The organism is Candidatus Methylomirabilota bacterium (assembly GCA_036002485.1).
In the GTDB taxonomy this organism is placed as follows: domain Bacteria; phylum Methylomirabilota; class Methylomirabilia; order Rokubacteriales; family CSP1-6; genus AR37.
On the sequence record DASYTI010000162.1, the window covers coordinates 1 to 57,671 of the forward strand.

At 68.3% G+C, this 57,671-nt stretch carries 53 protein-coding genes (1 of these 53 running past the window's edge); 12 read left to right on the top strand and 41 right to left on the bottom strand.

Annotated elements, in window-relative coordinates; genetic code table 11:
• A partial coding sequence (locus VGT00_15330; protein HEV8532792.1) for a TauD/TfdA family dioxygenase occupies positions 1–876 on the bottom strand: 876 nt, incomplete at its 3' end.
• A gap of 158 nt (positions 877–1,034) precedes the next feature.
• On the opposite strand from VGT00_15330, the gene VGT00_15335 reads away from it, so the two are divergent.
• Entirely contained in the window at positions 1,035–2,648 is a 1,614-nt protein-coding gene (locus VGT00_15335) for a DHA2 family efflux MFS transporter permease subunit (GenBank protein ID HEV8532793.1), read from the top strand.
• 134 nt (positions 2,649–2,782) lie between these two features.
• Here the strand turns inward: VGT00_15335 and VGT00_15340 are convergent, their stop codons facing one another.
• Positions 2,783–3,886 carry an FAD-dependent oxidoreductase gene (locus VGT00_15340; protein ID HEV8532794.1) on the bottom strand — a complete coding sequence of 368 codons (1,104 nt, stop codon included), beginning with the start codon at positions 3,884–3,886 and terminating at the stop codon, positions 2,783–2,785.
• A 182-nt stretch (positions 3,887–4,068) separates the two neighbouring features.
• On the opposite strand from VGT00_15340, the gene VGT00_15345 reads away from it, so the two are divergent.
• Complete coding sequence (locus tag VGT00_15345; GenBank protein HEV8532795.1) at positions 4,069–4,527, top strand: ClbS/DfsB family four-helix bundle protein; 459 nt, start codon at positions 4,069–4,071, stop codon at positions 4,525–4,527.
• 133 nt (positions 4,528–4,660) lie between these two features.
• Complete coding sequence (locus VGT00_15350; protein HEV8532796.1) at positions 4,661–5,173, top strand: MGMT family protein; 513 nt, start codon at positions 4,661–4,663, stop codon at positions 5,171–5,173.
• On the opposite strand, the gene VGT00_15355 is transcribed toward VGT00_15350, so the two are convergent.
• From VGT00_15355 to VGT00_15370, 4 genes are all read right to left on the bottom strand, one after another.
• A complete protein-coding gene (locus VGT00_15355; GenBank protein ID HEV8532797.1) occupies positions 5,126–6,301 on the bottom strand; it encodes a glycosyltransferase in 1,176 nt (391 codons plus the stop codon). The genes VGT00_15350 and VGT00_15355 overlap by 48 nt on opposite strands.
• An 84-nt stretch (positions 6,302–6,385) precedes the next feature.
• Positions 6,386–6,652, bottom strand: coding sequence for a hypothetical protein (locus VGT00_15360; GenBank protein HEV8532798.1), 267 nt, complete (start codon positions 6,650–6,652; stop codon positions 6,386–6,388).
• A 120-nt stretch (positions 6,653–6,772) separates the two neighbouring features.
• The gene (locus VGT00_15365; protein ID HEV8532799.1) at positions 6,773–8,014 is read right to left on the bottom strand and encodes an LLM class flavin-dependent oxidoreductase; all 1,242 of its coding nucleotides are present in this window, start codon (positions 8,012–8,014) and stop codon (positions 6,773–6,775) included.
• A gap of 285 nt (positions 8,015–8,299) precedes the next feature.
• The gene (locus VGT00_15370) at positions 8,300–9,679 is read right to left on the bottom strand and encodes a CUAEP/CCAEP-tail radical SAM protein (protein HEV8532800.1); all 1,380 of its coding nucleotides are present in this window, start codon (positions 9,677–9,679) and stop codon (positions 8,300–8,302) included.
• Between the two features lie 157 nt (positions 9,680–9,836).
• Here VGT00_15370 and VGT00_15375 point away from each other — a divergent pair, with 157 nt between their 5' ends.
• From VGT00_15375 to VGT00_15395, 5 genes are all read left to right on the top strand, one after another.
• Positions 9,837–10,085, top strand: coding sequence for a DUF1272 domain-containing protein (locus VGT00_15375; GenBank protein ID HEV8532801.1), 249 nt, complete (start codon positions 9,837–9,839; stop codon positions 10,083–10,085).
• Positions 10,086–10,104: 19 nt separating this feature from the next.
• A complete protein-coding gene (locus VGT00_15380) occupies positions 10,105–11,292 on the top strand; it encodes a cytochrome P450 (GenBank protein ID HEV8532802.1) in 1,188 nt (395 codons plus the stop codon).
• A 155-nt stretch (positions 11,293–11,447) separates the two neighbouring features.
• Positions 11,448–13,010: an ABC transporter substrate-binding protein gene (locus VGT00_15385; protein HEV8532803.1), complete on the top strand. Its 1,563-nt coding sequence runs from the start codon at positions 11,448–11,450 to the stop codon at positions 13,008–13,010.
• A 48-nt stretch (positions 13,011–13,058) separates the two neighbouring features.
• Positions 13,059–14,009 carry an ABC transporter permease gene (locus VGT00_15390; GenBank protein HEV8532804.1) on the top strand — a complete coding sequence of 317 codons (951 nt, stop codon included), beginning with the start codon at positions 13,059–13,061 and terminating at the stop codon, positions 14,007–14,009.
• A 6-nt stretch (positions 14,010–14,015) separates the two neighbouring features.
• A complete protein-coding gene (locus tag VGT00_15395) occupies positions 14,016–14,843 on the top strand; it encodes an ABC transporter permease (protein ID HEV8532805.1) in 828 nt (275 codons plus the stop codon).
• Between the two features lie 296 nt (positions 14,844–15,139).
• On the opposite strand, the gene VGT00_15400 is transcribed toward VGT00_15395, so the two are convergent.
• Together VGT00_15400 and VGT00_15405 are read right to left on the bottom strand one after the other, a co-directional pair.
• The gene (locus VGT00_15400) at positions 15,140–15,580 is read right to left on the bottom strand and encodes a response regulator (protein HEV8532806.1); all 441 of its coding nucleotides are present in this window, start codon (positions 15,578–15,580) and stop codon (positions 15,140–15,142) included.
• Between the two features lie 135 nt (positions 15,581–15,715).
• Positions 15,716–16,417 carry a Crp/Fnr family transcriptional regulator gene (locus VGT00_15405; protein HEV8532807.1) on the bottom strand — a complete coding sequence of 234 codons (702 nt, stop codon included), beginning with the start codon at positions 16,415–16,417 and terminating at the stop codon, positions 15,716–15,718.
• Positions 16,418–16,780: 363 nt separating this feature from the next.
• Here VGT00_15405 and VGT00_15410 point away from each other — a divergent pair, with 363 nt between their 5' ends.
• Positions 16,781–17,152 (top strand): response regulator, encoded by a 372-nt coding sequence (locus tag VGT00_15410; protein ID HEV8532808.1) that lies wholly within the window; start codon positions 16,781–16,783, stop codon positions 17,150–17,152.
• Positions 17,153–18,325: 1,173 nt separating this feature from the next.
• On the opposite strand, the gene VGT00_15415 is transcribed toward VGT00_15410, so the two are convergent.
• The 11 genes from VGT00_15415 to tsaB all read right to left on the bottom strand — a co-directional run bounded on the left by VGT00_15415 (position 18,326) and on the right by tsaB (position 32,227).
• Positions 18,326–20,041 carry an HAD-IIB family hydrolase gene (locus VGT00_15415; GenBank protein HEV8532809.1) on the bottom strand — a complete coding sequence of 572 codons (1,716 nt, stop codon included), beginning with the start codon at positions 20,039–20,041 and terminating at the stop codon, positions 18,326–18,328.
• Between the two features lie 15 nt (positions 20,042–20,056).
• A complete protein-coding gene (locus tag VGT00_15420) occupies positions 20,057–21,943 on the bottom strand; it encodes an ATP-binding protein (GenBank protein HEV8532810.1) in 1,887 nt (628 codons plus the stop codon).
• A gap of 346 nt (positions 21,944–22,289) precedes the next feature.
• Positions 22,290–24,500, bottom strand: coding sequence for a PAS domain S-box protein (locus VGT00_15425; protein ID HEV8532811.1), 2,211 nt, complete (start codon positions 24,498–24,500; stop codon positions 22,290–22,292).
• A gap of 115 nt (positions 24,501–24,615) precedes the next feature.
• Entirely contained in the window at positions 24,616–24,828 is a 213-nt protein-coding gene (locus VGT00_15430) for a hypothetical protein (protein ID HEV8532812.1), read from the bottom strand.
• Positions 24,829–24,958: 130 nt separating this feature from the next.
• The gene (locus tag VGT00_15435; protein HEV8532813.1) at positions 24,959–26,758 is read right to left on the bottom strand and encodes a CoA-transferase; all 1,800 of its coding nucleotides are present in this window, start codon (positions 26,756–26,758) and stop codon (positions 24,959–24,961) included.
• Positions 26,758–27,117, bottom strand: coding sequence for a DUF1232 domain-containing protein (locus VGT00_15440; GenBank protein HEV8532814.1), 360 nt, complete (start codon positions 27,115–27,117; stop codon positions 26,758–26,760). The genes VGT00_15435 and VGT00_15440 overlap by 1 nt, the downstream gene beginning before the upstream one ends.
• Before the next feature lie 10 nt (positions 27,118–27,127).
• Positions 27,128–29,167, bottom strand: a complete 2,040-nt coding sequence (locus VGT00_15445) for a (Fe-S)-binding protein (protein ID HEV8532815.1) — start codon at positions 29,165–29,167, stop codon at positions 27,128–27,130.
• 62 nt (positions 29,168–29,229) lie between these two features.
• A complete protein-coding gene (gene meaB / locus VGT00_15450; protein HEV8532816.1) occupies positions 29,230–30,219 on the bottom strand; it encodes a methylmalonyl Co-A mutase-associated GTPase MeaB in 990 nt (329 codons plus the stop codon).
• Positions 30,220–30,339: 120 nt separating this feature from the next.
• A complete protein-coding gene (locus VGT00_15455; GenBank protein HEV8532817.1) occupies positions 30,340–30,978 on the bottom strand; it encodes a YceI family protein in 639 nt (212 codons plus the stop codon).
• Positions 30,979–31,037: 59 nt separating this feature from the next.
• Entirely contained in the window at positions 31,038–31,544 is a 507-nt protein-coding gene (gene rimI / locus VGT00_15460) for a ribosomal protein S18-alanine N-acetyltransferase (protein HEV8532818.1), read from the bottom strand.
• Positions 31,541–32,227 carry a tRNA (adenosine(37)-N6)-threonylcarbamoyltransferase complex dimerization subunit type 1 TsaB gene (tsaB, locus tag VGT00_15465; protein HEV8532819.1) on the bottom strand — a complete coding sequence of 229 codons (687 nt, stop codon included), beginning with the start codon at positions 32,225–32,227 and terminating at the stop codon, positions 31,541–31,543. Before tsaB ends, rimI begins: the two co-directional genes overlap by 4 nt.
• A gap of 242 nt (positions 32,228–32,469) precedes the next feature.
• Between tsaB and VGT00_15470 the strand changes: the two genes are divergently transcribed.
• Both VGT00_15470 and VGT00_15475 read left to right on the top strand, forming a co-directional pair.
• Positions 32,470–33,117 (top strand): phosphoribosyltransferase family protein, encoded by a 648-nt coding sequence (locus VGT00_15470; GenBank protein HEV8532820.1) that lies wholly within the window; start codon positions 32,470–32,472, stop codon positions 33,115–33,117.
• 339 nt (positions 33,118–33,456) lie between these two features.
• Positions 33,457–35,004, top strand: a complete 1,548-nt coding sequence (locus tag VGT00_15475; protein ID HEV8532821.1) for an adenylate/guanylate cyclase domain-containing protein — start codon at positions 33,457–33,459, stop codon at positions 35,002–35,004.
• 25 nt (positions 35,005–35,029) lie between these two features.
• On the opposite strand, the gene nrdR is transcribed toward VGT00_15475, so the two are convergent.
• The 4 genes from nrdR to VGT00_15495 form a co-directional block, all read right to left on the bottom strand.
• On the bottom strand, positions 35,030–35,530 hold the full coding sequence (gene nrdR / locus VGT00_15480; GenBank protein HEV8532822.1) for a transcriptional regulator NrdR: 501 nt from the start codon (positions 35,528–35,530) through the stop codon (positions 35,030–35,032).
• Between the two features lie 28 nt (positions 35,531–35,558).
• The gene (glyA, locus tag VGT00_15485) at positions 35,559–36,806 is read right to left on the bottom strand and encodes a serine hydroxymethyltransferase (protein HEV8532823.1); all 1,248 of its coding nucleotides are present in this window, start codon (positions 36,804–36,806) and stop codon (positions 35,559–35,561) included.
• Positions 36,803–37,282, bottom strand: coding sequence for a ribose 5-phosphate isomerase B (gene rpiB / locus VGT00_15490; protein HEV8532824.1), 480 nt, complete (start codon positions 37,280–37,282; stop codon positions 36,803–36,805). The genes glyA and rpiB overlap by 4 nt, the downstream gene beginning before the upstream one ends.
• A 206-nt stretch (positions 37,283–37,488) precedes the next feature.
• Positions 37,489–38,076 carry an arsinothricin resistance N-acetyltransferase ArsN1 family A gene (locus VGT00_15495; protein ID HEV8532825.1) on the bottom strand — a complete coding sequence of 196 codons (588 nt, stop codon included), beginning with the start codon at positions 38,074–38,076 and terminating at the stop codon, positions 37,489–37,491.
• An 84-nt stretch (positions 38,077–38,160) separates the two neighbouring features.
• Here VGT00_15495 and VGT00_15500 point away from each other — a divergent pair, with 84 nt between their 5' ends.
• Positions 38,161–39,075, top strand: coding sequence for a LysR family transcriptional regulator (locus VGT00_15500; protein HEV8532826.1), 915 nt, complete (start codon positions 38,161–38,163; stop codon positions 39,073–39,075).
• Here VGT00_15500 and VGT00_15505 read toward each other — a convergent pair.
• From VGT00_15505 to purB, 18 genes are all read right to left on the bottom strand, one after another.
• Positions 39,072–40,292, bottom strand: coding sequence for an MFS transporter (locus VGT00_15505; protein HEV8532827.1), 1,221 nt, complete (start codon positions 40,290–40,292; stop codon positions 39,072–39,074). The genes VGT00_15500 and VGT00_15505 overlap by 4 nt on opposite strands.
• Complete coding sequence (locus tag VGT00_15510) at positions 40,289–41,656, bottom strand: 1-acyl-sn-glycerol-3-phosphate acyltransferase (GenBank protein HEV8532828.1); 1,368 nt, start codon at positions 41,654–41,656, stop codon at positions 40,289–40,291. The genes VGT00_15505 and VGT00_15510 overlap by 4 nt, the downstream gene beginning before the upstream one ends.
• Positions 41,649–43,031 (bottom strand): MBL fold metallo-hydrolase, encoded by a 1,383-nt coding sequence (locus VGT00_15515; protein HEV8532829.1) that lies wholly within the window; start codon positions 43,029–43,031, stop codon positions 41,649–41,651. Before VGT00_15515 ends, VGT00_15510 begins: the two co-directional genes overlap by 8 nt.
• Positions 43,028–44,272, bottom strand: a complete 1,245-nt coding sequence (gene thiI / locus VGT00_15520; GenBank protein ID HEV8532830.1) for a tRNA uracil 4-sulfurtransferase ThiI — start codon at positions 44,270–44,272, stop codon at positions 43,028–43,030. Before thiI ends, VGT00_15515 begins: the two co-directional genes overlap by 4 nt.
• Positions 44,269–44,400 carry a hypothetical protein gene (locus tag VGT00_15525; protein HEV8532831.1) on the bottom strand — a complete coding sequence of 44 codons (132 nt, stop codon included), beginning with the start codon at positions 44,398–44,400 and terminating at the stop codon, positions 44,269–44,271. Before VGT00_15525 ends, thiI begins: the two co-directional genes overlap by 4 nt.
• Positions 44,401–44,404: 4 nt before the next feature.
• Positions 44,405–45,214: a hypothetical protein gene (locus VGT00_15530; GenBank protein ID HEV8532832.1), complete on the bottom strand. Its 810-nt coding sequence runs from the start codon at positions 45,212–45,214 to the stop codon at positions 44,405–44,407.
• On the bottom strand, positions 45,214–45,810 hold the full coding sequence (locus VGT00_15535) for a molybdenum cofactor guanylyltransferase (protein ID HEV8532833.1): 597 nt from the start codon (positions 45,808–45,810) through the stop codon (positions 45,214–45,216). Before VGT00_15535 ends, VGT00_15530 begins: the two co-directional genes overlap by 1 nt.
• Positions 45,811–45,820: 10 nt before the next feature.
• A complete protein-coding gene (gene purD, locus VGT00_15540) occupies positions 45,821–47,095 on the bottom strand; it encodes a phosphoribosylamine--glycine ligase (GenBank protein HEV8532834.1) in 1,275 nt (424 codons plus the stop codon).
• Positions 47,092–48,015 carry a tetratricopeptide repeat protein gene (locus VGT00_15545; protein HEV8532835.1) on the bottom strand — a complete coding sequence of 308 codons (924 nt, stop codon included), beginning with the start codon at positions 48,013–48,015 and terminating at the stop codon, positions 47,092–47,094. Before VGT00_15545 ends, purD begins: the two co-directional genes overlap by 4 nt.
• Before the next feature lie 14 nt (positions 48,016–48,029).
• Positions 48,030–49,604, bottom strand: a complete 1,575-nt coding sequence (gene purH, locus VGT00_15550; GenBank protein HEV8532836.1) for a bifunctional phosphoribosylaminoimidazolecarboxamide formyltransferase/IMP cyclohydrolase — start codon at positions 49,602–49,604, stop codon at positions 48,030–48,032.
• Positions 49,601–50,221, bottom strand: coding sequence for a phosphoribosylglycinamide formyltransferase (gene purN / locus VGT00_15555; protein HEV8532837.1), 621 nt, complete (start codon positions 50,219–50,221; stop codon positions 49,601–49,603). Before purN ends, purH begins: the two co-directional genes overlap by 4 nt.
• The gene (purM, locus tag VGT00_15560) at positions 50,214–51,242 is read right to left on the bottom strand and encodes a phosphoribosylformylglycinamidine cyclo-ligase (protein HEV8532838.1); all 1,029 of its coding nucleotides are present in this window, start codon (positions 51,240–51,242) and stop codon (positions 50,214–50,216) included. Before purM ends, purN begins: the two co-directional genes overlap by 8 nt.
• A 270-nt stretch (positions 51,243–51,512) precedes the next feature.
• Complete coding sequence (gene purF, locus VGT00_15565; protein HEV8532839.1) at positions 51,513–52,937, bottom strand: amidophosphoribosyltransferase; 1,425 nt, start codon at positions 52,935–52,937, stop codon at positions 51,513–51,515.
• Complete coding sequence (gene purL, locus VGT00_15570) at positions 52,927–55,155, bottom strand: phosphoribosylformylglycinamidine synthase subunit PurL (GenBank protein HEV8532840.1); 2,229 nt, start codon at positions 55,153–55,155, stop codon at positions 52,927–52,929. The genes purF and purL overlap by 11 nt, the downstream gene beginning before the upstream one ends.
• A gap of 27 nt (positions 55,156–55,182) precedes the next feature.
• Positions 55,183–55,896: a phosphoribosylformylglycinamidine synthase subunit PurQ gene (gene purQ / locus VGT00_15575; protein ID HEV8532841.1), complete on the bottom strand. Its 714-nt coding sequence runs from the start codon at positions 55,894–55,896 to the stop codon at positions 55,183–55,185.
• A 79-nt stretch (positions 55,897–55,975) separates the two neighbouring features.
• Entirely contained in the window at positions 55,976–56,218 is a 243-nt protein-coding gene (gene purS / locus VGT00_15580; GenBank protein ID HEV8532842.1) for a phosphoribosylformylglycinamidine synthase subunit PurS, read from the bottom strand.
• Entirely contained in the window at positions 56,215–56,928 is a 714-nt protein-coding gene (gene purC, locus VGT00_15585) for a phosphoribosylaminoimidazolesuccinocarboxamide synthase (protein HEV8532843.1), read from the bottom strand. Before purC ends, purS begins: the two co-directional genes overlap by 4 nt.
• 47 nt (positions 56,929–56,975) lie before the next feature.
• Positions 56,976–57,671 carry the 3' portion of an adenylosuccinate lyase gene (purB, locus tag VGT00_15590; protein ID HEV8532844.1) on the bottom strand. 600 nt of this gene lie beyond the right edge of the window, so 696 of the gene's 1,296 nt are visible here — the last part of the coding sequence; its start codon lies beyond the right edge, outside the window; its stop codon occupies positions 56,976–56,978.

A 57,671-nucleotide genomic window follows, 5' to 3' on the forward strand; every position in this document is an offset into this window, starting at 1 on the left:
GGCCTGAGGCACGGTCGGCCCGTCGCCCATGAGCGTGGTGCGCCGCATGTCGCGCGGCTCGTGGGCGGGAAAGGGCCGGGCGCGATGCATGGTCCGGCGGTTGTCCCACATCACGAGATCGCCCACCCGCCACTTGTGGGCATAGACGAACTGCCGCTGGGTGGCGTGCTCGACGAGATCGCGCAGGAAGGCGCGCGCCTCCGGCACCGGCCAGCCGAGGATGCCGCCAGCGTGGGAGGCGAGATAGAGCGACTTGCGCCCCGTGGCGGGGTGCGTGCGCACCAGGCGCTGGCGCACCGGCTTGAAGCGCTCGCGCTCCTCGTCGGTGAAGTCGGTGAAGCCGAGCTGCTGGCGCGAGAAGATCTGCGAGTGCTCGCAGATCAGATCCTCGATCTCGGCCCTGGTCTCGGCGTCGAGGGCGTCGTAGGCCGCGCGCATGTCGGCGAACTCGGTGTTGCCGCCCTTGGACGGAATGCTGCGGGCGTGGAGGAGCGAGTACTTCGCGGGGATCACCTTGAACGAGCTGTCGGAATGCCAGAGGCGGTTGCCGATGGCGAAGAGCCGCCGACGGTCGTCCCGGGCGTACACGTTGTTGTCCTTGTCGAGGTTGGACACGTCGGCGAAGCTCGTGGGCAGGCGGTACTCGTCGGGGGCGCGGAGGCTCGTGCCGATGGCGTGCTCGATGTCCCCGAGGCTGCGGGTGAAGGCGAGCTGCTGATCGTCGTCGATGTCCTGATCGTGGAAGACGAGGACCGCGTGCTCGTTCATGCCGGCATGGATCGCGTCCACCTCTTCCTCGGACAGCCGCTTGGTCATGTCCACGCCGTCGACCTCGGCGGCGAAGCACGGCCCGATCTGTCGGGTAGTGACGGGCATGGTGACGGCCTCCCTATGGCCTGCGCGTACGGTTCCGACCCCGGCGGAGCACGGTCGATTCCCCGCGCCTATCCTAGCGCAAGAGTGGGAAGGACACTTGCCGCATTTCAGGAAAGGGCGGATGATCCACCCCGGCCCACACTGACGTGGGACCGGCCATGACCTCTCCAGCCCCGGACGCGCCCCCGATCTCTCCGGCCCGTAAGTGGGCCATCACCGTCACCGTCATGGTGGTGGCCTTCATGCAGATCCTCGACACCAGCGTCACCAACGTCGTCCTCCCCCACCTGCAGGGCTCGCTGTCCGCGGGGCTGGACGAGGTGTCGTGGGTGATCACCTCCTATCTCGCCGCCAATGCCGTGGTCATTCCGGCCACCGGGTGGCTCGTCGGCCTCTTCGGGCGGAGGCGCTTCTTCCTCATCTGCACCACGCTGTTCGTGGTCAGCTCGTTCGTCTCCGGGGCCGCCCCCGACCTGACCACGCTCATCGTGGCCCGCATCTTCCAGGGCCTGGGAGGCGGTCCGATCATTCCCCTCTCCCAGGCCATCCTCTGGGAGGTCTTTCCCTTCCAGCAGCGCGGCCTCGCCATGGCCGTCTGGGGCGTCGGCTTCATCCTCGGGCCCATCCTGGGACCGACGGTGGGCGGCTATCTCGCCGACGAGTGGTCGTGGCGCTGGATCTTCTATATCAACCTGCCCGTGGGGATCGTCGGCTTCGTGCTGGCCAGCGCCTGCCTGTTCGACCCGCCGTATCTGCGCAAGGTCGCGCGGATCGACTGGTGGGGCCTGGGACTGATGGTGGCGGGCTTCGGGTGTCTTCAGCTCGTGCTCGACCGAGGCGAGCGGGAGGACTGGTTCGACTCGTCGACCATCGTCGCCCTGACCATCGTCGCCGTCTGCTCGCTCGCCGGCTTCCTGATTCGCGAGCTGATGGCCGACGATCCCATCCTGGACCTCACGGTGTTCCTCGACCGCAACTTCGCCACGGCCGCCTTCCTCATCTCGATCGTGGGCTTCGGGATGTTCTCGGGCATGCTCCTCGTCGCCGTCTTCACGCAAAAGCTCCTCGGCTACGACGCGTGGACCTCGGGGCTGGTGTTGGCGCCGGGCGGCCTCGGCAACATCTTCTCCCTGTTCGCCTCGGGGCTGGTGACCCGCATCGACCAGCGCTTGATGCTGGCCTTCGGCTGTCTGCTCAACGCCGTCAGCCTGTACATGATGACCTCCCTCACCCTGGGGATGGACTACTGGGCCCTGGCCATGCCGCGCTTCATCCAGGGGTTCGCCGTCGGCTTCATCTTCGTGCCGCTCTCTACGCTCGCCCTGGCCACCATCCAGCGCCACAAGCTCGTCAACGCCACCGCCGTCTACGGCATGCTGCGCAACCTCGGGGGCAGCATGGGAATCGCGGTGGCCACCACGCTCCTCGCGCAGCGGAGCCAGGTTCACCAGTCCACGCTGGTGAGCCACGTCAACGTGTGGGACCCGGAGACGGTGGAGCGCTTGCGGAGGTGGGGGAGCCATTTCGCGGCCCGGGGCAGCGACGCCTTCACCGCGGAGCGCCAGGCCGTGGCCATGCTCTATCGCGAAACGGTGGAGCAGGCCCAGCTGCTCGCCTACACAGATGACTTCTGGCTCCTGGCCGTGATGTTTGCCGCCGTCCCCATCATCCTTCCCTTCATGCGCCGCATCCGGCTGGAGCGGCCGTCGTCGACGGGCGCGGCGGACGCCGAGCGGCCGCCCGTGAGGGCGGTGGAGGAAGGAAGCGTGTGACGTGGCCTAGGGGTCTGTCCAAGTAATTCCATGCCCTCGCGAGCAGGGATGTTCCGCTTCGAGCGCCGGCTTCGCCGGCGCAATCTGTCCGGGGGGAGGTTCCGGAAGGGGGGCGGAGCCCCCCTCCGAGTTACCTAGGGCCGAGCCGTGAGGAAGCGGGCGGGGCGGTAGGGAGCGAGTCGCGGGTCGACGGCGCCCTCGAGAAGCTCGGCGGCGACGATCCGCCCCCAGAGCGGGCCCAAGGTGACCCCGCTGTGCGAGACGACGACGTAGAAGCCCTCGAGGCCGGGGACACCGCCAAGCATCGGTCTCTCGTCGCGGGGCATGGGCCGCACGCCGACGCGCGTGGCCTCGACCCGGCCGCCGGCGAGGGCGGGCAGGTGCTCGGCCACCGCGGCCAGCGAGCGCTCGGCCGGCCAGGGATCGGCGGACTCGGCCCACACGTGGTCGTGAGCGGCCTCGGCGAGCACGATGCGCCCTGCTCCGTCGGGCCTGAAGTGGACGCCGGGCGCGTGGATGGGCCGAAGGAGCGTCGTGGCCACGGGCGACGTGTAGATGAGCCGGCCCGGGACGCGATCGAGGGGGATGGCCACTCCCGCGAGGTGGGCGATCTCATCCGTGGCTTGGCCCGCGCAATCGACCACCACGTCGGCCTCGAAGCGGCCGCCCTTCTCGGTGCTCACGCCTCGCACGCGGTGGCCGGCGCGGATCACCCCCGTCACGCGCTGGCCGGACAGGACGCGGGCGCCGTGACGAGAGGCCTGAGCCAGAAGCGCCCCGATGAAAGGCACCGCCTCCACGTAGCCCTCGCCGGGCGTCCACACGACCTCGTCGACGTGGGCCGCGATGTGGAGATCCGGCTCCAGCTCCCGGGCCTCTTGCGCCGGGATGCGCTCGACGGAATAGCCCCACCCCGCGAGCCGCTCCACCGCCTGATCGAGCCGCTCCCGCCCCGCCGGGGACTCTTCCCAGGCCAGGGCGCCGTCCTGGTGTAGCCACGATCCCCCCAGCTCCTTGATGAGGGCGGTATGCTCCTCCATGCTCGCGACATTGAGGTCGTGGTAGTCGCGGGGCGTCTTGCCGAAGGAGTTGGTCCAGGCAAAGCTCGCTCTCGACGTGCCGCGGCCCGGCGCGCTCGCCTCCAGCACGGTCACCCTGGCCCCGCGCTCGGCGAGGCGATAGGCGACATTGGCGCCCACACACCCGGCGCCCACCACGATGATCTCGGTTCCCTTCATGCGCGATCCATCCTCGGCGCGGCCGGTTCGGGCAAGGATCTGTCCTTCCGGTGCCGCAAAAGACCCTTAGCATACCAAACGGTCACCGTGACTCAGATCCTGATGCGAGTCGATTTCACGAACGGCCCCCTCCGGGGTCTTCGCGTGGTGAGAGGCTCATCTCAGCACCCACGGGAGGGACCATGGGAGAGAAGCAGACCCTATTGAAGGAAGCGCAGGAGGCCTACACGGAGCTGCAGCGAAGCATGGCCGGGCTCGACGAGGCTCGGGCAAGCGACCGGTGGCTTGGCACGTGGGGAGTGCGGGAGATCCTCATCCACGCTTCAGGCTGGCTCCAGGAGATGAGGCCGGCCCTCGACCGCCTCGGGCGGGGCGAGGCGCCCTACCCCGACGGCGTCTCCTACGACGACGCCGACGGGTGGAACGCGAGATTCGTCGAGGCCCGCCAAGGGGTGAAGCTCCCCGACGTCCTTGCCGAGCTCGAGACATCCCACCGGGACTTCATGGCGGCGGCCCAGGCTCTCCCCGAGGAGCACTTCGCGCCAGATACCGCGGGCCGGAGCTTGTTCGAGGGCTGCACCTCGCAACACTACCGGGAGCACGCGAGTCAGATCGGCGAGTGGCGACGGGACGCCCGATGACGCCGTGACGCACGCCGCCTACTGCCTCTTCGAGACGCCGCTGGGCTCGTGCGGGATCGCCTGGAGGGACCGTGGACAGTCCGCCCGGCCCCCCGCGGTGACATTCCTCCAATTGCCGGAAGCGACGGCGAACATGACTGAATCGAGAATCGCGCGGATCTCCGGCGCGCCCCGGTCGAGCGTACCCCCGCCGCCAATTGCCGAGGTCATCGAGAGGGTACGCGAGCACCTCCAGGGCCACGCCCAGGATCTTCGCGACATCGCCGTCGACCTGAACGGAGCGGATCCGTTCGCCCGACAGGTGTACGAGGCCGCTCGAGAGATCCCGTCGGGACAGACGAGGACCTACGGCGAGCTTGCCAGGGCCCTGGGCCAACCGACCGAAGCCCAGGCGGTTGGGCAGGCTCTGGGAAGAAATCCCATCGCCCTCATCATCCCGTGCCATCGCATCGTGGCCGCGGGCGGCAAGCCGGGGGGATTCTCCGCTCGCGGGGGACGAGCGACCAAGGCGAGGCTGCTGGCCATCGAGGGCGCGACGGCTCCGCCGGTCCAGCTCGAGCTGAGAGCCACCCGCGGTGTAAAGGGGTCGGGGAGGCGGCTACTCCGCCCGGGGCGTGTTGGATTGCAGGACCTGACCCCGAAGTAACTCCCGGTACACGGCGGTCGTGCTCGTCATCATCGAGTCGACCGTATAGCGCTCGTGGACGAGGGCCTGGCCGGCGCGGGCGAGCGCGCTCGCGCGCACGGGATCCTGAAGCAGCATGAGGATGGACTCGGCCAGCGCGACGGCGTCGCCCGGGGGCACCAGGCACCCCGTCTCGCCATCGCGCACGATCTCGGGAATGCCGCCGATCGCAGAGGCGACCACGGGCGTGCCGACGGCCAGCGCCTGCGGGATCACCTGCGAGGTGGCCTCCGACCTCGTGGACGGGAGCACGAGGACGTCGAGGGCGGCCATGACCTCAGGAATGTCCCGCCGGAAGCCCGTCATCACCACGGCGCCCTCGAGGCCCATGTCCCGCACCCGGCGGTCCACGTCAGCGAAGCCGACGCCGTCGCCGACGATCAGAAAGCGCGCCTCGTGGAGGGCGCCGAGCACGACACGGGCGGCGCCCAGGAAGACCTCGTGACCCTTGGAGCCGCGGACGTTGGCCACGAGCCCGATCAACGGAACGGTGGACCCGAGCCCCAGCTCTTCTCGCACCGCCTGGCCGGACACGTGGGCATGGAAGCGGGAGGTGTCGACTCCGGCGGGCACGGAGGTCACCTTCGCCGCGGGGACTCCCGCGCCCTCCACGATGGCCTTGATGGTGTCACCCGTGGTGATGACGCGGTCGGCCAGCCGATAGACGAGGGCGCGGCGGCGGAGGATGGGGATGCTGACGTGGCGACCGCGCACCACCGGCCGACCCGATGAGCGAGCGGCCAGCGTGGCGAGCCAGCTATCCACCGAGCTGTGCGTGTGGACGATGTCGACGCCGGCGCGGCGGATCAGCCGTCGAAGGGCGAGGAAGCCCGCGGGATCGACGGGACCGCGCATCCTCACCGCCACCACCGGCAGCTCGCTGGCGCGGGCCTCGGCAAGGAGCCGGCTCTCCGGCTGGCAGGCGATGAGCGCGTTCCATCCGTGGGCGAGGAGCCAGCGCGTCTCGGTGAGGATCCGGATTTCCTGTCCCCCGAGGCCGAGCGACGCTTCGGTGTGCAGGACGAGGGTGGGCCTGAGGGCGGAGCGCCCGGCCTTCGCCGCTCCGAGCGTCGCCCGCTTGGATGCCATGGCGCGATCCTGCCAGAGCGGCCGGATAGGGTCAAACCGTGCCTCGGAAAACGGGACAGAAGAGGTGCAACGATACGTGGCCGGCTAGCTGATCGTTCTGATCGGGCTTCGGCGAGCATACCAGCAGGGCCGGTAGCCGGCGTGGGGAAAGAGCGACTGGACGCAGATCTCCGCCTGGGGCTGGTCCCAGAAGACCTCGACCCGGCCGTCCTTGCGAAGGGTCGCGTAGTAGAACGTCACGGTGCCAAGAACTTCCTCGGCTTCTGCTCGGCGCATCCGGAACCGCACCCGGAGATCTTCGATCACGTACACGGCGGCCAGGGCCACCACCGCGATGACGAGGAGACGCAAGACGACGATGACGAGCTGATCCGCGCGCGTCCTCAGAGCTGGTCTCCCGGCCGCGGAGCCTCACGCATGACCGGTGGGGGAGTGTCGGGGGAGGAGCGGCGGTCGCTCCCCCTGACTCAATTAAGAAACTTCGCCCGCTGCCCGCGCCGCTTCCTTCTCGGCCATCTTGCGCTTGAGCTCTTCCGGGGTGAGCCGGACGATGTCCTCGTTCTGGTGGGCATAGACCTTGTGCGCCGACGTGTCGAGCCGCTCGAGCCCCGCGCGCCCGGAGAGCACATCGTCCTTCCAGCGCTGATGCGCGGCCTCCCGCCCGTGGAACTCGGGCATGACCTCGCGGGCGAAGAGCTCGAGGCTGGCGCAGATGTCCTCGTGAGGCGTGCGTCCGGTCTGGTTGAGCAGGATCACCTGGTCCACGTGCGCGGCCTCGAACTCGCGCAGCCGCCGCCTGATCGTGTCGGGCGAGCCGATCAAGCCCGCCCGCAGCGTTTCCTGGGCCTTGGGCGTGTGCCGCCACTCCTGGTAGAGCTGCCACATGTTGCCGCGCCCGGGCTCGGCCATGCCGTGCTTGCCGTAGTGCGAGAGGCAGAACACGAAGAAGGTCCAGCCCGCCGCCTTGGCCTGCGCCTCCTCGTCGGTGGGCGCACACATGAAGGCGCTGACCATGGCGATATTGGCATTGGTCGGATAGTCGGCGAGCTTGGCCGGGTGGTCGATCAGGTTGGCGTAGTACTCGCTCACCCAGGCGCGCGCGGCTTCCGGCGTCACGAACTGGAAGCCGAGCGCTCCCATCCCCCATTGCCCGGCGCTGCCGATGGTCGTGATATTGGAGCAGGCGACCCACAGAGGGGGGTGCGGCTTCTGGAAGGGCTTGGGAATGACGTTTCGCGCCGGGAAGTCGAAGAACTGACCGTGGAACTCGATGGCCTCCTGCGTGAAGCACGGGATGAGCACACGCACCGCTTCCTCCCACACCTCCCGCTTGTCGCGCACGCGCCGCCCGAACGGATGGAGCTCCACGGGCCCCTGCCCCTCGCCGAGACCCAGCTCCACGCGGCCGCCGCTCAGGAGATCGAGGGTAGCCACGCGCTCCGCCACGCGAATCGGATGATTGGTGGGAAGCTGGATGATCCCGTGACCGAGCCGGATCCGGCTCGTGCGCTGGCTCGCCGCGCCGAGGAAGACTTCCGGCGCGGAGGAGTGCGAGTACTCCTCGAGGAAGTGGTGCTCCACCTCCCACGCGTAGTCATAGCCGAGCCCGTCGGCCAGCTCGATCTGGGTCAGCGAGTCCTGCAGGAGCCGATGCTCGCTGTCGGGCCCCCAGGGCCGCGGGAGCTGATGCTCGTAGAAGATCCCGAACTTCATGTCGGCCAATCTAGCAGGCTGCTGAAAAATGCCCATCTGCTTCGTTGGCGCCCCGCCCTTCGAGTTGAGCGGCGGCCCCAGGCCGTCGCGAGACGAGAGCTGAGTCGATCCGCACGCTCAACGTACAGAGAGTACGCCTCGCGTGCGACCTTCGGCCGCCGCCTCGCATCTGGACCTTTTTGAGCAGCCTGCGAGTTTGCCATCAACCTGCTAGACGATCACGCCGGCCACGCCTTCGTGAAGCGCCGGCTTCAGAGGGCCGAACTGGCCCTCGGTAGGCTCCGCTCAGCAAAACCACGCCTCGGTGAGTTTCGGGGGACGCCGCCGGTCGGGCGCCAGCGAGGGAACAGCGTCCAGCGGTCGCCCGGCCACCGAATGCGCCAGCGCCTTCCCCTTGTAGAATGTCGCGCTGGCGTCCTCGCTCACCGAGGCTTCCACGAGGCGACTCATCTGCCGCTGGAGATCGTCCATGCGCGGGTCCGGGTGACTCCAGCGATAACTGAAGGACGCGCGGTCGAGCGGCCCGAGATAGGGCCTGATCGCCTCTCGGCTCAGCAGGGCCGAGCCGGGCGGCACGAGAAGCCGAAGGGTGAGCTGGACCGGGTCGACATGGTCGATCAGCCCTTCCCTTTCGATGAAGGCGAGCATGTCCAGATAGTCTTCGAGCGTCGTCCACGGCGTGAACGCCACCCAGGTCGGCCGGAAGGCGATGCCCGCCTCCCTGACGATTCGAAGCGCGCGCGGAACGTCCGCGCACGCGTGACCCTTCTCGAGGTTGGCGAGCACGGTGTCGCTGAGCGACTCCACGGCCGAGATCATGAACACACAGCCGAGCTGCCGGAGGGCGGGGAGAAGCTCCGGTCGCTTCAGGATGTGCTCGACCTTGGCGGTGAAGTCGAAGGTGAGAGACGGCCATGCCGCGTGCATGGCGCGGACCACCGCCATCGAGTGGCCGGGCCCGTTAAGGAAGTCCGGGTCGCCGAAGGTGATGTGGGTGGCGCCGTCACCCACGAGCCCGCCGATATCGGCGAGGACAATATCCTGCGAGACCACGAAGAAGCGTCCGTCATAGACGGGCGGGATTGGACAGTGCAGGCAATGGTGCAGGCATCCGCGGCTGGCCTCGACATAGCCGACGAGGCGCCGCGACCCATCCTCCTCGAGGTGGGCATAGCTCCTGAGCGCGGGAAGCGCGGCCCGGCTCGGCGGAACAAAGGCCAGGCGCTTCAACACAGGGCTCGCGGGATGGTCCTTCAGGTGAACGCCTTCGACGGCCCCGGATCGGCCCGTCTCCAGCGCCTCGACCAGGGCGACCAGGGCCGACTCGAACTCGCCGCCGAGGACGGAGTTCCCCCCATGGGTCAGAAGGTAGTGGGCGTTCAGCGAGGCATAGAGTCCGTAGAAGCAGATGTGGCAGCCAGGATTCACGCGGCGCACTTCCTCGGCCACGCGCATGCCCAGGCGAAGAGCCGTGTGCATGGGAACGGAGATGCCCACGAACCGCGCGCGCGCCGCCTGGCCGGGATCGAATGGCTCCACGGAGAGGTCGAGCGCCGCGGGCGCGAAGCCCGCGCGCTCCAGGAATGCCAGCGGAGAAGCCAGGGCGAGCGGCTGGTGGCCGAGCTCGTAGCAGGACAGGAGAAGGACGGCCCCCTCATTTCTCAGGGGGGAACGGCCCGTGTCCAGCATCGCAGGTCTCTCCGTCGATTTCATGTCGGTGCTCTCGCCTCCTCGAGTATACGCGCTCCTCGCGCGGCCCGCAGGATAGCGCGAATATCGGCTATCCTTGCCGCACGACTCGACCCAGCTTCCTGGAGGGGCCATGCTCCAATTGCGGCCGAATTGCGAATGTTGTGACCGGGATCTTCCTCCGGACTCGCCCGAGGCGCGCATCTGCTCCTTCGAGTGCACGTTCTGTCGAGCGTGCGCTGAAGGGATCTTGCACGGCCGCTGTCCGAATTGCGGGGGCGAGCTGGTCCGACGCCCCATCCGTCCCGCGGCCGCGCTGACCACGCATCCCGCGTCGACGGCGCGTGTCCTCAAGCAAGAACCCTGCGTCACCGCGAGATGATCATCATTGGGCACGCCGCTTGAGTCCGCGGCATACGGAAGAGGACTTTCCACGAGATCCCATCGCGGCGGTGACGCATCGGGACCCGTATCCGTACTACGCGAGGCTGGTTGCTGAGAAGCCGTTCTACCGAGACGAGGCCCTCGGGCTCTGGGTTGCCTCGAGCGCGGAAGCGGTGACGGCGGTACTGACCAGCGATCTCTGCCGGGTGCGCCCGCCCGCCGAGCCCGTTCCCAGGGCGCTGCTGGGATCGCCGGCCGCAGACATCTTCCGGCATCTCGTTCGCATGAACGATGGCCCGGGCCACTGCCCTTTCAAGCAGGCCATCTCCGCTACGCTTGATTCGGTCGACGGGATCCGAGTTGCTGAACAGAGCAAGACCTCGGCTCGGACTCTCGCGAACGAGCTGAGGCCGATGGCCGATGGCCTTCGCCTCGCTGACTTTGCCTTTCGACTACCCGTCCATGTCGTGGCGAGCCTGCTCGGAATTCCTGCGGACGGGCTGGGGCACGTCGCGCGGTGGACCGGCGACTTCGTGCGCTGCCTGTCGCCCCTCAGCACCCCCGAGCAGATCGAGCAGAGCAAGACGGCGGCAGGTCAGCTCCTCGATCTCGTCCGTTGTCTGCTGGCGGGCGGGCAGACCGAAGGTCTCCTGGCCGCTCTCGCTCGCGCGGCATCACGCCTCGGTCACGCGGATACCGACGTCATCGTCGCGAACGGCATCGGCCTTCTCTCCCAGTCCTACGAGGCCACCGCCGGCCTCATCGGCAATACGCTCCTGGCCCTGATCTCTCGGCGCCGCTTGCGCGCGCAGGTCGCGGGCGACCCCAGTCTTCTTCGTCACGTCGTTCTGGAGGTCCTCCGCTACGACCCGCCCATCCAGAATACGCGCCGCTTCCTCGCCGGTTCGGGAACGATCCTGGGACAGCAGATGAAGGAAGGCGATGCCATCCTCGTCGTCCTGGCCGCCGCCAACCGCGACCCTGTGGCCAATCCCGATCCCGAGCGATTCGAGACGCTCAGGGAGAACCGGCGCGTCTTCACCTTCGGCGCCGGCGCGCATGGCTGCCCGGGCGAGTCGCTTGCGGCCAGCATTGCCGAGGCCGGGGTTCAGCAGCTCATGTCCTCGGGCAGCCGCATCGAGGAATTCGCGGATGCGCCGAGCTATCGTGCTTCGGTAAACGCACGGATTCCTTTGTGGGAGTGATGGAAGATCTAGCTTTGGCCTATACTTACACAGACTTCCTCAGAACTTTGACGAGCTTCTTTGAGGGCTTCTCCAAGAAGGGCGTGACCTTGTGCCGGGGCGGCGCGCAGTGTATGTTCCGCCCAGCGGTCCGACGCCAGAGACGGAGGCTCGTGATGACAATGGGACGCACCCTCGCATCGATCATCACCATGACCGTGGCTCTCGGTTTCTGGGCAGCGCCGGTGGGCGCCCAGCCCGCGGGGACGCTGGTGGTCGGCCTCGTCGCCGAGCCGGTCAACCTCGATCCGCCCCAGGTCACCGACCTCAACTCGAACCGCGTGGGACGGCGCATCGTCGAGACCCTGGTCACCTTCCCCGAGGAGAGCACGCAGGTCGTGCCCGGCCTCGCGGAGTCCTGGACCATCTCGAAAGACGGCCTGCAGTACACGTTCAAGCTGCGGCGGGGTATCACCTTCCACGACGGCACGCCGCTGAACGCCGAGGCCGTGAAGTTCTCCATCGAGCGCCAGATCAATCCCAACCATCCTGCCTACAAGCTCGGCAAGTACCCCTTCGCGAATTTCTTCTTCGGCAACGTGAAGGCCGTGGAGGTGCTAAGCGAGGAACGCGTGGCCTTTCTCCTGAACGAGCCGCGGGCCTCCTTCCTGGCCATCCTGACGGCGGGGGCGGCCTCCATCGTGAGCCCGACCGCCGTGATGAAGTGGGGGCCGGACTATCCGACGCATCCGGTGGGCACGGGTCCCTTCCGCTTCGCCTCCTGGGACCGCGGCCAGCGCGTCGTGCTCGAGAAGAACCCAGCCTACTGGAAATATCCCGTGAAGGTCGAGCGCGTGATCTACCGCCCCATCGTCGAGGATCAGGCGCGACTGACCGAGCTCCTCACGGGGACGCTCGATGTCATCGTCGGCGTGCCCGCCGACTTCGTCGGTCAGCTCGAGCAGAACGCGAAGATCACGCTCCTCAAGCAGGTGGGAGCGCATGTCTGGTATCTCGGCATGAACAATCAGAGGAAGCCCTTCGATGACAAGCGCGTGCGCCAGGCGCTGAACTACGCGGTCAACAAGGAGGCGATCGTGAAGGACGTGCTCAAGGGCACGGGCGCCTCCTCGCGGGGCCCCGTCCTGCCGGGCACCTGGGGGGCCGATCCCGCGCTCAAGGCCTATCCCTATGATCCCGAGCGCGCCAAGAAGCTCCTGGCCGAGGCCGGCTATCCGAGCGGCTTCTCGACGACCCTCTGGGTGCCGGAGTCGGGCTCGGGCATGCAGGCGCCCGTGGCCATGAGCACGGTCATGCAGTCCAACCTCAAGGCCGTGGGGGTCAATGTCACGCTTCAGACCATGGAGTGGGGCGCCTATCTGGCCAAGCTGCGCACGAAGGAGCAGGAGCTGTTCGCGCTGTCGTGGATGGCGGGCACGGAAGATCCCGACATGGTCATGTACCCGCTCCTGCATTCGAGCCAGTGGACCCCGGTCGGTCCCAACCGCGCGCTCTACAAGAACCCGCGCTTCGACGCCTTGCTCCAGCAGGCGCGGCTGACCACCGATCAGGCCAAGCGCACCCAGCTCTACCGCGAGGCGCAGCGCATCCTGGTGGACGACGCCCCCTGGGTCTTCGTCGATCACGAGATCCAGATTGCCGCGCTGTCGAAGCGCGTGCAGGGCTTCAAGCTCCATCCAAGCTTCGACCTGCGCGTGGAGACGATCTCGCTCAGGTGAGCCCGCCCCCTTTTGAGAGGTTAGATCGCCCTTTGAGAGGTTAATCGGTTGAGGGGCTATATCGCGCGGCGGCTCCTCCTGCTCGTACCGGTCCTGCTCGGCGTCTCCATCGTCGTCTTCATGGTCCTCCATCTCTCCCCGGGCGACCCCGCGGAGATCATGCTGGGCTCCCAGGCGACCCAGGAAGATCTCGCGCGCCTCCGGCGCGAGCTCGGGCTGACGGAGCCGCTGCACGTCCAGTACTTCCGCTGGATGAGCCACGTCCTGCGCGGGGATCTCGGACGGTCGCTCTGGATGAAGCGCCCCGTCCTGGACGAGGTGCTCCACCGATTCCAGGCGACCCTCGTCCTGACGGGCAGCGGCCTGCTCCTCTCCACCCTCGGGGGCATCGCCCTCGGGGTCGCCTCGGCCGTGCGCCCACACTCGCTCCTCGACCGGATGAGCGCGGTCACCTCGCTCTTCGGCGCGAGCATGCCCGTCTTCTGGCTCGGCATCGTGCTCATGGTCGTCTTCTCGCTGTGGCTCGGCTGGCTGCCCGCCTCCGGGATGTGGGCGCCCTATGGCGGCGGCGACCTGCGCGATCTGGCCGCGCATCTGGTGCTGCCCGCGCTGACCCTGGCCGCGGCCTCCATGACCATCATCGCCCGCCTCACCCGCAGCACCATGCTCGACGTCCTCGGCCAGGACTATATCCGGACGGCGCGCGCCAAGGGGTTGATCGAGGGGCGGGTCGTCTTCCGGCACGGGCTCAAGAACGCCCTCATCCCCATCGTCACCGTGGTCGGGGTCCAGGCCGGCTATCTCCTGGGCGGCGCCGTGCTCACGGAAACCGTCTTCGCCTGGCCCGGCGTGGGATTGCTCATGGTCCAGGGCATCCTGGCCCGCGATTTTCCCATCGTCCAGGGCTGCGTCCTCGTCATCGCTCTGACCTTCGTCCTCATCAACCTCGCCGTCGATCTCCTCTACGTGTACCTCGACCCGCGCATCCACTATGAATGAGCCGGCGTGAATAGACGGCTCTCCAAGAATCGGCTGGCCGCTTGGGCATTCCTCGTCATCCTGGCCGCGGCGGCCGCGGCCCTCCTCGCCCCCCACCTGCCCCTCGGCGATCCCGACGCCGTGGATACGCCCAATCGGCTGCGCCCGCCCCTGACCTCCGGACACTGGCTCGGCACCGACGAGTTCGGCCGGGACCTGCTCGCGCGGCTCATCTGGGGCGCGCGGGTCTCTCTCCTGGCCGGGGTCGCCACGGCGGGGGCGGCCATGCTGATCGGCGTCGTGCTCGGGATCGTGGGCGGCTACTACACGGGGTGGACGGAGACGGTGGTCATGCGGCTCACGGACATCCTCATGGCCTTCCCCTATATCCTCCTGGCCATCGCCATCGTGGCCGGGCTCGGCCCCGGCCTGCGCAACGCGATGATCGCCATCACCATCGTGGGCTTCCCGATCTACACGCGGCTCGTGCGCGGCATCGTGCTGTCCGTCCGCGAGCGCGAGTTCGTGGAGGCCGCGCGCGCGCTCGGCAGCCCGGATCGCCTGATCCTCGTCCGTCACATCGTTCCGCAGCTTCTCTCGCCCGTCATCGTGGCCTTCAGCCTGGATGTCGGGGCGAAGATCCTCGCCACGGCCGGACTCTCCTTCCTCGGGCTCGGCACCCAACCGCCCACTGCCGACTGGGGCAGCATGCTGGCGACCTCACGTCAGTTCGTGATCCTGAGTCCGCATGTGGTCATGCTGCCCGGGCTGGCCATCTTCGTGATCGTGCTCGCCCTCAACCTGGTGGGCGACGCCCTGCGCGATCTCCTCGATCCGCGGACGTATCCGCGCTAGGGAGCTCGGAGGGGGGCTCTGCCCCCCTTCCGAAGCCTCCCCCCGACGCAGTGCGAGCCGGAGGACGTCGCGGGCGCAGTAGGAGCCGCAGCACGGCCGGGGGCTGGGGCCCCGCGTGCGAGGCGAGCCGTATGAGGACGCCCCGCCGTCTGAGGCGAGTAATCTGAGAATTGCGCCGGCGAAGCCGGCGCTCGAAGCGGAACACTCTTGCTCGCGAGGGCAGGGAAATTGCTTGGACAGACCGCTAGCCGAGGGCTCGAGTCGTCCCCGCGTGGGCGGGGCGAGGAGAAGGGGAACTAGCGGGCCGGGCGAGCCTGGATGGCGAGATCGCTCAAGAGCTTCGGCGGGGCGGGCTTGACGAGAAAGTGATCGAATCCTGCTTCAACGGACCGCCGGCGGTCCTCCTCTCGGCCGTAGCCGGTCAGGGCCACCAGCAAGGCGTTGTGGAGCCCGACGCTCTGGCGAAGCTGCCGGGCCGTCTCGAAGCCGTCCATGCCGGGCATGCCGACGTCGAGGAACACGACGTCGGGCTGAAATTCGGCCGCGAGCTTCAAGGTGGACGGGCCGTCGGAAGCGATCTGCACCTCGTGCCCGGCCATGCGGAGGACGATGGCAAGAGTCTCCGCGCCATCGACGTCGTCGTCGGTCACGAGAATTCGGCGGGAGACGGCCTCCCCTGCCACGACCTCCTTCGTCGTCTCCTTCCCCATGGTGATCCGGGCCCCTTGCCCACCCACGCGATACATCGAGCATTCAAAGAATAGCCAATGAAGGTCAGACGCTACCCTAGCCCGAAAAATTCTCGCTGTCTGTCGAGTATCCGACAGATTGCCGAAAGGAATCTGTGCCTGGCCAGCGAGAGCGGGCGACGGCTACCGGCGAAAGAAGCGGTCGAACTCACTTCGTATGATGCGATAGCACTCACAGGCCGCCGTCTCGAGCCCAGCCCGATTGAGGATGGTGATGCGGCCGCGGCGGTAGCGGATCAGGCCTGCCCTCTGCAAGGAGCGGGCAGCCTGATTGGCGCTGCTGCGATTCACCCCCAGCATCTGCGAGAGAAACTCCTGCGTGGATTGGAGCTCGCTCGACCCCGAGAGGTCCTGTGATGTCAGCAGCCATCGACAGAGACGCTGCCGTGTCGTGTGAAACTGATTGCAGGCGCTCGACTGGGATAGCTGAACGATCAGGGTGTGCAGGTAGTGCAACAGCAGCTTGTGGAGCTGACCGCAGCGATCGAACTCCTTGCGCAGCACATCGGCCTTCATTCTCCACGCCGTGCCCGGCCCCTGCACCACGATTCTGTATGGCAACACGTGAGATCTGAGGACGATGGGGATACCGATCACCCCTTCGCCGCCGACGAGGCTGACCTCGATGGAGGTCCCATCGTCTGCCTGAGAGAGGATGGAGACGATGGCCGTGTCCGGGAAATACGCCCACTGCATGGTGCCGCCTGGCTCGTACAGGACCTGGCCGGCGTTCAGCGGGGTCCGTAGCAGGTGGGGCGCGATCCGTGCGTGATCCTTGCGTGAAAGACCGGCCAGGATGCGATTGCCGGCGGAGCGGGGTTGCACCGCGTCGGGCAGAATGTTCTCCTTCGTCGGCTGAGCACTCTACACGTGCGACGGACCGGCCGTTTGTGAAAGACTGCCCGGTACTCTAATACGGTCGAGAGGCCGATGTCTGTCGCTTACCCGACATAGGAAGCCCAGCGGAGCCAAGGGGTTTTCTTCGACATGGACAGCTATTCCGCACGGCGAGTGGGCGAATCGCACTCGGTAGTCCTTGCCGTAATGGAAGAAGCTTTCTTATGGCGATGCCGCACAAGCGACCCTTTGGGCCTTCCCATGGCAGACTGCCCATCTTTCGGATCGGCATCCCCTATGCTCCTGAGGTAAGCTAGCACCGCGACCCGGGCATTGGAGGCGGCGGGGGCGATGGCCTACCGGATCTTGGTTGTAGAGGATGAACCCGATACGCGGGAGCTGCTCGCCGTGACGTTAGGGTTGGACGGCCACCATGTCGAGACGGCCGAGGACGGGCGGGAGGCACTCGAACTGCTCGCGGGAGGCAGCTACGACGTGATCCTGAGCAACCTTCGGATGCCCGGGATGAACGGCGAGGATCTTTATCGACGTGTCGAGCATGGCTGGCCACACCTCGCGCCCCGCTTCGTGTTTGTGACTGGCGAGAAGCCCGGCGGGTTCCAGACTCAATACGGGGGCCGACCCGTTCCCGTCCTCACCAAGCCCTACTCCCCTGAGCGCCTTCGGCAAGTTGTTCAGGACGTCGTTGCGCGTGATGTGTAGCTCGGTGTTGCCTCACCGGTGACCGCCCCTTCGAGGCTCACCACGTCCACATACGATGCGTCGCGGTATGGGAGCGAGAACGGGTGATGTAGACCCAGATGCTACCGCCCGAGTTCTCGGAAGATACCCCGGGTCACCGTCACGTCGGGAATCTCGTGGTGTGGCTCGACCGTCAGCACTCGGCATGCTGTTTCGATCTCGGAGGGCGGTACGCGGAGCTTCCGCAGAAGTGCGGTCAGGGCCTCAAAGCCCTTCGGCCTACCCAACTCAATCGTCCCCACGCCGTCTTTGTGGCCCCCGAAGCTGACTGAAAATTCCGTCGTCGTCGGCTGAAGGCCAGGACGATCAGGGCGAACAACGTGGACGACGCCCGGCGTTTCTTGGGGGTGCCGAGGCAATGCCGTCACGGTTGAGTCGGATTCTCCCTAGGCGTCGCCATCGTCGCGAGATTCTGCCGAGGGCAATCCATCCGATTTCCTGCTCGCTATTGACTCAAGGAGCCATGCTCGGTAGCAGACCAGATGCGCGTGCGCATTTCGCACTGCGATGACGTTTTGCGACGACTCAGCAGCAAAGATCGGCTTGCCGCACACGGCGCAAATGTCACTCACCCCTCGCCCGGACCACGACTGCTCATGCGGCAACACGAAGAGAGTCCCGTTCGCGAATCCCTCACGCACCGTCTGACGCAGATCGGCAAGGTACCCGGTCCCGTCCGCCCCACTCAACCTTTCGTAGGTCTCTGATTCTTCGCGCCAGATTGAATAGCAGGGCAAGTGCGACCAGACCGTCGCAGGTCCGACGACCTCATTTTCCACTTCGGACGGTGCGATGGTTGTCCCGCAGACTATGCAGATATGCCCGGTCCCTCTTCCTGCCCAGACCTTGTGAGGTGCGGGAAAGAGCCAACCGCTCGCGAGGCGTTCGCGGACGGTTTGGCGAAGGGCTGACTCAGGCAATGGCGATCCCCGGCCGCTCGCTGCTTGGGTAAGACCAAGCCAGTCACCGGGGTCTCGGCGCTCAAGAGCGCCAACCGTCAAAGGCCAGAGTGAGGGCAAAAAGAGTATGCACGCGGGCGGGGACGGCGGCAAGAAGTACCAGCTATGTCGGATTGGCGACAGATCGTGGGTCCGATTCTCACCCACCAAGCGCGTCGGCCTGCGCTGGCCGCGTTCAGGACGGAAGCGTGTAGCGCTGCTCGATGGCCGCCTTGACCAAGGCCCGGCTTTCTCCAGGGGACATGCGCGAGTCTTCCTCGACGCGCGCCGTCTCGGCGGCGAGCTCCTCGTCCTTGATGGCTTCGCGGAACCAGCGGGAATAGTCCTGCTCCCGCAGATGGTGAAGCCACGTCTCGTCATCGACGCCCGCGGCCAGCTGAACGAAGAGGGCGAGATTCTGGGCACGCAGGTTCAGCCGTCCCGCGGGGCCGCGGAAGTAGAAGCTCTTGTCCTCCCCCAGCTCGCCCGTGGCGTACTTGCGCACGTGACGGCGGTGCTCGGCGCGAGGCGGCGTCGTCCGGAACCAGAGGGGATCGCCTGCCTCGGGTCGGCGCGGCCACAGGAGCGCCTCTCCAGGCTCGGCCGTGCGGGGAAGCTCGCGCGGTGGCCGCCCTCCCACCACCTCGCCGAAGGCGCGAAGAGTCTCGTCGGACGACCGCCCGATGGCCACCACCATGTCGATGGACGATAGCACCGTGGGGGCGACGTGCTCAGGATGCACGGTGATCAGCATCATGCCGGAGAGCGTGCGGGGCAGCGTCACCGAGACGAGCTCGGAGGGCGCGGGGAGCAGATGGTGCGCCTCGTCCACCACGATCCAGTGCGGCCGGCCGGTGCGCGCCCGGAGATCCTGCAAGCCGGGCAAGAGGCGCGAGAAGAACGCGGGGCGCTCGTCGAGCCCCAGGCCAAGGAGGTTGACCACCACGTTCCGGTTCGGCTGCTCGAGCACGTCCAGCGCTCCCGCCACCGTGGGCGCGCGCTGCTTGTCCCCGAGCACGATGGCATTGTCGAGCAGGGCGTAGTCGCCTTCGGGATCGACGATGCAGAACTGGTAGCCCCGTTCGACCAGACGCTCGAGCACGCCCGTGGCGAACGTCGACTTGCCGCTGCCGGACGAGCCGGCGATGAGGACGCCGAGGCCATAGGGATTCAGGCGCACTTCGCCGCCGTCCTCCCGCGCGCCGAGGACAATGGCGTGTCGGGAGAGCCGGCCTTCCAGATCGGCCAGATCGCCGGCGATGAGCTTGTCGATCAGCTCGCTGACACCGGCGCCGTTGGGATCCCGGGTCACCCAGTCCGCCCGCTCCTGGATGAGGGGAAGGGCATTGGCCACCGCGACGCCGCACTCGCACAGCCGGATGAACGCGTGATCGTTTTCCGCGTCGCCGACGCCCACGCAATTATGGGGGGACAGGCCAAGCTCGAGCAGGGCAGCCTCGAGCCCGGTGGCCTTGTTCACGCCCGAGGGCAGAACCATGACGGCGCCCTTGTTGAAGATGACCTGCAGCTCGAGCCCGAGGTCGCGGATCGTCTCCAGCACCGCGGTCTCGTGAGGCTGCCAGGTCGAGACCACGCAATGGCCTACCGACAGTGGAGAGATCCCGCGGCGGCGGAGCGCCCTCACGAAATCGGCGGACGGAGGCTCGCCCAGCGTTCTCTGCTCGCGGGCGGCGGGGCGGTACAGGACGCCGCCGTTCTCGCCGACCACGTGATCGAAGACCGTCACCTCCGGAAAGACGGCGAGCAGATCCTCGATCTCCCGGCCCGTCACGAGGATGAGCCTGCGGCCCGAGTCGCGAAGCCGCCGCAGCGCCGAGAAAGAGTCCGGGGAGACCATTCCATCGGAGGCCAGCGTTCCATCGAAGTCGCAGGCCAGCACGAGGTAACGCATGGGTGGACCGGCGCCTCAGCCGTCCCCCGAGCCCGCGGCCAATTCCCGCCGCGCCACGCTCGTGATGGCCTGCCTGAGCGTCAAGGGACGGATGGGCTTGGCCAGGTGGATCTGGTAGCCGGCCGCAAGCGCTCGTTGCTCGTTCTCGGGCCCGGCATATGCGGTCAAGGCGATGCTTGGAGTCCGGCCGCCCCGCTCGGCCGGGCGCTGCCGAAGCTGGCGCATGAGATCGTAGCCGTCCTGTCCCGGCATGCCGATATCGCTGATGAGCACGTCGAATCGCACCTCGTCCAGGATCTCCAGGGCCTCCCGGACCGACGCCGCGGTCGTCACGTGAGCGCCCGCCGACCTGAGCAGGAAGCCGAGGGCCTCTCGCGCGCCGCCTTCGTCCTCCACGACGAGGACGCGAAACCGCTCGATCGACGGCACGGGCTGATCCTGCGCGCGTTCCTGTCTTCCCACCAGGGCGCGAGCGGTCGGCGCGAGCGGAAGCTCCACGAAGAACGTGGCCCCCATTGCCTTCCCCGGGCTCTCGGCCCAGATTCGGCCTCCGTGAAGCTCCACGAGCTGTCGCGCGATGCTCAGGCCGAGCCCGAGTCCCGGCGCGGTCCGGCTGCTGCCGGTGTCGGCCTGGCGGAATCGCTCGAAGATATGGGGGAGAAAGTCCGGGGCGATACCCTCACCGCTGTCCCTGATGGTCAAGCGCCCACTCGACCCGACATTGGTGAGCGACACCTCGATGCGTCCGTTCCGGGGGGTGAACTTGACCGCATTCGACAGGAGATTGGCGGCGACCTGCTGGAGCCGCACGGGATCCCCGGTGACGGCCAGGGCGGCCTGGTCGAGGCTGAGATCCATGACGATCCCCTTGGCGGCGACGGCGAGTCGCACCGAGTCGAGGGCGGCCGTCACAATGGGCCCGAGGGGGACGGTGGTCGTGTCCATGGAGAGCTTGCCGGACTCGATCCGCGCGATGTCCAGCAGATCGTCGATGAGCTTGGCCTGGGTGTCCGCGGCCCGCTTGATGAACTCGATGGCCCGCCTGAGCTGCTCCGGACTGCCGCTCTGGTGGCGCAGCACCTCCAGCCAGAGCTGGATGGAGTTGAGCGGATTTCGAAGCTCGTGTGAGACCACGCCCAGGAACTCGTCCTTGGCCAGACTGGCCGTCTCGGCAGCCACCCGCGCCGTTTGCATCCGCTCCAGGAGGGCCTCCCGCCGCTCGGCCGCCCGTTTGAGGTCCGTGATGTCGGTGATGAGCCCGACATAGCAAATCACCGCCCCGCCCTCGTCACGAACCGGCTGCGCCTCCCCGGTCACGAATCTCGCGTCCCCCCGCGAGGACAGGAGCCGGTACTGAGCGGAGAAGCCGCTCCTTTGCCGGATCGCCTCGTGCCACTCGCGGGTGACGCGCTCGCGGTCGTCGGGATGCAGGGTGGCGAGCCATCCGACTCCCGCCGCGTTCTCGGCGAAGACGCCCGTGATGCTCGACCAGCGGTCGTTCACGAAGACGTAGCCCCCCGCGGCATCGGTTTGAAAGAGCCCGGCGGGCGCCAGCTGCGCCAGCGCGTCGAAGCGCGCCTCGCTCAGGCGGCGGTCGGCCACGGCTTGCTGGAGGGCTCTGGCCGTCGCCGTCCCTTCACTGATCTGCGTGCCGGACCGCGGGAGAGGCGAGGCGGCCCCGCGCGCGAAGGGATCCGAAAGGTCCGCGAGAGCCGAAATGCGCTGGGCCAGTTTCCAGCTCAAGAGGATCGAGAGAGCCGCCGCCAGAGTCATGGCCAGGGCGGCACCCGCCGTCACCGAGAGGGTCGATCTCCAGAGGAATGCGGCAACGAGCGCCGAGAAAATCAGCATGGAGAGAAGAGCTCCGGCGGTGAGGATGAGAAGGTACGATCGGATCTTCACGAGACTCGCTTCGAGACGGCCATGAAGGTCTTGATGACGACGCCCGGAGTCCAGAGCGTCGACCCGACCTCACGACGGCCGCCCGGGATAGTGACGCGCATGGCCAAGGAGGAGCCAGACGCCTCCTCCGTGAATCATTTAAGGGCCGCATGTTCTGTGCCAAGGAATGGGCGAAATCAGGAGGAGAGAAATCGATTCTGTGACGAACAGTTGCCGGCGGTCGGTTAGAAGGTAACGGCCCTCCTCACGGTCAACCTTACCGTCCCCGCGGGCAGATCTGACATGCTGGGCATAGGGCGGCGCCGACGCCCGAGCCCGGCCACGGCGTGCCAAGAAAGGCCATGCCTCAGCCACGTCCGGCGAGGCTGGCCACGATCGTGGTCAGCTCCGCCGGGTCCACGGGCTTTGGTATGTGCATGCTATAGCCCGCGGAAATAGCACGGATACGGTCGTCCATCCGCCCATACGCGGTGAGGGCAATGGCAGGGATACCTCCTCCTCTCGAGCGGTCGAGCGCGCGCACTTTACGGATCAACGCATAGCCGTCGTCGCCGGGCATCTCGATATCGGAGATCAGCACATCCGGCCGCCATGACGGTATCAGCTCGAGGGCCTCCGGCGACGACAGACACGTCTTCACCACGGCCCCCGCGGAGCTCAGGATGGCCGCGGCGAGATCGAGCGAGTCCAGGTCGTCATCCACGAGGAGCACACGCAATCCGTGGAGGCGTGCTCCCCCCCGCGAGGAAACCGTCGGGGCCGTCGTGGGATGCTGCCGCTCCCCCGTGGCCGGGCGCACCTGCACGATGGTCATGGGCAGCTTCACCGTGAACGTCGCTCCCTTGCCTCTTCCGAGGCTGTCCGCGGAAACGGTCCCCCCGTGAAGCTCGGTCAGGTACCGGACGAGGGAGAGCCCGAGCCCGAGCCCGGCGTGCTCTCGTGTGCTCGAGCTGTCGCCTTGCCGGAACCGCTCGAACACAAAGGGCAGCAGCTCCGGATCCATGCCCTGCCCCGTATCGCTCACGACGATCTCGACATGCGAGTTGACCCGCTGCAGGTGTACCTGCACCTGGCCGCCCTTGGGGGTGAACTTCACGGCATTGCTCAGGAGGTTCCAGACCACCTGCTGCAGCCGGTTCGGATCCCCCGTGACCGGTCCCGCCCGCGGATCGAGCACGCTCCGGAGTCGTATCCCCTTCGCGGCGGCCGCCGGGCTCATGGAGTCGAGAACCGCCCTGACCACCGATGCCAGGTCGACGTTCTGGACGTCGAGTCGCATCTTGCCCGACACGATGCGGGACACGTCGAGGAGATCGTCGATGAGCTGCACCTGGACATTGGAGTTCCGGACGATCGCGTCCAGCCCCCGCGCCGCCGTGGCCTCGTCGACCTCGCCCGCCTTCAGGATATTGGCCCACCCGTACACGGCATTGAGTGGGGTCCTCAGCTCGTGGGACAGGACGGCCAGGAACTCGTCCTTGGCGCGGCTGGCTGCCTCGGCCTCGGCCCGGGCCGCCCGCTCACGGGCGAGGAGACTTCTCCGCTCATCTTCCACCCGCTTCCGATCGCTGATATCCCGCGCGATCTTCGAGGCGCCGATGATCTCGCCCTCCGTCGACCGCACCGGAGACACGGTCAGCGAGATGTCTACCAGCGTCCCGTCCTTACGCATGCGCACCGTCTCGAGATCCTCGACGGCGATGCCCTGCCCGATCCGGACCAGGACGTCCTCCTCCTCGTGCCGGCGGTCGGGCGGGATGATGATCGCGATGTGCCGACCCACGGCCTCGGCCGCCGTGAACCCGAACAGCTTCTCGGCCGCCGGGTTCCAGGATCTGATGATCCCCTTGAGGTCCTTGCTGACGATCGCGTCGGCCGAAGACTGCACGATCGCCGTGAGATGGAACGATGCCGTCTCCGCCTGCTTTCTCTCCGTGACATCCTGGAGGTAAATGGCGAGCCCCGCGCGCGACGGGTACATCCGAACTTCCGACCACAGCCCACGGCGCTCATCAAAGAATTCTATGAAGCGCGCGAGGTCCTCTTGCACGGCGCGCCGCGCTTCGGCCTCGAAGACGCTCCCCACGAGCTCGGGGAATTCGTCCCAGATGCGCTTGCCCAGGAGCGCTTCGCGGGGCCGACGCGCCAGCTGGGCGGCCCTCTCGTTGACGAACCGGTAACGCCAGCCGCGGTCCAGCACGATGAACCCATCGCTGATGCTCTCGAGAAGCTGATCGAGCTGTCGCTCCCGGCGCCGGATCGCCTCGTTCAAGACGCTGATGGCCACGCCGATGAAGACAAAGACACCCAGGGCGACGAGCTCGCTCGGCGCCGTAATGAGCAGGGTACTGGTGGGAGGGATCCAGAAGTAGGCGGCGGCCATCGTGCAGAGCGCGGTGGTCAGGAGCCCGGGGCCGACTCCTCCGAACCAGGCCGCCACGATGATGGCGGGGTAGGCGGTCAGGTAGGGAAACCTGTGCTCCCACAGAGGGGTCAGCCAGGCTCTCACCATGACGGCGGCCGCCGCGCACAAGACCGCGACGGCGTAGCGAGCCACGAATCCGTCTCGGGGGCGCCCCATCGCGCATACCATAGCTCCGGACGACGGAGCGCGCTCGGGAATTTCCGCGGCTCGGAGACCGACGGGCGCCGGGGCTCGCGTCGGTACCGTCTTATCCGCGAATCGCCCAGCGCCGCACGGCGACGAGGGCCCACACGGCCTCGACGAGGCCGAAGGGCCATGCCCCTTGCAGAAAGCCGTAGAGCGATCCCAGGCCGCAGGCCCCGGCGAAGGCGAGGATGAACCAGCGGCTCCGATCTTCGAGGGCGTAGCACACGAGCATGGCGGTAACCGAGAAGAGCCCGAAGAGCGTCAGCGCATCCAACGAACGCTACGCGAACTCTGCCTGCGCGCTCATGGCCAACGGTGCCGGTCCGGGGGTGACCACGTCGGCGGAGACGGCAGGCCCTCCCGGATACGCTGCGTGAGGTCCTCGAAGCTCAGGTGCATGGTGCTCACGTCGTCTTGCCCGGGTCTTCTCCCAGAAAGTAGCGGCGGGGATCGAAGAGGCGGATGAGGGCGAGCTCATCCGCGGTCGGCACCTCGAAGCGCCGCAACCGGGCGCCCACGGCCAGCTCCCAGCCGCAGGCCGCGCGCGCAGCCTCGACGGCATCGGCCTCGGGTCGATGGCCGAAGGTGCCCGTGAGCTGGAGCGTCCCCCCCTCGCCATCCTTCTCGTACACTCCGAGATCGGACACCACGGCGCGCACGGCGCGGCCGGGCGCGGTGATGTACGGCACCTTGTCGACGAAGCGCCGGGGCGATTGCTGGAGGCAGACCACCACTTCACGCGAGGAGGAGGTGATGTCATTGGCGCCGCCCGAGCCCGTCACGTAGGTCACGCCCGGGATGATGGTCGAGTTGATATTGCCGTGCTTGTCGATCTGCCCCGCCGCGAGCGACCCCAGGCACGCATTGTGCCGGCCCCCCATGAACACCCCCATGACGTGCAGGATGTCCGTGAGCATCTTGGCCGAGGGAAAATTGCGGAAGGAGAAGACGAAGGGCTCGGCGGGCCGCGGGAGGTAGCCGACCATGCCCGTCTCGGCCATGATCTCGACGTCGACGCCGCCGCGCTTGAGCTCGTAGGCGGCCAGCCAGGCGGCGAGGTTGGAGTTGCCCACGCCGGCCAGAAAGCTGCGGTAGCCATGCGCGCGGACTTTTTCGGCGAGGACGCGCGCCGCCACCACCACCATCCATTCGGAGGGAGAGGCCGGAGACGCGGGCCCCGGCAGCGTCGCGGATAGCGACTCGAGCTCGGAGACCCACGCGTCGGTGTGGGCGCGGCCCTTGGTCTCCATGATCCGCGCGTAGCCGAGCTTGGCCAGATAGGCCGCCTGGTCCGGCACGTCGAGGATCCACTCCCTGATCCAGGCCTCCGCCGTCCCGGGCTCGCGGAAGGCGCGCCGGCACTCGAGGATCCATTCCAGATCTTCGGCGTACCCTTCCAGCTCGGCGACCCCCATGCCGTACATGCCGCCGGGATGACATCCCTGCGGCGCCTCGACCACGGCCTGTACGTACTGCGAGGGAAGCTTGACGAGACCCGAATGGCGCCGGATGAAGTCGGTGGAGACGATGCGCTCGACGGTGACGACGGCGCCGCGCCTGGCGGCCATGGCCCCGTACAGGTTCTCGTTGAGCGGTGCCGCCGTCAGCACATTCCCTGCGCGGTCGGCCGCCCAGCCGTGAATGAGGGCCACGTCGGGCACGAGCGCGCGGACGTAGCCCACGCGCCCCTCTCCCCCGAAGGGATCGTCGGCGGCCATGAAGTCCCCGTCCCTCGCGTTGTCCTCTTCCATGGAGGAGCCGAGGAGCGACTTCGTGGTGAGGAAGGGCACGCCCATGGCGCCGGCGAGAAGCCGCAGCGGCATGGTCAGCATCGACCAGTTCTGGACCTCCAGCCTGCCCTCAAGGACAGCCCGGGAGAGCAAGGGCTGCGGCGTAGGGAAGGGATAGCCCTCGCCCATGAATGTGGTGATGACGCGGCGGACGAGGCCGCCATGGATGAGGGCGGTCCACGGTGATCCGACGCCGATGGCGGCGAGCGTGAAATCGGGGCGCTTGCCCCACCACAGGCGCGTGACCTCGCGGACGAGCACGTTGGCGCGCCCGTGGGCGGCGCCGACATAGACCGTGTCGCCGGCCCGGACGTGCCGGCGCACCGCTTCCGCGAGCGTCGTCGTCTTGTCCGGGCCCTCCTCGAGGGGCACGTCGAGCCGCCGCCTGATGACATCGTGGTACGCCGCCTCCATCACGCCGCCTCCCGTCTCGGGGCGACCACGCGCGCCTTCAGCCGCCGGGGAATCCAGGCGGCGACCCGCCGGGCCGTGGTGAGGGTGGCATCGAGGGATGCGACATCGAACGGCCAGTGCTTGAGAAGCAGGGGCCGGCCGAGGACCGTGACGAGTCGATCGAGGACGAGGGCAACCAGGAGCGCATCGTCGAGCCAGCCGAAGAGCGGAATGAAGTCCGGAATCAGGTCGAGGGGCGTCACCAGGTACACGGCCAGAGCGGCGAGGAGGATCTTGGCCCGCCCCGGCACCGCGCGGTCGGCCAGCAGCGCCCCCAGCATGCCGGCCAGGCGGGGGAGGACGAGGAGAAGGGCCTTCATGGCGGCGCGGCTATGGCAGCCCCTCGGCCAGCACCTCAGCGATGTCGCGGGCTTTGATCTTGTCGCTCACGCCTTTGCCTTTGACCCCGTCTTCGAACATGGTGAGGCAGAAGGGACACGCGGAGGCGAGGATGTCGGGGTTCACCTCCATGGCCTGCTCGACGCGGATCTGGTTCACGCGGCGCCCCTCGTTCTCCTCCATCCACACGCGGCCGCCCCCGCCCCCGCAGCACATGCCCTTGGATCGAGACAGCTTCATCTCCGCCAGCTCGCCCCGCGTGGCGGAGGCGAGCACGCGCCTCGGCTCCTCGTAGACGTCGTTGTACCGGCCGAGATTGCAGGCGTCGTGATAGGTGATGCGCTCGGTCCGCTCGCGCGGCACCTTCAGCCGTCCCGACTGCACCAGCTCGTCGAGGAGCTGGCTATGGTGGATGACCTTGAACCGTCCGTCGAAATCAGGGTACTCGTTCCGGATGGTGTTGAAGCAGTGGGGGCAGGCCGTGACGATGGTCTGGAACTTGTACTGCTTCAGCGTCTCGATGTTGCCCTGGGCGAGCGTCTGGTAGAGGTACTCGTGCCCCAGCCGCCGGGCCGGCTCGCCCGTGCACTTCTCCTCGTTGCCGAGGATGGCGAAGTCCACTCCCGCGGCCTGCATGAGCTTGACGAAGGCCCGCGCCACCTTCTTGTTCCGCTCGTCGAAGGAGCCGTAGCAGCCGACCCAGTAGAGATACTCCGCCTCGCGCACGTCGCTCATGAGCCGGAGGCCGAGGTCGCCGGCCCACTCCGCCCGCGTCTGCCAGGACATCTGCCACGGATTGCCATTGGTCTCGAGATTGCGGAAGGCGGGCTGCAGCTCCGCGGGGAACCGCGACTCCGTGAGGACGAGCCAGCGCCGCATGTCCACGATCTTGGGCACGTGCTCGATGAAGACGGGGCAGGCGTCCACGCACCAGCGGCAGGTCGTGCAGGCCCACAGGACATTGTCGTGGATGACGTCGCCGACCATTGACCTCGCGGGGGCGGGCGACCTCGCGAGGGCGGGGGCCTTCTCGGCGGCCGACTTGTCGCCCGCATGATGTCCGTGCTTGGCGTGGCCCCCCGCGCTCTCGAGGAGAAAGTCTTGAAGGTTCAGGATGAGCCACTTCGGATCGAGCTCCTTGCCGCTGATGTTGGCCGGGCACCCGGAGGTGCAGCGGCCGCACTCGGTGCAGTTGTACGTGTCGAAGAGATCCCTCCACGTGAAATCCTTGAGACTGCCCACCCCGAAGGTCTCGGCTTCCTCGAGGTTGATCGTCTGGAACTGCCCCTTGGGCTTCTGGGAGGCGAAGAATACGTTGAAGGGGGCAGCCATGATGTGCAGGTGCTTCGAGTACGGCAGGTACACGAGGAAGCTCAGGAGGAGCACCGCGTGGAGCCACCACGACACGTGGAAAATGGCGGTGACCGCCCCGGGCGGCAGATGAGCGAGCGGGCCCGCCAGCGCCCTCCCCGCGAACTGCCAGTGGTCGGACGGCGCGGGGGCGAGCACGATCCGGCCCGCGTCGGCAGCAAGGTCCGTGATCATGAGCCCGAAGATCAGGAGCAGGATGAAGAGGCCCTCGGGCGAGAGGGTGAGGCGGCGGGGCTTGGTCACCAGCCGGCGGTAGGCCGCGTAGGCGATGGCCGCGATGACGGCCACGCTGAAGGCGTCTTCGAGGATCAGGTAGGGGGGCGTGTTGGAGAGCAGCGGAAGGTGGAACCCCTCGGCCATCCCCTGCCCGAAGAACTCGATGGTCCCGAGCGTGAGGACGACGAAGCCCCAGAAGATCGTGGCATGCATGAGCCCGGGCCAGAAGTCGTTCTGGAGGAGCCTGGCCTGGCCGAAGACGTACACGAGGACCGCGAGCAGTCGCTGGGGCACCTTGTCCCATCGCGCGTCCGGCTTCCCCACCAGTATGAGCCGGAGAAGAAAGATCGCGCGTCGCGCGAAGAGCACGAGGGCCACGACGATCAACGCGTAGAACGGGAGCCAGCCGGGGACGGCCCCGTACCACTGGTGAGAGGGCGACATTCAGCGGAACCTCCGTGAGGGACGGGTGTTGGGCCTCATAGTGCGGCGCGGGTTCCGGAGTGTCAAGGTCGCCGGAGGATCGTGGAGAGGATCTGCGAGACGGCGGAGTACGAATCGAGCGTGCCCTCGGCCACCGCGTCGATGAGGGGCGCGATGGCGCGGTCCTGCTCCATGCCCGCGAGCACCTCGCTCGCGAAGCGCTCGACGAGGAGAGTGCGAAGCTCCGCGCGCCGCCGCGCCTGGCGCCGCTTCTCGAGGGCGCCCGAGGCCTCGAGGACGGCCCGGTGCCGCTTAATCTCGGCGAGGAGCTCCGCCACGCCGACGTCGCTCACGGCCTGGGTGGCCAGCACGGGCGTCTCCCAGTCGACGTCCTTGGGCGAGGCGCTGCTCGAGTAGTGCAGGTGTACGGAAAAGCGCAGCTCGGCCATGAGGGCATGCGCGCCTTCGCGGTCGGCCTTGTTGACCACGAAGATGTCGGCGACCTCCATCAGCCCCGCCTTCATGGCCTGCACCGAGTCGCCCGACTCGGGTACCAGGGCCACCACCGTCGTGTCGGCGAGCTTGACGATGTCCAGCTCGGTCTGTCCCACCCCCACGGTCTCCACGAGCACCCAGGGGAACCCGAAGGCATCCATGAGCTTGAGCACGTCGCCGGTGGCGGCCGCGAGACCGCCGAGGCTGCCGCGCGTCGCCATGCTGCGGATGAACACGCCGGGATCCAGGGTGTGGGTCTGCATGCGGATGCGGTCGCCCAGCACGGCACCCCCGGTGAACGGGCTCGACGGATCGACGGCGAGCACACCCACGGCGGCGCCCTCCGCGCGGAGGTAACTGATGACACGGTCGACGAGGGTGGACTTGCCCGCCCCCGGCGGCCCGGTGATTCCCAGGACGTGGGCGCGGCCCAGCCGGGGCTGGAGGGTGCGCATGATCTCCGGAATTCCCGCCCCGCGGTTCTCGACCCGCGTGATGAGACGGGCCAGGGCCAGGCGGTCGCCCGCGAGCATGCGCTCGACGAGGGTGTGAGAAGGGGCGGGTGCGGCGGCGGGCACCCGCAGATTCTAGCAGATTCGCCGGGGCGCCCCCGCGGGCCCCCGTGAATGCATCTATGCAGCCCTCGCCTCGCCGCTCTCCTCGCCTGCGGCTCGTCGGCAGCGTCTCAGCTCGAAAATCTACTGCTTGGCGAAAGTCAGGTCGGTCTCGATGGCGATCTCGTTCGAGAGCTTCAGGAACATCAGCTGCGGGATGGACATGCCGTGATTGCTGAAGGTCGTGCCCAGCTTGGAGCGGACCTTGATGTTCTCGCTGGCGAACCCGAACCGCTTCTGCGCTTCCACCTGCTCCGGGGTGAGCCTGATATAGGTCACGCGCGCGTCGGCCACCGTCTCCACGGGCTTTTGCTTGATGGTGAGGATGCCCTTGACCTTGGCCGGGACTTCCTTCCCCGGCTCGAGCGGACCGGCCATGTCGATGCTCTTGATCTCGAAGATGGCGAACTTGTTCGCCTCGTTGCTGGCCGTGTCGAGGTACAGCGGCCCCTGCATGTCCGCATCGCGCTTGGTGACGCCGGTACTGATCGTGGTCAGGTCCACCTTGATGGTGCCGCTGGCCGTGGCAGGCTTCAGCGGATCCACCGTGAGATTACCCGTGACGGCGGGGCCGGCCGTGTTACCCACGACCGTCTCGAGCGGCGCATCCGTCTTGAAGGTCGCGCGTGAGTAGTTCGAGAGCATCCTGAGATTGATGGGCTCCGCCTGTGCCCATGTCGGCACGGCCAGGACGAGCACAGCCGCGATGAGTCGTCCGATCATGAGACGTGTCCCTCCAAGGAGTTCAATAGGTTCGCTCGGCGAATACGCGCGGGGATAACTCAGGGCCCCGCGTTCTGGTTCCCCGCCACGGCCCTGACCGTATCGTCTCCGAGCCTGGCCTCCATGACCAGGGCATCTTCGCCCGTATCGAAATAGTAGCCGTTTCGACGTCCGATGATCTGGAACCCGAGGCGGCCATAGAGCGCGACGGCGGGGGCATTGCCCGGACGCACCTCGAGGAAGGCCAGGGTGACGCCTCGGGCCACGCCCTCCGAGAGCGCGCCGGCCAGGATGGCCCGTCCCACGCCCCGATGACGCCAGTCCGGATGCACGGCGAGGTTGGTGATGTGGATCTCGTGACCGATCTCCCAGAGGCACAGGTATCCCACCACCTGACGACCCGCGCGCATCACCGAGCAGCGCGCCACGCGGTTCTGCTGGATCTCGTACCGGAAGGCCGCGGGCGTCCACGGCGTGGGGAAGGACACGCGCTCGATGGCCACGACCTCGTCGAGGTCGGCCAGGGTCATGGGCGCGAGCCGGAGCTTCGCATCCATGGTGCTCATGACGCGCGCCGCGCCTTGAGCTCGGCCTCCGAGGGGCGAAGATAGAGCGGCGCGATCTCGTCGGCGCCCCGCCCCTCACCCGCCGCGAGCATGCGCAGCCCGATCTGAGCGACCACGGCGGGGGACGGCATGCGCTGGGCGGGCGGAGCTACCCGACAGCCGTCGCCCAGCCGCGCGAGCCATGGCCGGCAGGCGGCGATGCCGTCCCCCAGCAGGATGACGGGGGCCTCGAGGCGGGCCGCCGCCGCCTCCGGCGTCAGGGCCAGGTAATCCCAATTCCTGACCATCGCCTGTCCGTCCCAGCGATAGCGGGAGAGATAGACCTCGCCCTTGCGCGCGTCCAGGATGGGGCACACGGCGGCCTCCGCGAAGGGCAGGCGCGCCGCGAGCGCGTCGAGCGTGGGCACGGGAGCAATGGGCAGGTCGAGGGCCAGGGCCAGCCCCTTGACGGTGGCGAGGCCGACGCGGAGGCCTGTGAAGGAGCCCGGCCCGATGGACACGGCGAGTCCGTCCAGATCTCGCGGGGAGAACCCGCATTCAGCGACCAGCCGGTCGACGGCGGCCATCAGGCGCTCCGAATGGGTGACCGTGACGTCCAGCGTGATCTCCCCGAGGAGGCGTTCGCCGTCGACGAGGGCGGCCCCGCCTGAGAGGGTGGCGCTCTCGAGCGCGAGGACTTTCATGGCGGTGGAAGTTTACCACGCGCGGCACTGGACCAATTTGCTCGCCAGATTCTACTCCGCTCTCGCCTCGCGACGCCCAGGGGCCGTTGCTCAGCTCGAACGGCGTCAGCCCTCGCCTCGGGGCGGTGCCCCTCAGCTCGAAGGGCCACGTTCTCGGTTATCTTTAGGGATTGACAAGGGCGCGGCGCGGCCGTAATTCTTACAATTCCATGGCCCCGCCCCCCTCGAAGGAAACAGCCCGGATGGACGCCGAGGTTCGCGAGAAGATCCATCTGGAGATCCTGAAGCGGACGGGCGCGTACCACGCCAACGACCACATCCTCCTGCCGTCCGGCCAGCACACCAGCGAGTTCATCGAGAAGACGCTCGTGACCACGGAGGCCTCCTTCACGGAAGGGCTCGGCGCGGTCATCGCCAAGCACTACGCCCAGTGGCCCATCGACGTCGTGCTCTCCACGGGCCCCGGCGCCCTCATCCTCTCCCACTGCGTGGCGCGCGCGCACCCCTCGCGGCCCACCCTCATGTACGGCACCAAGGGCGTCTCGGCGGGCAAGCGCAAGGTCACCCTCCCCGCCGAGTTCCACCGGCTCATCAGGCCCGCCACCAAGGTGCTCATCGTCGAGGATCTCGTGAGCTCCGGAACCACGGTCAAGCTCTTGAGCGATCTCGTCGAGGAGCTGGGCGGGCAGGTCATCGGCATCGGCGCGTTGTGGCGCCGGACCAAGAAGGCCGAGATCGCCGGCAAGGAGATCTTCAGCCTGGTGAGCCGGGACTTCCCGACCTATCCGCCCGACCAATGTCCCATGTGCAAGAAGGGCGTGGCGCTCAACCAGGAATTCGTGCGCCGCCGCGAGCATCGACGGCCATCCTCGGCTCGAGAGAAGACCTAGGCAGCGAAGGGACAGCCCCGACCCACCAGCTGTAGCGGCCCGCCGCGCTTTATGACCCCGCAGAATGTATTTTCCCCTTGACAGCCTCGGGAGGCCTCCCCCAGAATCCCGGCAGAAGTCACAAACCGCGGGACGCGCGGGGCGGGAGGAGGTGACACGATGGCGAAAAAGAAGAAGGCCTCGAAGAAAAAGAAGAAGTAAGTCGCCGATACCGGCGCTCGGCCCTGTCGGCCCCATCCCGGCAGGGCCGATCCATGTCCGCCTCTGATGGCTGGTACGGTCGGCGCCCGCGTGGTGATAGGCGCCGTGGTCGTGGCGGCCCGGCGCTAGAATCGTCCGATGGCCGAAGTCGACAGATTCTGGAGGCGGGTGCCGTGGATCCTGATCGTCGGCAACCTTGTCGGCGCCCTCCTGACCTTCGTCTATTTCAGGGTGATCGACCCGCCCTCGTCAGCGCAGCGCGTGGGGCCCTGGGAGCTGGGCTTCTTCGCGGCCGGGATGACCCTCCTCCTGGGACTCGGTTCCCTGTGGGTGCGGTCCTGGATCGATCCGCTCGTCAAGGCCCAGTCCGGCCAAAAGGAGCTGCCCGAGGCCGAAGCCAGGCTCGTGAGGCGGCGGGCTCTTCTCCTTCCCCCCATGCTCGCCCTGGTGACCCTGACGGGCTGGATGGCGGCTGGGGTCATCTGGGGCGTCCTGTGGCCCGTGCTCGCGGGCTTCTTTGTCCCTGAGCGGGCCTGGCGTACGGTCTTCGGGATCACCGTGGTGGCGGGCAGCGTGTCCACGGCCTTCATCTACCTGGTCGCGGAGCACCAGTGGCGCCACGCCATGCCGCACTTCTTTCCTCGCGGCGATGTGAGCAGCGTTCCGCGCGTGATGAGGCTCACCGTCCGGACGCGCCTCCTCGCCATCTTCCTGCTGATCAGCGTCATCCCGCTGGCCGTCCTCGGCATGGTCGCCCACACTCGCGCCCTCTCCCTCGCGGGCGCCGACGCGGCCGCCGCCTCCCACCTCGCGGGGGAGCTGGGGGTGATCATCGCCTTCATCGTGGGAGTGGGAATCGCTGCCGCCATCGGGCTCGCGATCTTCACGGCGCGCAGCGTGGCCGATCCCCTGCGGCGCCTCGAGCGCGAGATGGCCGCGGTGGGCCGCGGCGAGCTCGACGGCCGCGTCCCCGTGGTGGGCAATGACGAGATCGGCGCCGTGGGCGAGGGCTTCAACCGGATGCTGGAGGGGCTGCGGGAGCGCGAGGTCATCCGGGAGACCTTCGGCAAGTACGTCACCCGCGAGGTGCGCGACGAGATCCTGGCCGGGCGGGCCAGCTTCGACGGACAGCTCGAAGAGGTGACGGTGCTCTTCTCGGACCTGCGCGACTTCACCCCGTGGGTGGAGCGGACGGAGCCTCGGGAAGTGGTGCGCGAGCTCAACGAGTACTTCACCGAGATGGAGGCGGCCATCCGCGGAGAGCGCGGGCTCGTGCTGCAGTACATCGGCGACGAGATCGAGGCGGTCTTCGGCGCCCCCCTGCGGGGGGCCGACCACGCGGACCGGGCGCTTCGGGCCGCCCGCGAGATGCGCCGGCGCCTGGCCGAGCTCAACGCCCGCCGCGCCCGGGCGGGCAAGCCCCCGCTCCGGAACGGCATCGGCATCCACACGGGCACCGTCCTCGCGGGCAATATCGGGAGCGCGGAGCGGTTGACCTATGCGCTGGTGGGGGACGCGGTCAATCTCGCCTCGCGCATCCAGGGGCTCAACAAGGAGCTGGGCACCGAGATCCTGCTCAGCGAGGCGACGCGGGGCCGACTCACCGACGGGGCGGGGCTCGCCACGCTGCCCGCCGTGAGGGTGAAGGGCAAATCGGAGGAGGTCAGCGTCTTCAGCGTCACCTAGCCGCGGGGCGGGTTCAGAGGACCCGCTACTTCTTGGGCGCCGGCTTGACCGGCTTGGCCACCTTCGCCTTGTCGCCTTCCTTGATGAGCCCTTTGACCTCGTCCATGAACTGGGAGATGTCCTTGAACTGCCGGTAGACCGAGGCGAAGCGGACATAGGCGACCTGGTCGAGCTTCTGCAGGTGCTCCATCACGATCTCACCCATCTCGAGGCTGGTGATCTCCTTCTCCGCCCGCTCGTGCAGGCGTGCCTCGATGTCGGCGACCACGTCGTCCACGGCCTGGACGCCCACCGAGCGCTTCTCGCAGGACTTGAGGATGGAGCCGCGGAGCTTCTGGCGGTCGAAGGGCTCGCGCCGGCCGTCCCGCTTGACCACGTGGGGCAGCACGTCCTCGATGTACTCGTAGGTCGTGTAGCGGCGGTGGCACTTGAGACATTCGCGGCGGCGGCGGATGAACTCGCCCTCGCGCCCCACCCGCGAGTCGACCACGCGGTCCTCGGTGTGTCCGCAGAAGGGGCATTTCATGGGGCGGCCTCGCGGACCACCGTCGCCCTCACCGCAGACGCTCCGCGTAGAGCGGGAACCGAGAGGTCAGTTCCTCGACCTCGCCCCGGACCTTCGCCTCCGCCGAGGCACTGCCGAGACTGCCGAGCACGCCGTCGATGAGGGCGGCGATCTGGACCATCTCGGGCTCCCCCATGCCGCGTGTGGTCACCGCCGGCGTGCCGAGGCGCACCCCACTCGTGACCATGGGCCCCTTGGTATCGAAGGGGATGCCGTTCTTGTTTACGGTGATCCAGGCGCGGTCGAGGGCCTCCTGCGCGTCCTTGCCCGTGATGCCCTTCGGCGTCAGGTCCACGAGGAGAAGGTGCGTGTCCGTGCCGCCGGAGACGAGGCGATAGCCTCGCGCGAGCATGGCCTCGGCCAGGGCCTTGGCGTTCTTGATGATCTGGGCCTGGTAGGCCCGCCACGCAGGGGTCTGCGCCTCGCGGAAGGCCACGGCCTTGGCGGCGATCACGTGCATGAGCGGACCGCCCTGGATGCCGGGCAGCACGGTGCGGTCCAGGTCCTTGGCATAGGCGCTTCGGCACATGACCATGCCGCCCCGCGGCCCGCGGAGGGTCTTGTGCGTGGTGGTGGTGACGAAGTCGGCATAGGGCACGGGTGAGGGATGGAGGCCAGCGGCCACCAGGCCCGCCGGATGGGCGATATCGGCCATGAGGGCGGCCCCCACCTCATCGGCGATATCGCGAAAGGGCTTGAAGTCGATGGCGCGCGGGAAGGCCGAGCCGCCCGCGATGATGAGCTTCGGGCGGTGCTCCTTGGCCAGGTCGCGCACCTGGTCGAGGTCTATCCGCTCGGTGTCCTTGGTCACCCCGTAGGGCACGATGGTGTAGAAGCGACCCGAGAAGTTCATGGGGCTGCCCGCCGTGAGATGGCCGCCGTGGGCGAGATTGGGTCCGAGGACGATGTCCCCGGGCTTGAGCAGCGTGAAGTACACCGCCATGTTCGCCTGCGAGCCCGAGTGGGGCTGGACATTGACGTGTTCGGCGCCGAAGAGCTGCCGGGCGCGGGAGATGGCGAGGTTCTCGGCGATGTCCACGATCTCGCAGCCGCCGTAGTAGCGCTTGCCCGGATAGCCCTCGGCGTACTTGTTGGTCATCACGGAGCCCGTCGCCTCCAGCACGGCCTCGGAGACGAAGTTCTCGGACGCGATGAGCTCGAGGTTGCGTGACTGGCGGACGGTCTCGTCGCGAATGGCCCTCGCGATCTCGGGATCGACCTGCTCGAGGCTGCTCATGCCCCGGCCCGCGCGCGCGCGACCACGCGCTCCATCTCCGCGATCTTGTCCACTCGGCGGGCGTGACGGCCGCCGGCAAAGGACGTCTCGAGCCAGGCGCGCAGGATTTCGAATCCGGTCTCGCGCCCGGTCAGACGTCCCGCCAGGGCCAGGACATTGGCGTCGTTGTGCTCGCGGCTCATGCGCGCGGTGAAGACGTCGCTGCAGAGGGCCGCCCGGATCCCCGGCACCTTGTTGGCGGCGATGGTCATGCCGATGCCGGTGCCGCAGACGAGGAGTCCGCGATCGACCTTGCCCACGGACACGGCCTCGGCGACCTGGGCGGCATAGTCGGGATAGTCGACGGAATCGGGGCCGTGGGTGCCGAAGTCCAGGACCTGGTAGCCGGCATCCATGAGCCAGGCCTTGAGGGCTTCCTTGAGCTCCCACCCGGCGTGATCAGCCCCGAGAGCAACCCCGAGCATCGCGCCTGACATTACGCTCCCTCGGGCCTGAGTGTCAATACGCCCCAACCTGTGGGGCCCGGGAGCCTTCGCAGACGGCTCAAAAAGGTCCAGATGCGAGGCGGCGTCCCGCTGTTCGAGTAGAGCGGCGGCTAAGGGCCGTCGCGAGACGAGGGCTGAGTTGATCCGCAGGTGAGGCGTAGTCTCTCTACGTTGAACCTGCGGTCGAGGACGCCGTCTTATGGTTGCGTAGATGTGGATGACGGCGGTGAGCGGTAGGGTCTCTTCGCGCAAGCGCTCATCGCCGCAGATGGGCCTTTTTCAGCCGTCTGCTCGAGCAAGCGCTCCATGATCAGCACGTCCACCCACCGCCCGTCGAGGAGACCCTGCTCGCGGTAGGTGCCCACGGCCGCGAAGCCCATGCGCCCGTAGAGCGCCACGCCTGCCTTGTTGGTCGGAAAGCATGCCAGGACGAGCTTGTGGAAGCCCAGCCCCTGGCCGAGCTCGATCAAGCGCGCGAGCAAGACGCGACCGGCCCCCTGGCCGCGCCAGCTCCGTTCGACGTAGACGGAGATGTCGGCCACATGGTCATAGGCCCGGCGCGGGTTGAAGGCGTTGAGGCTGCTCCAGCCGATGATCTGCCCTCGCGCCTCGGCCACGAGGACGGGATAGCGTGTCCCGCGCGAGGACAGCCAGCGACGTCGCTCATCGGCATCACGCAGCTCTGTCTCCAGGGTGGCCACGCGATCATCGATACCCTGATTGTAGATGGTGCAGATGGCCGGGGCATCGTCCATGGCGGCAAAGCGAACGGTGATGGCGTCCATGCGATCCACCTCCCGCCTGCATGATCTCCCCAATCCGTAGATCAATAAAATATATTGTTTTTATAGAAATAATCAGAAATACTGATGCTGATGGCTCTGAGCCCCGTCCATCTGCGCACCCTGCACGAAATCGCCCGCCTCGGGAGCTTCTCCCGGGCCGCGGAGGTGCTCCACCTCAGCCAGCCCGCCGTCAGCCTGCACGTGCGCCAGCTCGAGGACGGCCTGGGCCTCCCCCTGCTCGAGCGCACGGGCAAGCGGGCCACCCCCACCCGCGCGGGGACGGTCCTCCTGGAGCATGGCGGCCGCGCCCTTGACGCGCTCGAGGCCGCGGCCGCCCGAGTGCACGCACTCCGCGGAGTGGTCGCGGGCCGAGTGCGGGTCGGCACCGGCGCCACCGCCAGCATCTACCTGCTCCCGCCTATCCTCCGGCGCCTGCGCGCGCGCTATCCGGAACTCGAGCTCGTCATCGTGACGGGCAATACGCCGGAGATCGCCAAGGCGGTGACCGAGAACGCCCTCGACCTGGCCGTGGTCACGCTTCCCGTCCGGTCACGACAGCTCGTGGTGACGCCCTTCTACACGGACCGGCTCGTGGCCATCGCGCCCCCCGAGGGCCGTCGGCGACACCGACGCCGACGCGCTTTCACCCCCGGCCATCTGGCGCGCGAGCCGCTCATCCTCTACGAGCGCGGAGGGACGATACGGCAGGTCATCGAGGGCTGGTTCCGGCGGGGCCGGGTGAATCCCCGAGTGGCCATGGAGCTCGGCAACGGCGAGGCCATCAAGGAGCTGGTCAGCGCCGGGCTCGGACCCTCCATCACCTCGGCGATCTCGGTCAGGGCCGAGGCGCGCTCGGGCACCCTGCGGGTCATCCCGCTCGCGCCCCCCCTGGTCAGGCGGCTCGGCATCATCAGGCGGCGCGACAAGCCGCTGAGCCCGCCGCTGCTGGCTCTCCTTCGCGCCCTCCAGAGGCGCTCCCCCCGGCGCTCTCCCCGCTAGGCGCGCACCGGGCCGCCGGCTTTGACCCGTGACAGCAGCACGAACCCGATCAGGAAGAAGCTGCCGATGGCGAGAATTCCCGCCCGCTGATTGCCCCCCGCGGCGTGCGAGATGCCGCCAAAGACCAGCGGTCCCATGATGGCGGCGCTCTTGCCGCAGAGCGAGTAGAAGCCGAAGAGCTCGGCCTCCATGCCGTCTGGGCAGAGGCTGGCCAGGAAGGTCCGGCTGGCCGCCTGCACGGCGCCGAGTCCGGTGCCCGCCACGACCGCGAGCACCCAGAACTGCGCCTGCGTCTCGACGAAGTAGGAGGCCACCACGATGGCCGTCCACTGGCAGAGCGTGACCATCACCACTCGCTTCGGTCCCAGCTTGTCAGTGGGCCAGGCCCAGGCCAGGGCGCCCAGCAGGGCCGAGACCTGCACCACGATGTAGAGGATGATGAGCCTGTCCATGGGGAACCCGAGGGTCTGGGCAGCGAAAATGGCGGAGAAGGCGATCACGGTGTTCACGCCGTCCTCGTAGATGAAGTAGGCGCCGAGGAATCGGCGCAGGTCGGGCATGCGGATGATCTTGCGCGCGGTGGACAGGACCTCGGCCCCTCCCTCCCGCGCGGCTTGCCACACGGAGACGCGACCGCGATGGGGCTCGGGAAGAAAGATGAATGCGGGGAGTGAGAACACGGCGAAGAGGGCGGCCGTGGTCAGGAAGGCGCCGCCGTAGTTCTGGGACTGGACGAAGGGGAAGGCCAGGAGCAACGCCGCGATGGAGCCCGCATAGCCGGTGGCGAAGCCCCAGCCCGAGACGCGGCCCTGATGGCTCGGCGGCGCCAGATCGGGCAGGTAGGCGTTGTAGTACACGAGGGCGCCCTCGTAGCCGACATTGCCCAGCACGCCCAGGAAGAAGCCCCACGTCACCATGCCCGGGCGCACCGTGGCCATGAGGGCCGTGGCCACGACGGCGAGGGCGGTGAACCCGATGAAGAGCGGACGGCGCACGCCCGCGCGATCGGCGAGCCCGCCCAGAAAGGGGGAAGTGACGGCGACCACGGCCATGGACACCGAGACCACGCGACCCCACCAGAGGTCCCCTGCCCCGGCCTCATTCCCCACCACGCCCAGCGCATAGTAGGCCGCATAGATGGTGGCGAAGATGACGGCAGCGAAGGACGAGTTGGCGAAGTCGTAGAGCGTCCACGCGACGATGCGCCAGGGCTTCACGAGGCGCTCCCGTCCAGCACGGGCTCAGGCACCTGGCGCAGGAGCTCCTGGAACTCGGCCATGATGGCCCGGCGCCGCTCCAGCAAATGGCCGCGGAGGTTCCGGTCGACGAGCACGGCCAGGAGCCCGCGGGTCTGGCGACGCATCCGCTCGAGCCGCTCGGTCCAGGAGAGAGCGAAGAACCCCGCGGGCAGCAGGGAGAGAAGAAAGATCGCGAGGAGCCCCCCGCCGCCGAGGCGCCAGACCGTCCAGGCCTCCACGGCCCAGGCGGAGGGATAGAGCACGAGGCCGGCCATGACTTTGTAGGTGGCGAGCACATCTTCCTCGGGGCGGAGGGCGCGGACGGCGATCGCCGTCAGCTTGTAGGGCAGGATATGGATGACCACGCCCCAGAGCGCCAGCGGCAGCCCCAGGACGAGCGCGCCGCCTTCGCGGAGGGCGTAGCGCAGGACGGGACCGGTCTTGTACCCGCGGGAGAGATCGCCGTCGGTCAGGCCCGCGAGCTCGAGATCTGTGACGTAGCGCTCGACCCTCGAGCGCAGGGCGGCCACGCGTACGGGCTCGGCGGCGGCCAGATAGTGGTAGGCTCTCGCGGCCCGCTGCCTCCAGGCTGCGCGATCCTCGGCCTCGCGCGCCGCCTCCGGCACCTCCTCTCGCCAGATCGATTCGGCGGCGTGGACGAGATCCAGGACATGTCGATCGCCCGCTTCGACGATGAGCCGCTGGAGGGCTTCTCCCAGACGCTCGGTGAGCTGCCTCACCGCCATGTCGGATTCCGCCGGGGGCACCGCTTGCAGATCTGCCGTCGGCACCGCCTCCCCGACCAGGACGAGGGCCGAGCCCTCCCGGAAGGTGCCGGGCTCGCGGAACATGAGCCCGACGGGCAGCAGGGTCGCGGCGGGACGAGAGCCGCGGGCACGGGCGGCTCCCAGGAGGAGCCGCGCGGTGCCGGTGCGGAGCGGCATCAGCGCGGGCTCCGGCTGGCTCACTCCCTCGGGGAAGATCAGGATCGCCTCTCCCATGTCGAGCACGCGCTCCGCCGCGCTGAACATGGCCTGGTTGTCCACCGCGCCGCCCCGATCGTCCTGACGCCGATGAACGGGGATGGCTCCGGAGAGACGCACGAGCTGGCCGATGATCGGGTAGCGAAAGAGGGGCGCCTTGGCGACGGGTCGGAGGCGCCGGGGCAGGGCGGCCACGAGGAGGATGCCGTCCATCAGACCCTGGTTGTGATTGGCGGCGACGACGAGCGGTCCGGTGAGCGGGACGCGCTCGAGGCCCGCGACCTCGACGCGCCGGTAGAAGACGGCGGCCAGAAAGCGCGAGAGAGCCCTGAAGAGGTGATAGCCGGCCGGCTCAGCCAAGGCTGACGCGCTGTCCGTCCCGGGCGACCTCGACGGGCCAGCCGAGCCGCGTGGCCATGAGCCCCTGCAGGGCCGCGGCGGCGTCGGGCTCGCCGTGCACGACATAGGTCGCGCTCGGCGGCCGAGTGAAGCCGCCGAGCCAGCGCAGGATCTCGCCCTGATCGGCATGCGCGGAGTAGGCGTCGCTGAACATGATGGCCGCCCGTACCGGCACCACCTGGCCCAGCATCTTGAGCTCGCGTGCGCCGTCCTTGAGGAGGCGCCCCCTCGTGCCCGCCGCCTGGTAGCCCACGAAGAGCACGGTGGTCTGCGGCTCGGGCAGGCGGCGGAGAAAGTGGTGGAGGATGCGACCGCCCGTGGCCATGCCGCTGCCCGCGATGATGATGCCCGGTCCGGCCGTGTCGTTCAGCCGCTTGGAGTCCTCCACCGTCCTGGAGATCCGGAGCCCCTTGGGCCCGAAGGGACGCGCGCCCGAGGCCTCCACGCGCGCGAAATCCTGATCGTGCTCCGCCGAGTGCCCCGCGTAGATGGCCGTGGCCTGTATGGCCATGGGGCTGTCCAGATAGATGGGCAGCGAGGCAATGCGTCCCGCGTCCTCCAGCTCGCGCAGATCGTAGAGAATCTCCTGCGAGCGGCCCACCGCGAAGGCGGGGATGAGGAGCCACCCCCGCTGCTGCGCCGCGCGCGCCACCGCGCCCGCCAGCTTGTCGTGGTGATCGTCGGGGGGGTGAAAACGATTGCCATAGGTCGACTCGACGAGCAGCACGTCGGCCTCAGGCACCGCGTCGGGATCGCGCATGATGGGCACCCCATAGCGGCCGAGGTCGCCCGAGAACACCACGACGCGCCCGTCTATCCTGACCTCGATGAGCCCCGCGCCCACGATGTGGCCGGAGTTGAGAAAGCGCGCCGTCACGCCCGGAGCCGGAGTGAACGAGCCAAGGAAGCCCACGGGACGAACCAGGCTCAGCGCGCGCTGGGCGTCTTCCACGGTGAAGAGCGGCAGGGCCGGATCATGCTTGGACGTGTGGTGGCGATTGGCGAACTCCGCCTCCTCTTCCTGGAGATGCGCCGCGTCCGGGAGCATGATCTTCAGGAGATCGGCGGTGCCGCGCGTGCAGTAGATGGGTCCGGCGAAGCCCTCCTTGCCCAGCCGGGGCAGGAAGCCTGAGTGGTCGATGTGGGCGTGGCTCAGGAGGACGGACTGGATTGAGGAAGCGGGCACGGGTGACGGCGCCCAGTTGCGCAGGCGCAGCTCCTTGAGCCCCTGGAAGAGACCACAGTCCATCAAGAGCCGGGTCGGGCCGCTCTCGAGGAGATGCCTGGAGCCGGTGACGGTGCCCGCGGCGCCGAGAAACTGAAGGGTCGCGCTCACGGCCGGGGCGGCGCCAGGCGCGGGGGGCGCTCGGCCCGCGGCGCGTGGGCGCCGGCCCCCCGCGGGAAGTCGAAGGTCTCGAGGGTGGCAGCCTCGACTCCCGTTCGCACCAGCGCGTCGGTGTCGAGCCTCGCCTCCATCGCTTCGATCTCCTCGCGCGCGAGCCGCGTGCCGGGATGGGCAGGGGTGAAGAGCGTGCAGCAGTCGGCATCCGGCTCGATGGAGGTCTCGAAGGTCTCCAGCCGCTGCGCCGTTTCCGTGATCTCGATCTTGTCCATGCCGATCAATGGTCGCAGGACGGGCATGGTCGCCGCCTCGTCGATGCGCGCCAGGTTGTGCAGGGTCTGCGAGGCGACCTGCCCCAGGCTTTCTCCCGTCACCAGAGCCAGGGCGCCCGTCTGACGCGCCAGGGCCTCGGCGATCCTGACCATGAGGCGGCGGTACGCCACCACGCGGGCCACGGGTCGGACGGCCAGCACCACCTCACGCTGGATCTCGCCGAAGGGCACGAGATAGAGATGCGACACGTACTGCCACTGGGTCAGCCGCCGGGCGAGCTCGCGGGCCTTGCCGATCGAGGTGTCGGGCAGGTACGGCACGCTGTGGAAGTGGACGAGGTGGACGCGGCAGCCGCGCTTCATCATGCGCCAGGCCGCCACCGGCGAGTCGATGCCGCCCGACAGGAGGGCCATCACGGTGCCGCCCGAGCCCACGGGAAGCCCGCCCGCGCCCGGCCGCCGGTCCGCGTAGACGAAGGCCTCGTGGGGCAACACCTCGACGTGGACGTTGAGCTCGGCATGCTCGAGGTCGACGCGAGCCTCGGGCCTCACCTTCAGCACGTGGGCGCCCAGCTCGCGGTTGATGTCGACGGAGGTCAACGGGAAGGTCTTGAAGGCCCGCCGCGCGGTGATCCGGAACGACGAGAAGCGGCGCGGCCCGATGACGTGGTCGACCGCGCGCTTCAGCGACTCCGTGGAGGAGCCGGTGCGGACGGCCAGGGCGAGATTGGCGATGCCGCACACCCGGTCGAGCCGCGCTCGCGCGGCCTCGGCATGGGCGTGGCCCTCGAGATCGAGCACGATGCGCCCGGGACGCTGGACGACCTTGGCCGGGCCCAGGTCGCTCACCGCGCGCGCGATATTCTCCTGGAGTCTCCGGAGGAAGAGCGGGCGATTGCCCCGCTTCAGGCTGATCTCGTGATAGTGGACGATGACGCAGGGTCGGAGCTCGGCGGGGATCATGCCTCGCCCACCCGGGGCTTCGGATGCTTGGGGCGGCGACGGTAGACGGTCTTGGGCACCTCCACCTTGGGTGGCTTGCGGGGCATGGGCTTGCGGATCTGCGCGTGGAGCGGCCGCTTGCGCTTCACGCGCTCAGTATATGCCACCCGGAAAGGTGTTAACCTCGGCCCGCCGGCCCGCGGGCTTGTACATCTTGACGCCGGCCCAGGCGCCGCTCGAGATCCCGTCGTGGAGCGCCCAGCTCCTGCCGCGGACCGTGCGACCCGCCTCCGGGGCCCGGAAGGGCGAGGAGCCGTCGAGCCCGGCCGCGAGCCGGCCGCCTTCGGAGAACTCCCCGTGGAGGTTGTCCATGACCTCGTGCCCGAGCAGATAGCCGCAGCCATGGCGCTCGTAGAGCACGGCCGAGTGATAGAAGAGCGGCTCGATGAGAAAGACCTCGGCCCCGATGAGGCGGCAGAACCCTTCCATGGCATCGAGGACTCCCGGGAGCAGGCGGAGGCCCCGGCGCACTTGCCCAGGGGCCAGGCCGTCCTTGAAGGCGCGCAGCTCCTCGTCGACATTGCGCGAGAGGGTGCCGAAGAGCGTGTCACGCCCGTCGTGGTCGCGGTCGATGCCGTACCGGGCCGCCGCCGGATCGGTGATCTGCACGAAGGCGAGCTCGGGCACCGAGAGCGGCGATGTCTCGACGTCCACCAGGAGGGCGGGGTCCCTGTCCCGGGTAGACGAGCGCACCTCGACGCGCGCCCACGGCTTGTCTTCCGGGGCGGTGATGTGCACGAGCCGCGTCCCCTCGGAGCCCATGAGCGTGCGCGGGTCGATGCGGAAGCGCTCGAGCAGCACCTCGGGCACCAGGCGGAGATAGAGGGCCTCGGCCATCTCCCGCGGGAGATGGTTGATCTCCTGGATGGAGGACAGCCCGAGCCCGCCCACCTGCCCGTCCATCAGGGCTGACGGGCGGCCAGGGCCCGCGCCCGGGCGAGCTCGTCGGGGGTGTTGACGTTCATGAAGATCAGCGCGGGGTCTCCCAGAGGCGCCAGCTCCGCTTCGGAGATCTCCAGGACCCGCACCTCGTCGAAGAAGCCCGTGATCTTGAGCTGGCCCGCCGCGATCCTCCGCTCGATGGGCCCGAGGCACGCGCGGGCATAGCAGGCGTGCAGCGTCTCGTGATAGCCGTTGACGAGCGGGACCACCACGTCGGCCTCGGGGGCGCGCGAGGTCACGAGTCGCGCCACGGCCGGAGAGAGGAAGGGCATGTCGCAGGCCACGGTGAAGGCGGCCTCCCCAGAGGCGGCCTTGAGTCCGGAGTAGATGCCTCCGAGCGACCCGGATTCCGGAAAGACGTCAGGGACCATGGGCAGTCCCATCCAGGCATAGCGCTCCGGCGTGTTGGTCACGAGCAGCACCTGGGAGGTGACCTGGCGCAGGACATCGGCCACGCGCTCGATGATGCGCCGGCCACCCACCTCCATCAGGGCCTTGGGCTCGCCGCCCATCCGTACGCTCTTGCCGCCCGCCTGGATCACGCCCGTCAGCCTCACGTCAGATCTCTCACGCCCGGGCAAGAGCCCTTCTGCCGATGTCACGGCGGAACTGCATGCCCTCGAACCGGATGCGCCCGACGGCGTGATAGGCCGCCTCGACCGCGGAGCGGATGTCCTGCCCCAGGGCCTGCACGCCGAGGACTCGGCCCCCCGCGGTGACCAGCGCGCCGTCGCGGCGGGCCGTGCCCGCGTGGAAGACATTGACCCCCGGCAGCCCTCCGTGGGCATCCAGGCCTTCGATGGGCAGCCCCGTTCGCGGAGTGCCCGGATAGCCTGGCGAGGCGACCACAACGCAGAGGGAGGCATCCGGTCGCCAGCGCAGCGAGCCGGGCAAGCCGCGCCCTGCCGCCACCGCCTCGAGCACGGGCAGGATGTCCTCGTCGAGTCTCGGCAGGATCGCCTGGCATTCGGGATCGCCGAAGCGGCAGTTGAACTCGACGACGCGCGGACCCTGGGCATTGATCATGAGCCCGATGAACAGCACGCCCGCGTAGGACGCGCCCTCCTTGGCCATGGCGGCGATGGTGGGCGTCACGATCTCTTCCATCACCCGTCGTGCCATGGCCTCATCGACCACGGGAGCGGGCGAGTACGCGCCCATCCCGCCGGTATTCGGACCGCGGTCGTCGTCGAAGATCGTCTTGTGATCCTGCGCGGCCGGCACGGGAAGCGCGGAGGTCCCGTCGGAGATGACGAAGAACGAGGCCTCCTCCCCTTCCATGAACTCCTCGACCACCACGGTGCGGCCGGCCGCTCCGAAGGCGTCCTCTTCGAGGCAGAGCCGGATGGCGGCATCCGCCTCTTCGAGAGAGGCGCAGATGATGGCGCCCTTGCCCGCCGCGAGGCCGTCGGCCTTGACCACCAGGGGCGCCCCGAGCTCGCGGCAGAAGCGCCGCGCCGCCTGCGCGTCCTGGAAGCTGCGGAACCGTGCCGTGGGAATGCCGTAGCGGGCCATCAGGTCCTTGGCGAAGGCCTTGGAGCTCTCGATCCGCGCGGCGGACTGAGTGGGGCCGAAGACGTTGAGCCCGGCCTCGTTCAGCCGGTCTCGGAGACCGAGGGACAGCGGCAGCTCGGGTCCCACCACCACCAGATCCACGCGCTCTCGCGTGGCCAGAGCGACCAGCTCGTCGAGCGCGCGGTCGGCGATGGGCACGCACTCGGCGTGACGCGCGATCCCGGGATTGCCGGGGGCGGCGTAGAGCCGCGTGAGCCGCGGGCTCTGGGCGAGCTTCCAGGCCAGTGCGTGCTCGCGGCCGCCGCCGCCCACGAGGAGCACCTTCACGCGCCCGCCTCCGGCTTCTCGTCGCCGTCGTCGTCAGGCGGCGGCGTCGGCTCCTCGAGGTGCGAACGGGCGATCTGCGCCCAGGGCGACCCGAGGTCGAGCTCGAGATAGCGCCGCCAGTGCAGGGCGGCCGCGTCGGGCTGGCCCGCCTTGCCGAGCACGCCGGCAAGGTTGAAATGAGCATCCGCGTAGTCGGGCTCCATCTCGAGCGCGCGCCGGTACCAGCCGATGGCCGTGGTGACATCGTCCAGGTCTTCGTGCAGCGAGCCCAGGTTGAAGGCGGCCTGGCAGCACGAGTCATCGGCCTCGAGGGCGGCGCGGTAGCAGGCGCCCGCCTTCTCGTATCGCCCCATGCGGTGCTGGAGCAGACCCAGGTTGTTCCAGGCCGCGGCATAGTCGGGATCGATGCCGACCACCCGCTCGTAAGCGTCCACGGCCTCTTCCCAGCGCTCGGGATCGCCATCCCAGGCCGAGGCGCGCGAGAACCACGTCTCCGCCGCGTCCGACGGGGGTACGAGGGGCCTGACCATGCCCATGGCCAGGGACTCCCGGGTCTCACGCTCGAGGTCGCCCGTGGCGAAGTCGAGCAGGGCCTGGCCGGTGCGCGCGTCGAGCCGCAGCCGATCCTGCTCGACGACGATGCGCTGGTCCTGAACCATGAGCCTGAGCTCGGCGAAAGGCGACTCGGCCTCGGGGGCGAGGCGTTTCGCGCCGTCGAGAGCCGCCCGTACCTGGCGCACGGTGGCGCCGCCCCCCAGCAAGGCCGCGGCCGCCCGCGCGGCCACGATGTCACGGAAGCGATAGCCTGCCGGGTCGGCGCGGAGAATTCCCAAGCGCTTGAGCTGGGCCGCCCGCTTGGGCGTGAGCCGCAGCAGCCGCGTCAGCTCGCGCAGGCTGAAAATCCGCTCAGGCTGAGGCATGGTGGCCCGGACATTCAATGCTTGAAGTGTCGGATGCCGCAGACGACCATGGCCAGGCCGTGCTCGTCGGCGGCCTTGACCACTTCCTCGTCGCGGAGGGAGCCGCCGGGATGGAGGACGGCGGTGGCGCCGGCCTCGGCCACCACGTCCAGACCGTCGCGGAACGGAAAGAAGGCATCGGAGGCGCATACCGTGCCCTTGGTCTCGAGACCATTGGCGCGGGCGCGCATCACGGCGAGGCGCGCCGAGTCCACCCGATTCATCTGCCCCGCGCCCACCCCCACCACCTGGCCCGCGGTGGTCAGCACGATGGCATTGGACTTGGCGTGCTTGCACACGCGCCAGGCGAAGCGGAGGGCCTGCATCTCCGCTTCCGTGGGAGCCCGACGCGAGACGACCTTGAGCGCCGCGGGATCCAGATCGGTGAGATCGGCCTCCTGCACGAGCAGGCCGCCCAGGACGCTACGGACATCGCGCATCCCTCCCGGATAGTCCGCGGCCAGGCAGGGCAGCCGCAGGACGCGACACTTCTTCTTGGTCCGCTGGAGCTCCTCGAGCGCCTCCGGGGTGAAATCGGGGGCGAACAGGATCTCGAGGAGAATGCCCGACAGCTCCTTGACCGTTCCGATGTCGAGCGTGCGATTGACGCCGACGATGCCGCCATAGATGGACACGGGATCGCAGGCCTTGGCACGGCTCATGGCCTCGGCCACGCGCGAGCCGAGGGCGACTCCGCAGGGATTGGTATGCTTGATCACCACGGCCGCGGGGTCGTCGAATTCGAGGAGGAGGCCGAGGGCGGCCGACCAGTCGAGGAGATTGTTGTAGGAAAGCTCGGGGCCATGGAGCTGTTCGGCGGCGGCCAGGCCCCAGGCCGGTCCCAGGGGACGATAAAAGGCGGCGGCCTGGTGCGGGTTCTCGCCATAGCGGAGATGCTGGAGGCGCTCGGCCTCGATGGAGAGCCGCTCGGGGAAGGGGCGGCCGGCCTCCCGGCCTGCCGCGTTGTCCCCGAGATAGGACGCGATGGCCGCGTCGTACTGCGCGGTGCGCTTGAATGCCTCGAGGGCGAGACGGGCGCACGTCTCCGCCGTGAGGGTGCCCCCGCTCTTCCTGAGCTCCTCGAGCACGGGCCCGTACTGCGAGGGATCCGTGATCACGCCCACGGCGCCCGAATTCTTGGCTGCGCCCCGGATCATGCTGGGTCCGCCGATATCGATGTTCTCGATGGCCTCCTCGAGCGTCACCCCCGGTTTGACAGCCGTCTGCTCGAAGGGATAGAGGGCGACCACCACGAGGTCTATGGGGCCGATGCCGTGGGCGTCGAGGGCCTGCATGTGGCCGGGGACATCCCGCCGCGCGAGAATGCCGCCGTGCACCTTGGGATGCAGCGTCTTGACCCGGCCGTCCAGCATTTCCGGGAAGCCGGTCAGCTGCGCCACGTCCACCACGGGGACGCCGGATTCCCGGAGGAGCTTGGCCGTCCCGCCCGTCGAGACGATCTCGATGCCCAGGGCGGAGAGCCCTTTGGCGAAGTCGACCACGCCCGTCTTGTCGTGCACGCTCAGGAGCGCGCGTCCTACCTTGGTCATGCCCTCTCCCTGATCTGGACCCGCCGGCCGTCGATCACCAGGCGCCCTTCGGCGAACAGGCGCACGGCCTCGGGGAAGATGCGATGCTCGACGGCCAGGATCCGCTGCGAGAGCGTCTCTTCGGTATCGCCGGCCTCGATCGGCACGGCCGCCTGGAGCACGATGGGGCCCGTGTCCACCCCTTCCTCCGTGAAATGCACGGTGGCGCCCGTCACCTTGGCCCCATGCTCGAGGGCCTGGCGCTGGGCATGAAGTCCCGGGAAGGCGGGGAGCAGCGAGGGGTGGATATTGAGCGCTCGCCCGCGAAAATGCTCGACGTAGGCGGCGCCGAGAATCCGCATGTAGCCGGCGTGGCAGACCAGACCGACCCCGCGCTCGTCGAGGGCCGCCATCATGGCCTTCTCATGGGCCTCGCGGCTCGGGTACTGCTTGGGATCCACGAAGAGCGCCTCGATGCCGTGGGCGCGGGCGATCTCGAGAACGGGAGCGGCCGCCCGGTCCGACACGAGCACCGCCACCGCCGCCGGGATGCGCCCCGCCTCCACCGCCTTCACGATGGCCTCGAAATTCGAGCCGCGGCCCGAGGCGAGCACGCCGATACGCAGCCGCTCAGGCATAGACCACCGAGCGGGCCCCGGCTCTGATCTCGCCCACGTCGAAGACGCGCTCACCCGCCTGCCCGAGGAGGGCGGCGGCGCGCTCGGCATCGCCGGGCCTGACCACGAGCAGATAGCCCAGCCCCATGTTGAAGGCCCGACGCATCTCGGCGTCCTCCACCCGGCCCGCCTCCTGGATGACGCGGAAGATGGCGGGCACGGGCCAGGCGCCCGGGTCGATGAGGGCCTGGCACTGCTCGGGGAGCACGCGGGGCAGGTTCTCGGTGATCCCACCGCCCGTGACATGAGCCATGGCGAGGACGGGAACGCTCTTGATCAGCGAGAGCACCGGCTTGACATAGATACGGGTGGGCTCGAGAAGCTCATCGGCCACCGTGCGTCCCACGCCAGGCAGGACATCTGCGGTCTTCAGTCCCATGCGCTCGAAGATGATCTTGCGCGCCAGCGTGTAGCCATTGGAGTGAAGGCCGGACGAAGCGAGCCCCAGCACCCGGTCGCCCGGCCTGACGAGGGCGCCCGTGATGATCCCGCTGCGCTCCACCACGCCCACCGCGAAGCCCGCGAGGTCATACTCGCCCTCGGCGTAGAGCTCGCGCAGCTCGGCTGTCTCCCCGCCCACGAGGGCGCAGCCGGCCTGGCGGCATCCCTCGGCCACGCCCTTCACGATGGCCTCCACGCGTGACGGCTCCACGCGGTGGACGGCCAGGTAGTCGAGGAAGTAGAAGGGCTCGGCCCCGTGGACGAGGAGGTCGTTGACCCCCATGGCCACGAGGTCGATGCCGACCGTGTCGTGCCGGTCGGCGAGAAAGGCGACCTTGAGCTTGGTGCCCACGCCGTCGGTCGAGGAGACGAGCACCGGCTCGCGGTAGCCGGCCGGGATGGAGACGAAGGCCGCGAAGGCGCCGAGGCCGCCCAGGACCTCGGGACGGCGCGTGGACGCCGCGAGTCTCGCGATGAGGCGGACGGCCTCCTCGCCGGCCCCGATGTCCACGCCGGCCGCTCGGTATGTCAGTGGGTCCATGAACTCCGGGTCCTGGGCCAATTTGCTTCGCCAGTTCTACTCAGCCCTCGCCTCGCAGCTGCGCTGCTCAGCTCGAAGGGCCACGTTCTCGGTCGCCAGCAACCCTCAACGTACGATCCACTCAGCTCTCGCCTCGGGCTTCGCCCTCAGCTCGAAAGGCCACGTACGCCTCGCGTTGCTGGCTCCCTCGGGCCTCGTCTGGCTCGCAACTTGGCCCAGGACGGGGACTGCTTTCACACCCTCACCAACCGAGAACGTGTTGGCCCGGCACTACGAGTCGAAGAGCTTGAGCTGGGCCACGTCGCCCGTGTCGAATCCGACGCGGTACTGCCCCGTGAAGCAGGCATGGCAGAAGTGGGCCGGATCATTGCCGGTGGCCTTGAGCATGCCCTCGAGCGAGAGATAGCCGAGCGAGTCGGCGGAGAGGTATTTCAGGATCTCCGCGACCTCGTGGCTCGAGCCGATGAGCTCCTTCCGCGTCGGCGTATCGATGCCGTAGTAGCAGGGCCACTGGATGGGCGGCGAGGAGATGCGCACGTGGACCTCTCGGGCCCCGGCCTGTCGCACCATCTTGACGATCTTGCGACTGGTCGTCCCGCGCACGATGGAGTCGTCCACCACCACCACGCGCTTGCCTGCGAGCACCTCGCGGTTCGGGTTGAGCTTGACCTTGACGCCGAAGTGCCGGATCCCCTGCTTGGGCTCGATGAAGGTGCGCCCCACGTAGTGATTGCGCACGAGCCCTGAGTCGTAGGGTAGCCCCGCCTCCTCCGCGAAGCCGAGGGCGGCCCCCACCCCGGAGTCCGGCACGGGAATGACCAGATCGGCGGTCACCGGGTGCTCGCGGGCGAGCTGGTGGCCCAGGGCCTTGCGCACGACGTGGACGTTGCGGCCCCACAGGACGGAATCGGGGCGCGCGAAGTACACGTACTCGAAGACGCACTGGAGACGCTCCTGCGGGCGGAAGGGCTTGAAGCTCTGGAGCCCCGCGTCGTTCACGAGGACGATCTCGCCCGGCTCCACGTCTCGGACGATCTTGGCCTCCATGAGATCCAGCGCGCAGGTCTCCGAGGCGAGCACCCAGGCGTCCTCGAGCTTGCCCAGGGTCATGGGGCGGAAGCCCGACGGATCGCGGACGGCGATGATCGAGTCGGGAGTGAGGAGCAGGAGCGTGTAGGCGCCCTTGACCTGGTTGAGGGCTCGCGCGAGCTGGTCCACCAGGGTCCCGCCCTCGGCGCGCGCGAGCAGGTGCAGGATGACCTCCGTGTCCGAGGAAGACTGGAAGACGGCGCCATCAGCCTCCAGGTCCCGCCGCAGCTCGTCGGCATTGACCAGGTTGCCGTTGTGCGCGATGGCCACCGGACCATGGGCCGTGGTCGCCGTGATCGGCTGGGCGTTGCGGAGGCTCGAGGTGCCCGCCGTGGAATAGCGAACGTGTCCCATGGCCCGGTGGCCGGGGAGCCGCCGGAGCCGCTCCGGGCTGAACACGTCGGCGACCCAGCCCATGGCCTTCTCGACGTGGAACGCATGGCCGTCCGTCGCCGCGATTCCCGCCGACTCCTGGCCGCGGTGCTGGAGCGCGTAGAGACCGAGATAGACGACGTTGGAGGCCTCGGCATGGTTCCAGACGCCGAACAGACCGCACTCGTCGTGGAACTTGTCGTCGAGCTCGAAAGCTTGCTCCTCAGGCGACATGTCGCTCAAAACCGTGCCTCCACGCGTGATCCAGCCTGTCCAGCGGCACCGAGAGGACCGTCACGCCTCCGCGCCTCGCCACCAACCCCTCGCCCCCCACGCGGCCCAGCCACCTCCACGGCAGCGCGAACTCGCCCATGAGCCGCTCGAAGTGACGCTCCGCCTCTGGCCGGACCGACACCACCACTCGCGACGGCCCCTCGCCGAAGAGGGCGAGGTCGACGCGACCTCCGTCATCGTCCATCTCCACCGTCGCCCCCACGGGGCGCGGCCCCGACACACAGCTCTCGGCCAGCGCGACGGCCAGGCCCCCTTCCGAGCAATCGTGGGCCGAGCGCACGAGCCCGGCGGCGATGGCGGCCCGGCACGCCTCGTGAACCCGCCGCTCCTGCTGAAGATCGAGCGGGGCGAGCGGCCCCGCTATCTTGGCGTGGAGCACCCACAGGAGCTCCGAGCCCCCGAGGCTGACCGCCGAGGGGCCGAGCAGCGCGATCCGGTCGCCTTCCTGCTCGAACCACTGGGTCCGCCGACTCTCGGCCTCGTCGATGAGCCCCGCCATCCCGATCACCGGGGTCGGCAAGATCGCCTGCCCCAGGGTCTCATTGTAAAAGGAGACATTGCCTCCGACCACCGGGATATCGAGGGCACGACAGGCCTCGGCGATCCCCGCCACAGCCTCCTTGAACTGCCAGAGGATTTCCGGCCGCTCCGGCGAGCCGAAGTTGAGGCAATCGGTCACCGCCAGGGGACGGGCGCCCGACACGGCCAGGTTCCTGGCCGCCTCGGCCACGGCCATGGCGGCGCCCGCGCGCGGGTCGAGATAGACGAAGCGCGCATTACAGTCCGTGGTAAGGGCCACCGCCTTGCGCGTGCCCTTGATGCGCAGGATGCCCGCATCTGACCCGGGCATGACCAGGGTATTGATCCCCACCTGCTGATCGTATTGACGGTAGACCCATGCCTTGGAGGCTATGCCCGGAGAGCCCAGCAGCATCATGAGCGCCTCGGAGCAGTCGGCGGAGGCGGGAAGCGTGAGCGGATCGAAGGCCCCGAGGCCGTCCTGCCAGCCGGGGCGCGCGGTGGGCTTGTCGTAGATCGGCGCCTCGTCAGTGAGAGCCTTGACGGGAACCTCCGCGACCACCGCGCTTTTCATCCGGACGCGCAGGCAGCCATCGTCGGTCACACGTCCGATCTCGACGGCATCGAGCTCCCACTTGGCAAAGACGCGGCGCACCTCCTCTTCGCGGCCGCGGGCCGCCACCAGCAGCATGCGTTCCTGCGACTCGGAGAGCATGATCTCGTACGGGGTCATCCCCGTCTCGCGCTGAGGCACCCGCGAGAGCTCCACCTCCATGCCCGTGCCCGCGCGGGCCGGCATCTCGGAGCACGCGCAGGCGAGCCCCGCCGCGCCCATGTCCTGGATGCCGAGCACCGCGCCCGTCTCCATGGCCTCGAGGCAGGCTTCCAGAAGCAGCTTCTCCGTGAAGGGGTCGCCCACCTGCACGGTGGGCCGCCGCTCTTCGGCGCCCTCGTCGAAGGTGGCCGAGGCCATGGTGGCGCCGTGAATGCCGTCCCGGCCCGTCTTGGCGCCGACGTAGAAGACGGGATTCCCCGGCCCCTCCGCGCGGGCGCGGAAGATATGCGACTTGCTCACGAGCCCTACGGCCATGGCATTGACGAGCGGGTTGCCGGCATACTCGGGAGCGAAATTGACCTCGCCGCCCAGGTTCGGAACACCGAAGCAGTTGCCATACCAGCTGATACCGGACACCACGCCCTCGATGAGGCGGCGGCTCCGTGGATCCTCGGCGGGACCGAAGCGGAGCGAGTCGAGCACGGCGATGGGGCGGGCGCCCATGGTGAAGATGTCGCGCAGAATGCCGCCCACGCCCGTGGCCGCCCCCTGGAAGGGCTCGATGAAGGATGGGTGATTGTGGCTCTCGATCTTGAAGGTGAGGGCGAGGTCCCCGCCCAGATCCACGATGCCCGCATTCTCCCCGGGGCCCTGGAGCACGGCGGGCCCCGTGGTGGGCAGGCCGCGCAGGAAGAGGCGCGAGTGCTTGTAGGCGCAGTGCTCGGACCACAGGGCGCTGAAGAGGCCGAGCTCGGTGAAGGTGGGCTCCCGGCCGAGGCGCCGGATGATGCGATCGTACTCCTCGCCGGTGAGGCCGGAGGCGAGGGCTAAATCCAGCGTGACCTTAGGCTCGGCCCCGCTCACCCCGTCTCCACCGCACGCTCGGCCCTCCTAGCGCTTGAGGAATGAGCCGTCCTCGACCAGGCTGCCGAGGAGCGAGTGGAAGATCAAGAGGCCGTCCGTGCCGCCCATGGCGTTCTCGCTGGCGCGCTCCGGATGAGGCATGAGCCCGAGCACGGTGCCCTCCTCGTTGATCACGCCGGCGATATTGTCGAGCGAGCCATTGGGATTGGCGTCCTTGACTACGCGACCGTCTTCCGCGCAGTAGCGGAAGACGATCTGCTTCTGGTCGCGCAGGCGCCGGAGGGTTTCGGGATCGGAGTAGAACTTGCCCTCGCCGTGCGAGATGGGCATTTTCAGGATCTGGCCCGGTCGCATGAGCCGCGTGAACGGCGTCTCGGCGTTCTCGACGCGGAGATGGGTCGACTGGCAGCGGTACTGCAGGCACTCGTTGCGCATGAGCGCCCCCGGCAGGAGCTTCGCCTCGCAGAGGATCTGGAACCCATTGCACGAGCCCAGGACGAGGCCGCCCTTGGCCACGAACTCGGGCAGAGCCTCGACCACCGGCGAGCGCCCCGCCACCGCACCGGCGCGCAAATAGTCACCGTAGGAGAAACCGCCCGGAAGGATCAAGCAGTCGAAATCGTCGAGCTGCCGGTCCCGGTGCCAGACGTAGCGGACGGGCTGGCGGAGGACCTCGCTGATGACGTAATGGAAATCGCAGTCACTCCACGTCCCGGGAAACACCACTACGCCGAAGTTCATGGGGGCCGAGCCATCCTCCTTGGGTGAGGGCTAATCCACTCTAACCTGCCGGCAGGAATCTGACAAGGGGGACGCGCGGTTAGGCGAGCACTTCGACCGTATAGTCCTCGATGACGGGATTGGTGAGCAGTCTCGCGCACATCTCCTCGATCCGCTGGCGAGCCGCCTCGCCCCCGACACCGTCCAGCTCGAGCTCGAGCACCTTGCCGACGCGGAGCTCCCGCACCTCGCCGAACCCGAGTCCATGCAGAGCGCGCTGGACGGAGGCGCCCTGGACGTCGAGAATGCCCGGCTTGAGCCGGACGAGGACGCGGGCCTTCACGAACCCGAGCCCACGAGCCGCCGGTACACCTCCTGGTAAGCCTCCTCGACGCGGCCGAGGTCGCGCCGGAAGCGATCCTTGTCGAGCTTCTCGAGGGTGTCCGCGTCCCAGAGGCGACAGGTGTCGGGGCTGATCTCGTCGCCCAGGTACAGCTTGCCTCCGGCCCTGCCGAACTCGAGCTTGAAGTCCACGAGGATGAGCCCCTTGCGCTTGAGAAGCGGTCGCAGGAGCGCGTTGATCTTCAGGGCCATCCGCTTCATCCAGGCCAGCTCCTTCGGGGTGGCCAGCTTGAGCATGCGGACATGGTCCTCGGTGATCATGGGATCGCCGAGCGGGTCAGACTTGTAGAAGAACTCGACGATGGGGGGCTTGATGGCCACCCCCTCCTCGAGCCCCGTCCGCTTGGCGAGGGTACCCGCCACGATATTGCGCGGAATGACCTCGATCTTGACGATGTCGAGCCGGCGGCAGAGCATCTCGCGATCGGACAGGGTGCCGAGGTAATGCGTGGGCACGCCGGCCTTCCCCAGGCGCTCGAAGAGCACGGCCGACATCTTGTTGTTGACCACGCCCTTGCCCAGAATGGTCCCGCGCTTGAGGGCATTGAAGGCGGTAGCGTCGTCCTTGAAGTACTGGATGACCTTGCCCGGGTCGTCGGTGGTGTAGACGATCTTGGCCTTACCCTCGTAGATCTTCTGCCGCTTCTCCATGTCACCCTTTCACTGGGGCTCGAGCTTCAAAATAGGGATGCCGGACCCTACCGAAGACCAACGCGCTTGTAGATGGCGTCCACGTTTCGGAGATACCAGGCCGGATCGAAGCACCCGTCGAGATCGGCGGGGGTGAGGCGGGCCGTCACCTCCGGATCGCCGGCGAGGAGAGCGCGGAAGGGCTTCCGCTCCTGCCAGGCTCGCATGGCATTCCGCTGAACCATCTCGTAGGCCTGCTGGCGCGGGAGCCCGGTCTCGGCCAGGCGCAGGAGCACGCGCTGGGAGTACATGAGGCCGTAGCTGCGCTCCATGTTCTCCTTCATCCGCTCCGGGTACACCTGGAGCCCCTCGATGATCCCCGTCATTCGGTGAAGCATGTAGTCGAGCAGGATGGTGGAGTCGGGCAGGATGACCCGCTCGACCGAGGAATGACTGATGTCACGCTCGTGCCAGAGGGCCACGTTCTCGAGCGCGGCCAGGGCATTGGTCCGGACGAGGCGGGCCAGCCCGCTCACGTTCTCCGTACCCACGGGGTTGCGCTTGTGGGGCATGGAGCTCGAGCCCTTCTGGCCTTCCGAGAAGGGCTCCTCGGCTTCGAGGATCTCGGTGCGCTGGAGCGATCGGATCTCCACCGCCACCTTCTCGAGAGAGGCGGCGATGATGGCGAGGGTGGCGCAGAACTCGGCGTGGCGGTCGCGCTGGACGATCTGGGTCGAGATAGGGTCGGGCTCGAGGCCGAGGAG

Excerpts from the sequence above, each read along its gene's own strand:
- VGT00_15335 (HEV8532793.1), top strand. The coding sequence starts at position 1,035 with ATGACCTCTCCAGCCCCGGACGCGCCCCCGATCTCTCCGGCCCGTAAG.
- VGT00_15340 (HEV8532794.1), bottom strand. The coding sequence starts at position 3,886 with ATGAAGGGAACCGAGATCATCGTGGTGGGCGCCGGGTGTGTGGGCGCC.
- VGT00_15345 (HEV8532795.1), top strand. The coding sequence starts at position 4,069 with ATGGGAGAGAAGCAGACCCTATTGAAGGAAGCGCAGGAGGCCTACACG.
- VGT00_15350 (HEV8532796.1), top strand. The coding sequence starts at position 4,661 with ATGACTGAATCGAGAATCGCGCGGATCTCCGGCGCGCCCCGGTCGAGC.
- VGT00_15355 (HEV8532797.1), bottom strand. The coding sequence starts at position 6,301 with ATGGCATCCAAGCGGGCGACGCTCGGAGCGGCGAAGGCCGGGCGCTCC.
- VGT00_15365 (HEV8532799.1), bottom strand. The coding sequence starts at position 8,014 with ATGAAGTTCGGGATCTTCTACGAGCATCAGCTCCCGCGGCCCTGGGGG.
- VGT00_15375 (HEV8532801.1), top strand. The coding sequence starts at position 9,837 with ATGCTCCAATTGCGGCCGAATTGCGAATGTTGTGACCGGGATCTTCCT.
- VGT00_15385 (HEV8532803.1), top strand. The coding sequence starts at position 11,448 with ATGACAATGGGACGCACCCTCGCATCGATCATCACCATGACCGTGGCT.
- VGT00_15410 (HEV8532808.1), top strand. The coding sequence starts at position 16,781 with ATGGCCTACCGGATCTTGGTTGTAGAGGATGAACCCGATACGCGGGAG.
- VGT00_15415 (HEV8532809.1), bottom strand. The coding sequence starts at position 20,041 with ATGCGTTACCTCGTGCTGGCCTGCGACTTCGATGGAACGCTGGCCTCC.
- VGT00_15435 (HEV8532813.1), bottom strand. The coding sequence starts at position 26,758 with ATGGAGGCGGCGTACCACGATGTCATCAGGCGGCGGCTCGACGTGCCC.
- VGT00_15440 (HEV8532814.1), bottom strand. The coding sequence starts at position 27,117 with ATGAAGGCCCTTCTCCTCGTCCTCCCCCGCCTGGCCGGCATGCTGGGG.
- VGT00_15445 (HEV8532815.1), bottom strand. The coding sequence starts at position 29,167 with ATGTCGCCCTCTCACCAGTGGTACGGGGCCGTCCCCGGCTGGCTCCCG.
- VGT00_15455 (HEV8532817.1), bottom strand. The coding sequence starts at position 30,978 with ATGATCGGACGACTCATCGCGGCTGTGCTCGTCCTGGCCGTGCCGACA.
- rimI (HEV8532818.1), bottom strand. The coding sequence starts at position 31,544 with ATGAGCACCATGGATGCGAAGCTCCGGCTCGCGCCCATGACCCTGGCC.
- tsaB (HEV8532819.1), bottom strand. The coding sequence starts at position 32,227 with ATGAAAGTCCTCGCGCTCGAGAGCGCCACCCTCTCAGGCGGGGCCGCC.
- VGT00_15470 (HEV8532820.1), top strand. The coding sequence starts at position 32,470 with ATGGACGCCGAGGTTCGCGAGAAGATCCATCTGGAGATCCTGAAGCGG.
- VGT00_15475 (HEV8532821.1), top strand. The coding sequence starts at position 33,457 with ATGGCCGAAGTCGACAGATTCTGGAGGCGGGTGCCGTGGATCCTGATC.
- nrdR (HEV8532822.1), bottom strand. The coding sequence starts at position 35,530 with ATGAAATGCCCCTTCTGCGGACACACCGAGGACCGCGTGGTCGACTCG.
- glyA (HEV8532823.1), bottom strand. The coding sequence starts at position 36,806 with ATGAGCAGCCTCGAGCAGGTCGATCCCGAGATCGCGAGGGCCATTCGC.
- rpiB (HEV8532824.1), bottom strand. The coding sequence starts at position 37,282 with ATGTCAGGCGCGATGCTCGGGGTTGCTCTCGGGGCTGATCACGCCGGG.
- VGT00_15495 (HEV8532825.1), bottom strand. The coding sequence starts at position 38,076 with ATGGACGCCATCACCGTTCGCTTTGCCGCCATGGACGATGCCCCGGCC.
- VGT00_15500 (HEV8532826.1), top strand. The coding sequence starts at position 38,161 with ATGCTGATGGCTCTGAGCCCCGTCCATCTGCGCACCCTGCACGAAATC.
- thiI (HEV8532830.1), bottom strand. The coding sequence starts at position 44,272 with ATGATCCCCGCCGAGCTCCGACCCTGCGTCATCGTCCACTATCACGAG.
- VGT00_15530 (HEV8532832.1), bottom strand. The coding sequence starts at position 45,214 with ATGGACGGGCAGGTGGGCGGGCTCGGGCTGTCCTCCATCCAGGAGATC.
- VGT00_15545 (HEV8532835.1), bottom strand. The coding sequence starts at position 48,015 with ATGCCTCAGCCTGAGCGGATTTTCAGCCTGCGCGAGCTGACGCGGCTG.
- purH (HEV8532836.1), bottom strand. The coding sequence starts at position 49,604 with ATGACCAAGGTAGGACGCGCGCTCCTGAGCGTGCACGACAAGACGGGC.
- purN (HEV8532837.1), bottom strand. The coding sequence starts at position 50,221 with ATGCCTGAGCGGCTGCGTATCGGCGTGCTCGCCTCGGGCCGCGGCTCG.
- purM (HEV8532838.1), bottom strand. The coding sequence starts at position 51,242 with ATGGACCCACTGACATACCGAGCGGCCGGCGTGGACATCGGGGCCGGC.
- purF (HEV8532839.1), bottom strand. The coding sequence starts at position 52,937 with ATGTCGCCTGAGGAGCAAGCTTTCGAGCTCGACGACAAGTTCCACGAC.
- purQ (HEV8532841.1), bottom strand. The coding sequence starts at position 55,896 with ATGAACTTCGGCGTAGTGGTGTTTCCCGGGACGTGGAGTGACTGCGAT.
- purC (HEV8532843.1), bottom strand. The coding sequence starts at position 56,928 with ATGGAGAAGCGGCAGAAGATCTACGAGGGTAAGGCCAAGATCGTCTAC.